The organism is Nocardioides sp. NPDC023903 (assembly GCF_040639295.1).
In the GTDB taxonomy this organism is placed as follows: Bacteria; Actinomycetota; Actinomycetes; order Propionibacteriales; family Nocardioidaceae; genus Nocardioides.
Window position 1 is genome coordinate 1 of the sequence record NZ_JBEZZS010000024.1, and the last position, 56,060, is coordinate 56,060.

53 protein-coding genes, 4 tRNA genes and 1 pseudogene (1 of these 58 running past the window's edge) are annotated in these 56,060 nt (G+C 68.9%); 20 read left to right on the top strand and 38 right to left on the bottom strand.

Annotation, left to right across the window (positions count from 1 at the left end; translation table 11 throughout):
* Positions 1-150 precede the first annotated feature (150 nt).
* The 3 genes from AB0F44_RS21340 to AB0F44_RS21350 are packed head-to-tail and all read right to left on the bottom strand — an operon-like array spanning position 151 to position 2,047.
* Complete coding sequence (locus tag AB0F44_RS21340) at positions 151-1,110, bottom strand: folate-binding protein (protein WP_357358699.1); 960 nt, start codon at positions 1,108-1,110, stop codon at positions 151-153.
* Positions 1,107-1,538 carry a Fur family transcriptional regulator gene (locus tag AB0F44_RS21345; RefSeq protein WP_357358700.1) on the bottom strand — a complete coding sequence of 144 codons (432 nt, stop codon included), beginning with the start codon at positions 1,536-1,538 and terminating at the stop codon, positions 1,107-1,109. The genes AB0F44_RS21340 and AB0F44_RS21345 overlap by 4 nt, the downstream gene beginning before the upstream one ends.
* Before the next feature lie 5 nt (positions 1,539-1,543).
* Positions 1,544-2,047 carry an FABP family protein gene (locus AB0F44_RS21350; protein ID WP_091045857.1) on the bottom strand — a complete coding sequence of 168 codons (504 nt, stop codon included), beginning with the start codon at positions 2,045-2,047 and terminating at the stop codon, positions 1,544-1,546.
* Positions 2,048-2,107: 60 nt separating this feature from the next.
* Here AB0F44_RS21350 and AB0F44_RS21355 point away from each other — a divergent pair, with 60 nt between their 5' ends.
* On the top strand, positions 2,108-2,467 hold the full coding sequence (locus AB0F44_RS21355) for a DsrE family protein (RefSeq protein ID WP_357358701.1): 360 nt from the start codon (positions 2,108-2,110) through the stop codon (positions 2,465-2,467).
* 103 nt (positions 2,468-2,570) lie between these two features.
* Complete coding sequence (locus AB0F44_RS21360) at positions 2,571-5,180, top strand: hypothetical protein (RefSeq protein WP_357358702.1); 2,610 nt, start codon at positions 2,571-2,573, stop codon at positions 5,178-5,180.
* Positions 5,181-5,268: 88 nt separating this feature from the next.
* Here AB0F44_RS21360 and AB0F44_RS21365 read toward each other — a convergent pair whose 3' ends face one another.
* Entirely contained in the window at positions 5,269-6,315 is a 1,047-nt protein-coding gene (locus AB0F44_RS21365) for an alpha/beta hydrolase (protein ID WP_357358703.1), read from the bottom strand.
* 122 nt (positions 6,316-6,437) lie between these two features.
* Here AB0F44_RS21365 and AB0F44_RS21370 point away from each other — a divergent pair, with 122 nt between their 5' ends.
* From AB0F44_RS21370 to AB0F44_RS21380, 3 genes are all read left to right on the top strand, one after another.
* Positions 6,438-8,633, top strand: a complete 2,196-nt coding sequence (locus tag AB0F44_RS21370; RefSeq protein ID WP_357358704.1) for an RNA degradosome polyphosphate kinase — start codon at positions 6,438-6,440, stop codon at positions 8,631-8,633.
* Positions 8,634-8,714: 81 nt separating this feature from the next.
* Positions 8,715-9,332: a DUF47 family protein gene (locus AB0F44_RS21375; protein WP_357358705.1), complete on the top strand. Its 618-nt coding sequence runs from the start codon at positions 8,715-8,717 to the stop codon at positions 9,330-9,332.
* A 4-nt stretch (positions 9,333-9,336) separates the two neighbouring features.
* A complete protein-coding gene (locus AB0F44_RS21380) occupies positions 9,337-10,338 on the top strand; it encodes an inorganic phosphate transporter (protein WP_357358706.1) in 1,002 nt (333 codons plus the stop codon).
* 97 nt (positions 10,339-10,435) lie between these two features.
* Here AB0F44_RS21380 and pstB read toward each other — a convergent pair whose 3' ends face one another.
* The 5 genes from pstB to AB0F44_RS21405 all read right to left on the bottom strand — a co-directional run bounded on the left by pstB (position 10,436) and on the right by AB0F44_RS21405 (position 15,472).
* Positions 10,436-11,209: a phosphate ABC transporter ATP-binding protein PstB gene (pstB, locus tag AB0F44_RS21385; protein WP_357358707.1), complete on the bottom strand. Its 774-nt coding sequence runs from the start codon at positions 11,207-11,209 to the stop codon at positions 10,436-10,438.
* A gap of 9 nt (positions 11,210-11,218) precedes the next feature.
* Positions 11,219-12,274 (bottom strand): phosphate ABC transporter permease PstA, encoded by a 1,056-nt coding sequence (gene pstA, locus AB0F44_RS21390; RefSeq protein ID WP_357358708.1) that lies wholly within the window; start codon positions 12,272-12,274, stop codon positions 11,219-11,221.
* Positions 12,271-13,230 carry a phosphate ABC transporter permease subunit PstC gene (gene pstC, locus AB0F44_RS21395; RefSeq protein ID WP_357358709.1) on the bottom strand — a complete coding sequence of 320 codons (960 nt, stop codon included), beginning with the start codon at positions 13,228-13,230 and terminating at the stop codon, positions 12,271-12,273. The genes pstA and pstC overlap by 4 nt, the downstream gene beginning before the upstream one ends.
* A gap of 100 nt (positions 13,231-13,330) precedes the next feature.
* Entirely contained in the window at positions 13,331-14,428 is a 1,098-nt protein-coding gene (locus tag AB0F44_RS21400; protein ID WP_357358710.1) for a phosphate ABC transporter substrate-binding protein PstS, read from the bottom strand.
* A gap of 177 nt (positions 14,429-14,605) precedes the next feature.
* Positions 14,606-15,472: an NUDIX hydrolase gene (locus AB0F44_RS21405; protein ID WP_357358711.1), complete on the bottom strand. Its 867-nt coding sequence runs from the start codon at positions 15,470-15,472 to the stop codon at positions 14,606-14,608.
* A 50-nt stretch (positions 15,473-15,522) separates the two neighbouring features.
* Between AB0F44_RS21405 and AB0F44_RS21410 the strand changes: the two genes are divergently transcribed.
* Positions 15,523-16,656: a hypothetical protein gene (locus AB0F44_RS21410; RefSeq protein WP_357358712.1), complete on the top strand. Its 1,134-nt coding sequence runs from the start codon at positions 15,523-15,525 to the stop codon at positions 16,654-16,656.
* Between the two features lie 5 nt (positions 16,657-16,661).
* Here the strand turns inward: AB0F44_RS21410 and AB0F44_RS21415 are convergent, their stop codons facing one another.
* Together AB0F44_RS21415 and AB0F44_RS21420 are read right to left on the bottom strand one after the other, a co-directional pair.
* Positions 16,662-16,808, bottom strand: a complete 147-nt coding sequence (locus AB0F44_RS21415) for a hypothetical protein (RefSeq protein WP_165111317.1) — start codon at positions 16,806-16,808, stop codon at positions 16,662-16,664.
* 230 nt (positions 16,809-17,038) lie between these two features.
* A complete protein-coding gene (locus AB0F44_RS21420) occupies positions 17,039-17,242 on the bottom strand; it encodes a cold-shock protein (RefSeq protein WP_045548871.1) in 204 nt (67 codons plus the stop codon).
* Positions 17,243-17,815: 573 nt separating this feature from the next.
* Here AB0F44_RS21420 and AB0F44_RS21425 point away from each other — a divergent pair.
* From AB0F44_RS21425 to AB0F44_RS21440, 4 genes and pseudogenes are all read left to right on the top strand, one after another.
* A pseudogene (locus AB0F44_RS21425) lies at positions 17,816-17,896 on the top strand (hypothetical protein); the annotation flags it as partial.
* 27 nt (positions 17,897-17,923) lie between these two features.
* Entirely contained in the window at positions 17,924-18,598 is a 675-nt protein-coding gene (locus AB0F44_RS21430; protein ID WP_357358713.1) for a zinc-binding dehydrogenase, read from the top strand.
* Between the two features lie 65 nt (positions 18,599-18,663).
* Positions 18,664-19,725: an alkene reductase gene (locus AB0F44_RS21435; RefSeq protein WP_357358714.1), complete on the top strand. Its 1,062-nt coding sequence runs from the start codon at positions 18,664-18,666 to the stop codon at positions 19,723-19,725.
* 13 nt (positions 19,726-19,738) lie between these two features.
* On the top strand, positions 19,739-20,206 hold the full coding sequence (locus AB0F44_RS21440) for a MarR family winged helix-turn-helix transcriptional regulator (protein WP_357358715.1): 468 nt from the start codon (positions 19,739-19,741) through the stop codon (positions 20,204-20,206).
* Positions 20,207-20,264: 58 nt separating this feature from the next.
* Here AB0F44_RS21440 and AB0F44_RS21445 read toward each other — a convergent pair.
* Together AB0F44_RS21445 and AB0F44_RS21450 are read right to left on the bottom strand one after the other, a co-directional pair.
* Positions 20,265-20,337: transfer RNA gene (locus tag AB0F44_RS21445), tRNA-Lys, on the bottom strand.
* Positions 20,338-20,368: 31 nt separating this feature from the next.
* The gene (locus tag AB0F44_RS21450) at positions 20,369-21,244 is read right to left on the bottom strand and encodes a helix-turn-helix transcriptional regulator (protein WP_357358716.1); all 876 of its coding nucleotides are present in this window, start codon (positions 21,242-21,244) and stop codon (positions 20,369-20,371) included.
* A 157-nt stretch (positions 21,245-21,401) separates the two neighbouring features.
* On the opposite strand from AB0F44_RS21450, the gene AB0F44_RS21455 reads away from it, so the two are divergent.
* On the top strand, positions 21,402-22,100 hold the full coding sequence (locus AB0F44_RS21455) for a TetR/AcrR family transcriptional regulator (RefSeq protein ID WP_357358717.1): 699 nt from the start codon (positions 21,402-21,404) through the stop codon (positions 22,098-22,100).
* A gap of 58 nt (positions 22,101-22,158) precedes the next feature.
* Here the strand turns inward: AB0F44_RS21455 and AB0F44_RS21460 are convergent, their stop codons facing one another.
* The 4 genes from AB0F44_RS21460 to AB0F44_RS21475 all read right to left on the bottom strand — a co-directional run bounded on the left by AB0F44_RS21460 (position 22,159) and on the right by AB0F44_RS21475 (position 28,813).
* Positions 22,159-23,961, bottom strand: a complete 1,803-nt coding sequence (locus AB0F44_RS21460; protein ID WP_357358718.1) for a bifunctional metallophosphatase/5'-nucleotidase — start codon at positions 23,959-23,961, stop codon at positions 22,159-22,161.
* A 140-nt stretch (positions 23,962-24,101) separates the two neighbouring features.
* Positions 24,102-25,421, bottom strand: coding sequence for a M20 family metallopeptidase (locus AB0F44_RS21465; protein ID WP_357358719.1), 1,320 nt, complete (start codon positions 25,419-25,421; stop codon positions 24,102-24,104).
* A 25-nt stretch (positions 25,422-25,446) separates the two neighbouring features.
* A complete protein-coding gene (locus AB0F44_RS21470) occupies positions 25,447-27,270 on the bottom strand; it encodes a serine hydrolase (RefSeq protein ID WP_357358720.1) in 1,824 nt (607 codons plus the stop codon).
* Positions 27,271-27,337: 67 nt separating this feature from the next.
* The gene (locus AB0F44_RS21475; RefSeq protein WP_357358721.1) at positions 27,338-28,813 is read right to left on the bottom strand and encodes an amidase; all 1,476 of its coding nucleotides are present in this window, start codon (positions 28,811-28,813) and stop codon (positions 27,338-27,340) included.
* A 98-nt stretch (positions 28,814-28,911) separates the two neighbouring features.
* On the opposite strand from AB0F44_RS21475, the gene AB0F44_RS21480 reads away from it, so the two are divergent.
* Entirely contained in the window at positions 28,912-29,352 is a 441-nt protein-coding gene (locus AB0F44_RS21480; RefSeq protein ID WP_357358722.1) for a DUF4440 domain-containing protein, read from the top strand.
* 7 nt (positions 29,353-29,359) lie between these two features.
* Here the strand turns inward: AB0F44_RS21480 and mgrA are convergent, their stop codons facing one another.
* The 7 genes from mgrA to AB0F44_RS21515 all read right to left on the bottom strand — a co-directional run bounded on the left by mgrA (position 29,360) and on the right by AB0F44_RS21515 (position 35,313).
* Positions 29,360-30,421 carry an L-glyceraldehyde 3-phosphate reductase gene (mgrA, locus tag AB0F44_RS21485; protein WP_357358723.1) on the bottom strand — a complete coding sequence of 354 codons (1,062 nt, stop codon included), beginning with the start codon at positions 30,419-30,421 and terminating at the stop codon, positions 29,360-29,362.
* Positions 30,418-30,831, bottom strand: a complete 414-nt coding sequence (locus tag AB0F44_RS21490; RefSeq protein WP_357358724.1) for a DoxX family protein — start codon at positions 30,829-30,831, stop codon at positions 30,418-30,420. Before AB0F44_RS21490 ends, mgrA begins: the two co-directional genes overlap by 4 nt.
* 45 nt (positions 30,832-30,876) lie before the next feature.
* A complete protein-coding gene (locus AB0F44_RS21495) occupies positions 30,877-32,139 on the bottom strand; it encodes a HipA domain-containing protein (RefSeq protein WP_357358725.1) in 1,263 nt (420 codons plus the stop codon).
* Positions 32,132-32,371: a helix-turn-helix transcriptional regulator gene (locus tag AB0F44_RS21500; RefSeq protein ID WP_357358726.1), complete on the bottom strand. Its 240-nt coding sequence runs from the start codon at positions 32,369-32,371 to the stop codon at positions 32,132-32,134. Before AB0F44_RS21500 ends, AB0F44_RS21495 begins: the two co-directional genes overlap by 8 nt.
* Before the next feature lie 133 nt (positions 32,372-32,504).
* Positions 32,505-33,533 carry a 4-hydroxy-2-oxovalerate aldolase gene (gene dmpG / locus AB0F44_RS21505; RefSeq protein WP_357358727.1) on the bottom strand — a complete coding sequence of 343 codons (1,029 nt, stop codon included), beginning with the start codon at positions 33,531-33,533 and terminating at the stop codon, positions 32,505-32,507.
* Positions 33,534-33,535: 2 nt separating this feature from the next.
* Positions 33,536-34,504 carry an acetaldehyde dehydrogenase (acetylating) gene (locus AB0F44_RS21510; protein ID WP_357358770.1) on the bottom strand — a complete coding sequence of 323 codons (969 nt, stop codon included), beginning with the start codon at positions 34,502-34,504 and terminating at the stop codon, positions 33,536-33,538.
* A 5-nt stretch (positions 34,505-34,509) separates the two neighbouring features.
* Complete coding sequence (locus AB0F44_RS21515; RefSeq protein WP_357358728.1) at positions 34,510-35,313, bottom strand: fumarylacetoacetate hydrolase family protein; 804 nt, start codon at positions 35,311-35,313, stop codon at positions 34,510-34,512.
* 70 nt (positions 35,314-35,383) lie between these two features.
* Between AB0F44_RS21515 and AB0F44_RS21520 the strand changes: the two genes are divergently transcribed.
* Positions 35,384-36,154: an IclR family transcriptional regulator gene (locus tag AB0F44_RS21520; protein ID WP_357358729.1), complete on the top strand. Its 771-nt coding sequence runs from the start codon at positions 35,384-35,386 to the stop codon at positions 36,152-36,154.
* Positions 36,155-36,160: 6 nt separating this feature from the next.
* Here the strand turns inward: AB0F44_RS21520 and AB0F44_RS21525 are convergent, their stop codons facing one another.
* The 6 genes from AB0F44_RS21525 to AB0F44_RS21550 form a co-directional block, all read right to left on the bottom strand.
* Positions 36,161-36,439 carry a hypothetical protein gene (locus AB0F44_RS21525; protein ID WP_357358730.1) on the bottom strand — a complete coding sequence of 93 codons (279 nt, stop codon included), beginning with the start codon at positions 36,437-36,439 and terminating at the stop codon, positions 36,161-36,163.
* On the bottom strand, positions 36,436-36,969 hold the full coding sequence (locus AB0F44_RS21530) for a GNAT family N-acetyltransferase (RefSeq protein ID WP_357358731.1): 534 nt from the start codon (positions 36,967-36,969) through the stop codon (positions 36,436-36,438). Before AB0F44_RS21530 ends, AB0F44_RS21525 begins: the two co-directional genes overlap by 4 nt.
* Before the next feature lie 61 nt (positions 36,970-37,030).
* Entirely contained in the window at positions 37,031-38,107 is a 1,077-nt protein-coding gene (locus AB0F44_RS21535; protein WP_357358732.1) for a PDR/VanB family oxidoreductase, read from the bottom strand.
* Positions 38,104-39,036: a metal-dependent hydrolase gene (locus AB0F44_RS21540; protein WP_357358733.1), complete on the bottom strand. Its 933-nt coding sequence runs from the start codon at positions 39,034-39,036 to the stop codon at positions 38,104-38,106. The genes AB0F44_RS21535 and AB0F44_RS21540 overlap by 4 nt, the downstream gene beginning before the upstream one ends.
* Positions 39,033-39,863 (bottom strand): alpha/beta fold hydrolase, encoded by an 831-nt coding sequence (locus tag AB0F44_RS21545; RefSeq protein WP_357358734.1) that lies wholly within the window; start codon positions 39,861-39,863, stop codon positions 39,033-39,035. Before AB0F44_RS21545 ends, AB0F44_RS21540 begins: the two co-directional genes overlap by 4 nt.
* A gap of 228 nt (positions 39,864-40,091) precedes the next feature.
* Complete coding sequence (locus AB0F44_RS21550) at positions 40,092-41,534, bottom strand: NAD(P)/FAD-dependent oxidoreductase (protein ID WP_357358735.1); 1,443 nt, start codon at positions 41,532-41,534, stop codon at positions 40,092-40,094.
* A gap of 311 nt (positions 41,535-41,845) precedes the next feature.
* Between AB0F44_RS21550 and AB0F44_RS21555 the strand changes: the two genes are divergently transcribed.
* Genes AB0F44_RS21555 through crcB form a run of 3 tightly spaced genes read left to right on the top strand, consistent with a single transcriptional unit; the run spans position 41,846 to position 43,657 of the window.
* Entirely contained in the window at positions 41,846-42,787 is a 942-nt protein-coding gene (locus tag AB0F44_RS21555; protein WP_357358736.1) for an ATP-binding protein, read from the top strand.
* Positions 42,788-42,803: 16 nt separating this feature from the next.
* Entirely contained in the window at positions 42,804-43,292 is a 489-nt protein-coding gene (locus AB0F44_RS21560) for a CrcB family protein (protein WP_357358737.1), read from the top strand.
* On the top strand, positions 43,289-43,657 hold the full coding sequence (gene crcB, locus AB0F44_RS21565; RefSeq protein ID WP_357358738.1) for a fluoride efflux transporter CrcB: 369 nt from the start codon (positions 43,289-43,291) through the stop codon (positions 43,655-43,657). The genes AB0F44_RS21560 and crcB overlap by 4 nt, the downstream gene beginning before the upstream one ends.
* Here crcB and AB0F44_RS21570 read toward each other — a convergent pair.
* On the bottom strand, positions 43,654-44,010 hold the full coding sequence (locus tag AB0F44_RS21570; protein ID WP_357358739.1) for a metallopeptidase family protein: 357 nt from the start codon (positions 44,008-44,010) through the stop codon (positions 43,654-43,656). The genes crcB and AB0F44_RS21570 overlap by 4 nt on opposite strands.
* Before the next feature lie 25 nt (positions 44,011-44,035).
* Positions 44,036-44,383: a WhiB family transcriptional regulator gene (locus AB0F44_RS21575; RefSeq protein WP_357358740.1), complete on the bottom strand. Its 348-nt coding sequence runs from the start codon at positions 44,381-44,383 to the stop codon at positions 44,036-44,038.
* Between the two features lie 282 nt (positions 44,384-44,665).
* Between AB0F44_RS21575 and AB0F44_RS21580 the strand changes: the two genes are divergently transcribed.
* Positions 44,666-45,715: a hypothetical protein gene (locus tag AB0F44_RS21580; RefSeq protein WP_350661102.1), complete on the top strand. Its 1,050-nt coding sequence runs from the start codon at positions 44,666-44,668 to the stop codon at positions 45,713-45,715.
* A gap of 84 nt (positions 45,716-45,799) precedes the next feature.
* On the opposite strand, the gene AB0F44_RS21585 is transcribed toward AB0F44_RS21580, so the two are convergent.
* From AB0F44_RS21585 to AB0F44_RS21610, 6 genes are all read right to left on the bottom strand, one after another.
* On the bottom strand, positions 45,800-46,531 hold the full coding sequence (locus tag AB0F44_RS21585; RefSeq protein WP_357358741.1) for a hypothetical protein: 732 nt from the start codon (positions 46,529-46,531) through the stop codon (positions 45,800-45,802).
* Between the two features lie 508 nt (positions 46,532-47,039).
* A tRNA-Asp gene (locus tag AB0F44_RS21590) sits at positions 47,040-47,113 on the bottom strand.
* A 77-nt stretch (positions 47,114-47,190) separates the two neighbouring features.
* Positions 47,191-49,017, bottom strand: a complete 1,827-nt coding sequence (locus AB0F44_RS21595) for a hypothetical protein (protein WP_357358742.1) — start codon at positions 49,015-49,017, stop codon at positions 47,191-47,193.
* Positions 49,018-49,034: 17 nt separating this feature from the next.
* Positions 49,035-49,676 carry a response regulator transcription factor gene (locus AB0F44_RS21600; protein ID WP_357358743.1) on the bottom strand — a complete coding sequence of 214 codons (642 nt, stop codon included), beginning with the start codon at positions 49,674-49,676 and terminating at the stop codon, positions 49,035-49,037.
* Positions 49,673-50,806 (bottom strand): DUF5931 domain-containing protein, encoded by a 1,134-nt coding sequence (locus tag AB0F44_RS21605; protein ID WP_357358744.1) that lies wholly within the window; start codon positions 50,804-50,806, stop codon positions 49,673-49,675. The genes AB0F44_RS21600 and AB0F44_RS21605 overlap by 4 nt, the downstream gene beginning before the upstream one ends.
* Positions 50,807-50,914: 108 nt before the next feature.
* Positions 50,915-50,987 (bottom strand) — tRNA-Glu (locus tag AB0F44_RS21610).
* Between the two features lie 115 nt (positions 50,988-51,102).
* Here AB0F44_RS21610 and AB0F44_RS21615 point away from each other — a divergent pair.
* The 3 genes from AB0F44_RS21615 to AB0F44_RS21625 form a co-directional block, all read left to right on the top strand.
* A tRNA-Phe gene (locus tag AB0F44_RS21615) sits at positions 51,103-51,176 on the top strand.
* Between the two features lie 125 nt (positions 51,177-51,301).
* Complete coding sequence (locus tag AB0F44_RS21620; protein ID WP_357358745.1) at positions 51,302-54,733, top strand: hypothetical protein; 3,432 nt, start codon at positions 51,302-51,304, stop codon at positions 54,731-54,733.
* A gap of 33 nt (positions 54,734-54,766) precedes the next feature.
* On the top strand, positions 54,767-56,060 hold the 5' portion of the coding sequence (locus AB0F44_RS21625) for a hypothetical protein (protein ID WP_357358746.1). The gene runs 86 nt beyond the window's last position; 1,294 of the gene's 1,380 nt are visible here — the first part of the coding sequence; its start codon is at positions 54,767-54,769; its stop codon lies off the right edge, out of view.

Below are 56,060 nucleotides of genomic sequence, written 5' to 3' on the forward strand. Positions count from 1 at the left end.
GTGGCGGCGAGCGCGTGTGGGAACAACGACCAGGTGCTCGACCCTGCCGCAGGGAGCGGCACCGTCCGCTCCACGGGCACCGTGACGGTCGTCGCCCACAACTACCTTCTCGGCCGCACGACAGCTACAGGCCCAACGGGTTGGAACCGCTCAGCGGAGCGGGCGGATGTGGAGGCCGATCTCGGGGTCGACGAGGACCTCCTGAGCGACCGGCATCCCGTCCACGACGAGCTGTGCGTCCACAGGTACGTTGCGCTTGACCAGACCCAACGCGATCGGGCCGAGCTCGTGGTGACGGGCCGACGAGCCGACGAAGCCGACGGTCTTCTCACCGAAGACCAGCTCCGACCCAGCAGCGGGCAGCCGGTTCTCGGAGCCGTCGAGGTGGAGCAGCACCAGGCGACGCGGCGGACGGCCGAGGGTGTGGACGCGGGCGACCGTCTCCTGGCCGCGGTAGCAGCCCTTGTCGAGATGGACCGCGTACTCCGGGCCGACGGTCTCTTCCGAACCAGGCACCCAGCCGACCTCGTTGGGGATCGTGCGCGCGTCGGTGTCCACGCCGAAACGCGGCTCGCCACGCTCGATCCGGAGAGCCTCGAAGGCCCAGAACCCGCAGGCGGGGCCCGCGGCAGCGGCGTACGTCTCCAAGGACTCGCGCGGGACGAACGAGTAGCCCTGCGAGGGACGCCAGACGGAAACCTGCGACGCGTCCAACGTGACCGTCACGTCGGACCAGAACTTCATCCGCTCCAGGTACGCCACCAGAGCCTCACCGGCCCCGGGCTCGGTCCAGGCCAAGAAGGAGGAGCCATCGTCGATGCCGGAGAAGAAGTGCTCGACGTGTCCCTGCGGCGACAGGATCAGGGACGAGGTCCAGACCCCGGGGGTCAGTCCCTCGAAGGCCTGCGAGGTCAGCGAGTGCAGCCAGGTCAGCCGGTCGGGGCCGGCAATCCGTAGGACATCACGGTGGGAGAGGTCGACGAATCCCTCGCCGGAGGCCAACGTCCGCTGCTCCAGGTTGAACGATCCGTAGTGCGCGGCGACGGGTGCGTCAGCACCATCGCCGGCGACGGCACCGGGCAGGGACAGAAGCGGGCTGGCAGTCATCATGGCTCCTCGGAAGAACAGTCGACGCACGCCCCGAAGACGGTCAGATGAGCGACATCTACCTCGAAGGCGTACTCCTCACGCAGCCGCTCGCAGATACCGTCGGCCACTGAGGGGTCAACACTGGTGACCTTCTGACACTTCCTGCAAACCGCATGAAAATGCGGACGGCCGGAGACCGAGTGGTAGGTCGAGGCGCGCTCGCCCAGATGGGCGTGCCGCACCAGTCCCAGCTCCTCGAGCACCTCGAGGTTGCGGTAGACGGTGGAGAGGTTGATCGCCGAGGACGACTCGCGTACGACCGCGAGCACCTCCTCGGGGGTGGCGTGCCGCAGTCGCTCGATGGCGCCGAGGACCAGCTCGCGCTGGGGCGTGAGTCGATAGCCCTTCGCCCGAAGGGCCTCGCGCCAGTCCTCAGCCGCCTCGGTCATCGCGACTACTTGTTGACCCTCTTGAGCCGCGCCCACAGGTGCGGCTGCAGTGCCTGACCCATCGCGGCCATGTCGAAGGCGTAGAGAAGATCGCCCTCGACGTTGCCGTAGAGACGCTTGCCGGCGGTGTATTCCTTCGCGGTCTCCGTGCGGGCGACCGCGTCGGTGGTGAGGTCGAGCTTGCCGCCCTCGGCCTTGCCGTACCAGACCTCGACGATGCCGGTGTTGTGCGTCATCACCCACTCGACCTCGCCCTCGGGGCGGAAGCGGACGAAGCCGGTCTCCAGCGCCGCGTCGCGCACCTTCTCCCCGGTCTCCGGGTCGATGATCCACGAGCGCGCGAAGTAGTGGAAGAACGGCCGCCCGTCGTGGGTGAAGATCAGCTCCTGCCCGAACTCGAACTTGTCGATCGTCGGATAGTCACCGTGTCCGTTGCCCTGCCAGGTGCCGAGCATCCACGCACAGGGACCGGCATCGGGGTGAAGGTTCTCCGGAAGTTCGAAAGCCACACGCCGAGTTTAGGCCGTACGTCGGCTACGACCCGAAACGCAAGCGCTAGTGTGCTCGGCATGCAAGAACTCGTGGTGAAGGTGACCGTGGGTGCCGAGGCGCCCGAGCGTACGAACCAGGCCTTCACGGTCGCCTCTGCGGCCGCGACCGCCGGTGCGAAGGTGTCCTTGTGGCTCACCGGTGAGGCGACGTGGTTCGCGGTGCCCGGGCGCGCGGAGGAGTTCAAGCTGGAGAACGCGGCGCCGCTGCAGGAGCTGATCGGGCTGGTCATCGAGGCCGGTCAGGTGACCGTATGCAGCCAGTGCGCCTCGCGCCGCGACCTCTCCGAGGACGACCTCATCGACGGCGTCACCATCAAGGGCGCGGTCGTGTTCGCCGAGGAGATCCTGCGCGACGGCGTGCAGGCACTCGTCTACTGACACCCCATTACCAGAACTACACGAATGTAGTTCCAGGTAGCAGGCGTGTTAATCCTCTCGGAGACTCCACACACCGCCTACTTCGCCGTTAGCATTCACCCTCGTGAGCACGCAGACCCCCAGTGGCAAGTGGTGGAGCCGTGATTCGGCCGCCCAGCCGGGTGACGACGAGGACCTGACGGCGCGTGCTGCGGAGTTGGCCCGCGCCGCTGCCGCAGCCGAGTCACTTCGCATCGCAGCCGAGCAGGCGGCCGCCGAGCAGGCGGCCGAGCGGCTGGTTGCGGAGGAAGCTGCCGCCGAGCACGCCACCGCCCGTGGGAAGGCCGACGAGACCGCCAAGCTCCACGCCCAGCTGGCCGCCGACGCCCACCAGGCGCGTGAGGTCGCGGAGAAGGCAGCCGAGAAGTATGCCCTCGCCAGGGTCGAGGCCGAGAAGCTCGCCGACACCCGGGCCAAGGAGCGCGCCGAGGCCGAGGAGGCCGCGGTCGCGAGGGGCAAGGAGCTGGAGGCGGCCGAGCGCCGCCTGCTCGAGGCGGCCCGCGTAGCCGAGGAGCAGGCCAGCGCACGCACCGAGGCCGAGGAGTCCGCCCGCGCCAGGGCCGAGGAGGCCGCCGCCGCGGCCGCTTCCGCCGCTGAGGCCCACACGAAGGCAGCCGAGCACGCCGAGCTGGCCCAGGCCGCCTACGCCGCGCGCAGCGTCGCGGAGGCAGCCGCCGAGGACCGTCTCGAAGAGATGGACGAGCTTCGCGACGCGCTGGCCGCAGCGGAGAAGGCCGCCCGCAAGGCCGCCGACGAGGCCCGCGCCGCCTACGACGCACGCAGCGAGGCGGAGGCCGCCGCCGAGGCCGCCTACACCGCTCGCACCGCGGCCGACACCCGTTCCGAGGAGCTCGCGCGGATGCGCGAGGAGGCCGACGCGGCCGCAGCCGGCCGGGCCGACGAGGCGCTGGCCGCGTTCACCGCGCGCCAGGCCGCCGAGCAGGCCGCCAACGACCGGGCGACCGAGGCCGAGAAGGCCGCCGCCGCCCGCATCACGGCCGAGGAGTCCGCGGTCGCGATGGCGACGCAGGCCGAGCAGGCCGAGCAGGCGCGCAAGGAGGCCGAGGCTGCGGCCGAGGCTGCCTATGCCGCCGCCGAGGCCGCCGCAACCGCCCGCGCCGAGGCCGAGGAAGCCGCGAAGGAGGCCTTCGAGGAGCGCAAGGCCGCCGACGCCAACGCCGAGGACCACGCGATGACCCGGGCCGCGGCCGAGGCCACGGCTGCCGACCAGTACGCCGTGGCAGCCGAGGCGCTCGCTGCCCGCACCGAGGCGGAGGAGGCCGCTCTGCGCGCCTTCAAGGCCGCCGACGCCGCCAACGACGCCCGTCTCGAGGCCGAGAAGAGCGCGAAGCAGTACGCCGAGTTCGCCGCTGCCGCCGCGCACGAGGCCAACGAGAACGAGGAGCGCTATCGGCAGCTCACCGAGCTCGCCTCCCAGGCCGAGCAGGCGGCCGAGTCCGCCAACCTCGCCCGGATGGCGGCCGACCAGCGCGCCTCCGAGCACGCCGATCTCGCGGTCCAGGCCCTGGAAGGCCGGCGCGCCGCCGAGCGCGCTGCGACCGAGGCCAACGAGGGTCGTCGCGCGGCGGAGTCCGCGCTGCGTACCGCCCACGAGTCGATGACCGAGGTCATCACCGCGCAGGCGCGCGAGCGTGAAGAGGCCGAGCGCCGGATGACGGAGATGATGAACCGTCTCGCCGACGTCCAGCAGCAGGCCGCCGACGCCGTACGCCTTCGGGCCGAGGCCGAGGAGGTCGCCGGCCAGAAGGCGATCGACCGTCAGGCCGTCGAGGCCTCGATCCTGCACAACACCCAACTGGTCGAGCAGGCCATCGTGGACCGGCAGATCGCCGAACGCCGCAGTGCCCAGCTCGCCAAGCAGCTCGCCGACCTGCGCGAGGCAGTCATGCTCGCGGTCAAGGGCGGCAGCACCAACAAGCGTGCGATGCAGGCCCTCGAGCTGACCCTCGCCGCGACCCCGTCGCCGCCCGAGGCGCAGTTCCCCATCCCGGACGCTCCTGACGAGCCGCTCGTGGTCGAGCCCCTCGCACCCGTCGAGGCCCCGAAGGCCACCGCACCGGCACCGGTCGACTCACCGGCTGCGCCGCCGGCAGGTCCTCCGACCGCGCCCGTGACGCTGCCCGAGCGGCAGACCGGCAAGAAGCAGGCCAACAAGAAGCACGCCGAGGACTCGCCCGCGGAGCCGGCGGACCTGCCCGACACGCCGAGCGACTCCCTCCCCCAGCGCTCGAGCGGCTGGCTGGCAGCGGTCAAGCTCGCCGAGTCCGGCAAGTTCCCCGGCGCCAAGATCCCCGGCGCCGGCACTGCCGCCCCCGAGGCGGCCACGGCTGCCGACGAGTCGGGCGAGCCGGTCGGCACCAAGAGGCTCACCGTCCGCACCTTCCGGCCCGAGGACGGCTCTCTCATGACCGAGAGCACCGTCACGGTCACCGAGGAGGGCGTGCTCGACGTACGCAAGGACGAGCAGACCCACACCTACGACCTCTACGACACCCACACCGACATCACCATCAAGGGTGAGCCGGCCACCGACGAGTGGGTCGTCGAGTTCAACACCGACGAGGCGGGCGCGGTTCGGGTCGACAAGTCGATGGTCGACCCCGAGGCGTTCCAGCGCGAGGTACTCCGCTGGCGCCCCGACATGGCCGGCTGAGCGGCCTGCTGGAATACCCGGTTAACCGGGTATTCCAGCACTTCTCAGGCGTTGCAACACCTGAGAAGTGCAGGAAACACCTGAGAAGTCAGAGGTTGTCGCGCAGAACCTGCGCGATCTCGAGCACAGCGGCGCGTGACGTACGCCCGGCGCCGACCACGTTCAGGAACCCATGGATCTGGTCGTCGAAGCGCCGGTGCACCACCTTGACCCCGGCCTCGTCGAGCTTGGCGGCGTACGCCTCGCCCTCATCGCGCAACGGGTCGAAACCCGCGGTCGCGACGTACGCCGGGGCGACCCCGGTCGCCGGGATCTCCGCGTACAGCGGAGCGTGGCGCGGGTCGCGGCGGTCGATGTCCTCGGGCAGGTAGTTGTTGGTGGCCGCGCCGATGAAGTCGGCGGTCAGGTAGAAGCCCTCGCTGAGATCCTCGCGGCTGCGGGTGTTCGCCTCCGACTGCGTCACCGGGTAGATGAGCAGCTGGAACGCGCAGTCCTCACCGACCGCGAGCGCGACCCCGGCGGCCAGGTTGCCGCCGGCGGAGTCGCCGCCGACCCCGACCCGCGCCGGGTCCGCACCGAGCTCGGCCGCATGCTCGACCGCCCACCGGAACGCCGCGACCGAGTCGTCGTACGCCGCCGGGAACGGTGACTCCGGCGCCAGCCGGTAGTCCACCGAGAGCACCTTGACGCCGGACTCGCTGGCCAGCAGCCGGCAGGGAGCGTCGTGGGAGTCGAGGTCGCCGAAGATGAAGCCACCGCCGTGCAGGAAGACCAGCAGCGGCGCGTTGCCCGAGGCGCCCTCCGGGACGTACAGCCGCGCCTTGAGCCCCGCGGCCCAGAGCTCGCGCACCGACCCGATCTCCTGACGGCCGCCCCCGAGCTGCGACTGCCGCAGCAGGGCCACCCGCCCCTTCGGGATCGGCAGCGTCGACGGGTCCGGCTCCCCCGACACCTTCATCAGCGCCAGCATGATCTGCGTGTCCACCGCGAGCGTCTGCCCGTCGTACGTCACCGGCTTCCCGACGAGCCGCCGCTGCACCGGAGCCGGAAGGTTCAGCGCCGCAGTGAAGGCGGGCCGCTTCACGGGCACCAGCAACGGATCGATCAGGGACGAGACGCGCGCGAGAATCGACATGCGCTCAAACTACCTGTTACCAGGGACATCGTGTAACAGGTAGTTCACCTGGCGACCGGGTCAAAGGTCAGAGTTCGGATCGCGTCTCCCCCAAAGACACGCAGGTGAGTCACACTGGCCTCATGAGTCTCGACCCGCAGGCCCCCACCCGCTCGGCCGAGGACACCGTGAGCCTGACCGCGGTTCCCGACCAGCCCTTCGACGTCGAACCCGAATACATCCCGGATCACGAGGCGCTGGCCGAGGTCGAGAAGTACGAGGACCGGTTCCTCGACCGGGAGCTGTCCTGGCTGCGGTTCAACGAGCGGGTGCTGGAGATGGCGGAGGACGAGACGCTGCCGCTGTTGGAGCGCGTACGTTTCCTGGCGATCTTCACCTCCAACCTGGACGAGTTCTTCATGGTCCGGGTGGCGGGCCTGAAGCGGCGGATCGCGGCGGGGGTGGCTGTCAAGGCCGCTTCCGGCCTGATGCCGCGTGAGGTGCTCGAGGTGATCTGGCGTACGACCCGGGAGCTCTCCGAGCGGCATGCAGCGGTGTTCCGCGGCAAGATCAAGCCGGCGCTGCTCGAGCAGGGCATCCAGCTGCTGCACTGGGAGGACCTCACCCCGGAGGAGGTCAAGGCCTGCAAGAAGCTGTTCAAGGAGCGGGTATACCCGGTGCTGACGCCGCTCGCGGTCGACCCGGCCCACCCGTTCCCCTACATCTCCGGCCTCTCGCTCAACCTCGCCGTTCGGCTGAGGGATCCGAAGACCAAGAAGAAGCACTTCGCCCGGGTGAAGGTCCCGCCGATCTTCAGCCGCTTCGTACCGCTGGGCAACGACCGCTTCGTGCCCCTCGAGGAGGTCATGCGCGAGAGGCTGCACAAGCTCTTCCCGGGCATGGAGATCCTCGAGGTGCACACCTTCCGGGTCACCCGCAACGAGGACCTGGAGGTCGAGGAGGACGACACCGAGAACCTCCTCACCGCACTGGAGAAGGAACTGCTCAGGCGGCGCTTCGGCCCTCCCGTACGCCTCGAGGTGCAGGAGTCGATGACCGACTCGACGCTCGACCTGCTGGTCTCCGAGCTCGGCATCTCCGACAAGGAGGTCTTCCGGCTGCCCGGTCCGCTCGATCTGCGCGGGCTGCACGGCATCGCCGACATCGACCGCGAGCAGCTGAAGTATCCGGCCTTCGTGCCGAGCACCCACCCGGCGCTCGCGCCGGTCGAGAGCGCCGCGCCGGTCGACGTCTTCAAGGCGGCCCGCCGTGGTGACGTACTCCTCCAGCATCCCTACGACTCGTTCGCGACCAGCGTGCAGCGTTTCATCGAGCAGGCCGCGGCCGACCCGCGGGTGCTGGCGATCAAGCAGACCCTCTACCGCACCTCCGGCGACTCCCCCATCATCGACGCCCTGATCGACGCCGCCGAGGCGGGCAAGCAGGTGCTGGTGCTGGTCGAGATCAAGGCGCGCTTCGACGAGGTGGCCAACATCCGCTGGGCACGCAAGCTCGAGCAGGCCGGCTGCCACGTGGTCTACGGCCTGGTCGGCCTGAAGACCCACTGCAAGCTGGCGATGGTGGTTCGCGAGGAGCCCGACGGCACCATCCGTCGCTACACCCACATCGGCACCGGCAACTACAACCCGAAGACCTCCAGGATCTACGAGGACATGGGGCTGATCACCACCGACGAGGGGATCGGCGAGGACGTCGCCCACCTGTTCAACAACCTCTCCGGCTGGAGCCGGGAGGCGACGTACGAGCAGCTTCTGGTCGCGCCCGGCAACGTACGCAACGGCCTGATCGAGCAGATTCACGCCGAGATCGCCCACCATCTGGCAGGGCGGCCGGCGAGGATCCGGCTCAAGGCCAACTCGGTGGTCGACGAGGCCATCATCGACGCGCTCTACCTGGCCTCCCAGGCAGGCGTGCCCGTGCAGCTGCTGGTGCGCGGGATCTGCGCGCTCCGTCCGGGCGTGGAGGGGCTGAGCGAGACCATCGAGGTGCGCTCGATCCTGGGCCGGTTCCTGGAGCACTCGCGGATCTTCTGGTTCGAGAACGGCACTCCCGACGACGGGGACGGACCGAGCGCCTGGATCGGCTCGGCCGACATGATGCACCGCAACCTCGACCGCCGGGTCGAGGCCCTCGTACGTCTCCCCACCCCGGAGCTCGTGGCCGAGGTCGGCACACTGTTCGACCTGGCATTCGAACCGACAACGGATGCCTGGCTCCTCGGGCCTGACGGCACCTGGACCCGCAATCACGCTCCCAACCACCTCCAAGCGATGTTGATCACTCGACAGCGCCAGCGCAGGCGCGCCGCGGCGGGCTAGACACGCCCTGGCTTTCGTCGTGTCAAGCGGACTCGCCTAACATGAGCCCGCAGGTCTGCCTCATCCAGCCAGGAGCCCCCCGTGCGTTTCCGAATCCGCCCGGTCGACACGTCGTTCTACGACATGTTCACCGAGTCCGCCAACCACCTCGTCGGCGGTGTCTCGCTGCTCGCCGAGATGCTCAGCGACACAGCCGATCGCGAGGACGTCGCGCGACGGATGCGTGACGCGGAGCACGCCGCTGACGAGACCACCCACGAGATCGTCAAGAAGGTCAACTCGACCTTCGTCACGCCCTTCGACCGCGAGGACATCTACGCCCTCGGCTCCGGTCTCGACGACGTGATGGACTCGATGGACGAGGTGGTCGACCAGATCTTCGTCTACGGCGTCAACATCTTGCCCCCTGAGCTCTCCGACCAGGTCACCGTGCTCCAGCGCTGCGCCGAGCTGACCGCGGCGGCGATGCCCAAGCTGCGCTCGATGAAGGAGCTCTCCGAGTACTGGATCGAGATCAACCGTCTCGAGAACCAGGGCGACAAGAACCATCGTCGCATCCTTGCCAAGCTCTTCTCCGGTGAGTACGACGCGATGGAGGTCCTCAAGCTGAAGGACATCGTCGAGTCCCTCGAGGACGCGATCGACGGATTCGAGAAGGTCGCGAACACCGTCGAGCAGATCGCCGTCAAGGAATCCTGACACCGTGGAACTTGCCATCGTCATCGCGGTGGTCGTCGTCGCCCTGGTCTTCGACTACACCAACGGCTTCCACGACGCCGCCAACGCCATCGCGACCTCCGTGTCCACGCGCGCGCTCACGCCGCGCATCGCCCTCCTGCTCGCGGCGGTGATGAACTTCGTCGGCGCGTTCCTGGGCCAGAAGGTCGCCCACACCGTCTCCGACACGATCACGCCACCATCAGGGGCACATGGTCTGACCGTGGTGATGGCCGGCCTGCTCGGCGCGATCGCCTGGAACATGATCACCTGGTACTTCGGTCTTCCCTCGTCCTCGTCGCACGCGCTCATCGGTGGTCTGGCCGGTTCGGCGATCGCCGCCGGCGCGTTCGTCAACTGGATGACAGTGCTGGAGAAGGTCGTCATCCCGATGTTCGTGTCGCCGTTCGTGGCCTTCAGCCTCGGCTTCGGCGTGATGCTCGCGATCATGTGGATCTTCCGGCGCGCCAACCCGCACAAGACGCAGAAGGGTTTCCGGATCGCCCAGACGATCTCGGCCGCCGCGATGGCCCTCGGTCACGGTCTGCAGGACGCCCAGAAGACGATGGGCGTCATCTTCCTCGCCCTGGTCACCGGTGGATTCCTCACGGCCGACGACGACCTCCCGTTCTGGGTGATCGCCGCGGCTGCGACCGCCATCTCCCTCGGCACCATGTCCGGCGGCTGGCGCATCATGCGCACGCTCGGCCGTCGGATCATCCACCTGGACCCGTCCCGCGGCTTCGCCGCCGAGTCGGTCGCCGCCTCGGTGCTCTACTCCACGGCGTACATCTGGGAGGCCCCCATCTCGACCACCCACACGATCACCTCGGCGATCATGGGTGTCGGCGCGACCAAGCGGTTCTCCGCGGTCCGCTGGGGTATCGCGAAGTCCATCGTCCTGGCGTGGATCTTCACCTTCCCCGCTGCCGGTGGTGTCGCGGCGCTGACCTACCTGCTCTGCCACTTCGTCTTCCAGCTGCCGTAAAAGCAGTTCGGGCCGAGTCGGCGCATCCGACCCCTCTCACTCGCTTCGCTTCGCGAGGCACGGGGTCAGATGCGCCGACTCGGCCTTGGCTGAACGCTTAGCCGAAGCGGCCGGAGATGTACGCCTCGGTGTCCGGGTTGTCCGGCTTGGTGAACATCTGCTTGGTGGGGTTGAACTCCACCAGACGGCCCGGCTGGCCGGCGGCCTTCAGGTTGAAGAACCCGGTGTCGTCGGAGACGCGGGCGGCCTGCTGCATGTTGTGGGTGACGATCACGATCGTGTAGTCGGACTTCAGCTCGTGGATGAGGTCCTCGATCGCGGCGGTCGAGATCGGGTCGAGAGCCGAGCACGGCTCGTCCATGAGCAGCACCTCCGGCTGGACCGCGATCGCGCGGGCGATGCAGAGCCGCTGCTGCTGACCACCGGAGAGGCCCATGCCGGGCTTGCCGAGACGGTCCTTGACCTCGGTCCACAGGTTGGCTCCGCGCAGCGCGTTCTCCACGATCGAGTCCGCCTCGGACTTCTTGATCCGCTTGGCGTTGAGCCTGTTGCCGGCGAGCACGTTGTCGTAGATCGACATCGTCGGGAACGGGTTGGGCCGCTGGAAGACCATGCCGACCTTGCGGCGTACGGCCACCGGGTCGACGTTCGGCCCGTAGATGTCCTGGCCGGCGATCTGGATCTTCCCCTCGACGTACGCGCCGGGGATGACCTCGTGCATCCGGTTGAGGGTGCGCAGGAAGGTCGACTTGCCGCAGCCGGAGGGCCCGATGAAGGCGGTCACCGACTTCGGCTTGATGGACATGGAGACGTCCTCGACGGCCTTGAAGTCGCCGTAGAAGATGCTGGCGTCCTTGACTTGAATGGACATGAGTTACTCCTAGCGCCCGGTCTTGGGGGCGAAGATCGTGCCGACGATACGGGCGATGAGGTTGAGGACCATGACGAGGATGAAGAGCACCAGTGCTCCACCCCAGGCGTACTCGACGCCCTTCGCCGTGGCCTCGGACAGCTGGGTGTAGATGAAGACCGGCACGGTCATCATCGGGCTGTCATCGAAGGCGTTGGTGTTCAGGTTCGGGTTGAAGCCCGAGGCGACCAGCAGCGGCGCGGTCTCGCCGATCACGCGCGAGATCGAGAGCACGACACCGGTGACGATGCCGCCGATCGCGGTCGGGAGCACCATCTTGGTGATGGTGCGCCACTTCGGCACCCCGAGAGCGTACGCAGCCTCGCGCAGGTCGTCGGGGACGAGCTTGAGCATCTCCTCGGTCGATCGGACGACTGTCGGGATCATCAGCAGCGAGAGCGCGACACCGCCGCCGAAGCCGAAGCGCGTGCCCGGCCCCATGAGCAGGGTGAAGAGCGCGAACGCGAACAGGCCCGCGACGATGGATGGGATGCCGGTCATGACGTCGACCAGGAAGGTGATCGTCTTGGCGAGGCGGTTGCCCTTGCCGTACTCGATCAGGTAGATCGCGGTCATGATGCCGATCGGGATCGAGATCACCGCGGCGATGCCGGTGACGATCAGGGTGCCCATCAGTGCGTGGTAGAGACCGCCCTGCTCGTCGCCGGTGACCGAACGCATCGAGTACGTGAGGAACTCCGGGCTGAGGGTCGCGGCGCCCTTGGAGACCACCGTGTAGACCAGCCAGATCAACGGGATGACCGCGATTGCGAAGGCCGTCCACACCAGCCCGGTGACGAGCTTGTCGGTGGCCGAGCGCCGGTTCTCCACCAGCAGCGCCCACAGCGGGTAGCCGATCAGGAACCCGAGCACGCCGATGACCGCTGCCCCGACGATGCTCACGCCGAGGACGAGCGCCAGGCCGCCGAGAGCGACGGCTGCGACGCCGACCAGCCACTGGGCGCCTCGCGGGAGCGTGGCGTGGGAGAGCTTCGTCTCCTCGTTGGAGAGGTCGGTATTGCTCACTTGGCCCTCCCTCGGGCGACGATCCAGCGGGCGAGTGCGTTGACCAGGAAGGTGAAGGCGAACAGCACGAGGCCGGTCGCGATCAGCACGGAGAGTCGGTCGGGCGTGCTCTCCTTGTAGCCCTGGGCGATGTGCGCCGCGATGGTCTGCGGGTTGTTGGTGCCGATGATGAACAGCGAGATGAGGACCTTCGGCGAGACGATCATCGCGATCGCCATGGTCTCACCGAGAGCCCGGCCGAGGCCGAGCATGACCGCGGAGACCATGCCGGAGCGGGCGTAGGGGAATACCGCGTAGCGGATCATCTCCCAGCGCGTCGCGCCGAGCGCCAGCGCCGCCTCCTCGTGCAGTCGCGGCGTCTGGGCGAAGACCTCGCGGCAGATCGAGGTGATGATCGGCAGGATCATCACGGCCAGCACGATCGATGCGGTGAACAGCGTACGACCGTTGCCGGAGGGCTGGCCGTCGAAGAACGGCAGCCAGGCCATGTTCTCGGAGAGCCAGGCATGGGCCGGCACCAGGTACGGACCGAGCACCACCGCACCCCACAGGCCGAAGACGACCGACGGGACCGCGGCGAGCAGGTCGATGACGTACGCCACCGGGGTGGCGATCCGGCGCGGGGCGTAGTGGCTGATGAAGAGCGCGATCGCCACGCTGAAGGGGACCGCGACGATCAGTGCCAGTACGGCGGCGTACATGGTGGCGTACAGCAGCGGCACGACCAGGCCCAGGAACGAGCCCTGGCCGGCGTAGTGCTGCTCGTCCACGTTGAAGCCCGGGATGCCCTCGATGCCCAGGAAGATGAAGACGGCTGCCAGCGCCACCAGAATGAGAGTGGCGGCAGTGACGGCGAGGCCTCGGAAGACGACATCACCCACCGAGCCACGGCCGGAGGAGAGCTCCGACTTCGGGTCAACGCCAGGGTCGGCGCCGGGGTCAGCGGCGACAGTCACAAGGCATTCCTCGACTTTCTTGATTGGGTTCTTAAGACAGCCGTACGGGCGGCGGCCGCAGCCACCGCCCGAACGGCGATCAGATCAGACGTACCGGCACTTACTTGATGCCGCCGACCAGGTCGAGAGCCTTGTCGGCAGTCTCACGGTCGAGCGGCGCGGAGCCGGCCTCCTCGGCGGCGACCTTCTGGCCCTCCTCGGAGAGGATGTACTCCAGGTAGCCCTTCACGTTGGCCGCGTCCTCGGCGTTCTCGTAGGTCGGGCAGGCGAGCAGGTAGGACACCAGCACGACCGGGTAGACGCCGGCCTCGGTGGTGGTCCGGGCGACCTCGACGGCCATGTCGTTGTCGCTGGTGCCGACCGGCTTCGAGGCGGCCAGGATCTTCGCAGCGGCCTCAGCGGTCGGCTCGACGAAGTCCTCGCCGACCTTGACCTTGACGGTGGCGAGGTCGTTCTCGCGCGCCGCCGACTCGTCCATGAAGCCGATGTAGCCGGCACCCTGCATGGCGGTCACGACACCGGAGGTGCCGTCGCCGCCCTCGCCGCCCTTGATGGAGGCGGGCCACTCACCGGAGGGCTCCTCGGCCCAGCCACCGGCGGCCGCGAGGTACTCGGTGAAGTTCTCCTGGGTGCCGGAGTCGTCAGAGCGGTGGACCGGGGTGATCGCGGTGTCCGGAAGCTTGGCGTCCGGGTTGGTCGCGGCGATCGCCGGGTCGTTCCACTTGGTGATCTTGCCCGCGAAGATGTCGGCGATCGTCTTGGCGTCGAGGCTGAGCTCGTCAACGCCCTCGATGTTGAAGACGACGGCGATCGGCGAGACGTAGCCCGGGACCTGGATCGGGTCCGCGCCGCACTGCTCCTTGGCCTTGGCCAGCTCGCCCTCGTCGTCGTTGAGAGCGGAGTCGGTGCCGGCGAAGAGGTAGCCGCCGGTGATGAAACCCTCACGACCCGAGCCGGAGCCCACGGGCTCGTAGACGACGCTGAGGTCGGGGTTCGCGTCCTGGATGCCGGCGACCCATGCCGCCTGGCCCTTCTCCTGTGAGGAGGCTCCGCCACCCTTGATGGTGCCCGAGAGGGTGCCTTCCCCTTCGCTACCGCTGTTCTGCTCGTTGGCGGCGCCGCAGGCGCTGATCGCAAGGGCAAGGGTCGCAGCAGTGATGCCCGGGACGAGTGCCCGGCGCAGCGAGGTGGTGTTCACGCAAGTCTCCTGATTGATGATGCAGTCGATTCGGAGTTGTCGCGATGACCGTAAGGAGCCGAGGTGGACGGGAAACTCGGTGAAGGTGAACGCAGGCTGAACGAGGAATTCAAAGTCGGTGGCAAATCAGTGTCAGTTCCGGGCACAGGAGATGAACAGGCAGGCCTCAAGCCTCTGTTAGACCTGAAATGCCTCAACAGCCCGCACTTCACCTGCGCGCACGTGCAGCACCATCAGCTCACCCTTGGCCAGCTTCGGGTCACGCATACCCAGCCCCTCGAAGACCCACGGCAGCACCGGTCGGTGCGTGCAGATCACCGTCGGAACGGCCAGGTCACGCAGGGTGTCCGCAGCCAGGGCCGACACGCTACCTTCCTCCGCGCCCTCCTCGCTCAGCAGTCTCATCTGCTCAGACGCGATGCCGGCGAGCCCGGCGTACGGTGCGATCGACTGCGTGCAGCGGACGCTCGGCGAGGTGATCACCCGGCGGATGTCGTAGGCCATCAGCAGGCCGGCCAGAGTGACCGCCTGGGCCCGTCCGGTGTCGTCGAGCGGCCGATCCTGGTCTGCGCCGGACCAAGCCGAACGGCCGACGGACGAGGCGTGACGGAGGACCACGAGGGGCGTGGTGGGGTGGCGTACGTCCTCAGCCTGCTGCAGCGTCGCCCGATCGTGCGGGTAGGTGAGCCGCGTGCGCGCCTTCTCCACCGACAGCCACTCGACGTCGTCGATCTCGTCGTTGATCAGGTAGCTGTCGACGTCGTCGTCGGCGCCGGCAGCGGTGCGGCCGACCCAGTAGTGGACCACCTTCTGCCCCGCCTCGACGGGATAGCGCTGCTGCTGGAGCGGGCGACCGAGCGCGACCCTCAGGCCGGTCTCCTCACGCACCTCCCGGATCGCCGTCACCGGCACCGTCTCACCGGGGTCGACCTTTCCCTTGGGGAAGGACCAGTCGTCGTACTTGGGTCTGTGGACCAGCGCCACCTCCGACAGGTCGTCGTGCTCGCGAAAAACCACTACGCCGGCGGCCGGGATCTCGGGCATGCGCACAGGGTATGTCGTGAAGGCGGCTGATTCGTCTAAGGTTCCTCGCAATGCTCCGCACCCCCCAGCTTCTCGACCGCCCCAGAACGTGGGCTGGCCGATCATCCCGAGTCGTACGCGCCCACCCCTTGTTGACCATCGCGGTGGGCGTCGTCGTCGTTGCGCTCGTCATCTTCCTGGCCCGGGCATGGGCGGCCCGAGGCGGAGATCTCGACGAGGCGCTGCGGCTGGCTCCCGCCGAGGCGACGCGGGTCTCCTTCACCGACTGGACGGGTATCCGCGAGAGCGTCGGTGCCGACCTCGATGCCGACTCCACCCCGGAGGAGGTCCACGAGATGATCGACGAGGCCTACACGAAGGACCTCACCTCGACCTCGGTGCTGCCCGACGCCTCCGGGCTGCTGCAGCAGCACTTCGGCTGGTCGCCCGCGACGCTCGACTGGGAGCTCTACACCCAGTCGACCCAGGGAGCGCTCATGGTCGGGCACCTCGAGGACATGGACGCCGATCACCTCGTCGAGCAGCTCACCTCGATGGGGTTCACCGCCCCCAAGGACGACCCCGCGGACGGCGGCGTCTGGGACGGCACCCTGGTCCCCTTCTCCAGCTTCACCGACTCCGGGATCGACTCGACGATCAGCCCGCAGCTCGCCTACATCGCCTTCCTGCCCGAGCATGACCTCATCCTGGCCTCGGACGGCCGGCGCTACCTGGGCGACCAGGTCGAGAGCCTCGGCGACGGCGACCTGCACGAGCCGATGACGGACGCCGCCGACCGGCTCGGCGACCCTCTCTCGGCGTTCGTCTACGACGGCGACTTCACCTGCACCGAGATCGGGCTGGGCGGCGCCTCGGCCGCCGACCAGGATCAGGCCGACGGCCTCGTCGACGCCGCCGGCGACATCAACCCGATCGAGGGCTTCGCCATGGCGGCGGAGTCGAACGGGGACGTACGTGTCGCGATGTCGTTCGAGAACGACGACCAGGCGCGTACGAACGCCGACACCCGGGCCAAGCTCGCCGTTGGCCCGGCGCCCGGCCAGGGCGGCACGTTCGACGAGCGGTTCAAGCTGGGGAAGGTCGCGGCCGAGGACGAGGTCGTCACCATGCAGCTGCAGCCGAAGGACGGTACGGCCGTGCTCTCCGACCTGGCGAACGGGCCGCTGCTCTTCGCGACCTGCTGACGTCCTTAGGGGATGATCCCGAGGATGCGGTCGATCTCCTCTTGGGAGAGGTGATCCTCGGACTCGCTGGCGGCGACGATGAGATTGGTCGTGAGCTCGACCTCGAGGAGCAGCTCGGGATCTTCAAGCGTCACATCGAACTGATCAGCCACGCCCGCCGCCTCCTCACGTCACGCTCAAAAAGCTCGTCTTCACATCATCGCCCAGTCTCGGGAGATCTGCGCGCTGATCCACCAAGAACCATCAAAAGTTGTCACATCAAGCGTGACACAGAAGCCTGAGAGGGCTCCAATCAGACCACGAGGCCCCAGCCGAACGGCTGGGGCCTCGTTGCAGATGATCAGTGTCGGCAGAAGCCGAACCCGAGATCGTCTTACTTGTTTCAGAGAGGGCGAACGTTCTCCGCCTGCGGGCCCTTCGGACCCTGGGTGACGTCGAACTCGACCTTCTGGTTCTCGTCCAGCGACTTGTAGCCGTTGGTCTGGATCGCAGAGTAGTGAACGAAGACGTCGTCGCCGCCGTCCTCCTGCGCAATGAAGCCGAAGCCCTTCTCGGCGTTGAACCACTTAACGGTGCCCTGAGCCATCTGCTCGTTACTCCTTAGTCGGGGCGAGAGGCCACCAGGTTCGGTAGCCCCGCATCAGGGGCGGGTGACACGTCGCTCCGACCTGTGTTCCCGAACCGGGGTCCGGGCGGGCACAGAGCAGAAACGCCGTTGGATCACAAACTCCGCAGGCGTCAGACCTTCTGGAACTTGCACCTGTTGCGGGAGTGACATTAGCAAGTCACGCGGCTGTGCGAACCCCCCTTGACCGATCGTTTTACGCGCGAAGCGGTGAAGGTTGCGCAACAGAGCCGTGAAACGACCGCTCAGCGGGACGTATGGCCACCGGTTCCGAGGCAGTTTCCGTGCAGCGAGACGCCGGCCAGCTCTGCTCGCCGACGAAATACTTGGCTAGCCACATTATTGCTGTTATGGTAATTACGTGGCTGGCCACATTATTCGCCAGAGCAACGCGACCCGAAGTGGAGTGTTCATGAAAGCGATGATTTTCGATGAGTTCGGCGGCCCGGATGTGCTGCACGAGGCGGACGTCGACGTCCCGCAGCCCGGCCCGGCCAGGTCCGAGTACGCGTCAAGGCCGCCGGGCTGAACGCACTGGACGGCAAGAAGCGCAGTGGGATACTCGAGGCCGTCTTCCCGACGACGCTTCCCGCGATCCCCGGCGGCGAGCTGGCGGGTGTGGTCGACGCGCTCGGTGAGGGCGTGAGCGACGTACAGGTCGGCGACGAGGTGCTCGGCTGGGCGGACACCGGCTCGTACGCCGAGTACGCGCTGGCCACCGCCGTGGCTCTCAAGCCCGCAGACCTCTCCTGGCAGGACGCGGCCGCGCTGCCGGTCGCCAGCGAGACGGCCGAACGGGTCCTGGACGAGCTCGAGGTGACCGCCGGGGAGACCGTGCTGATGCACGGGGCCTCCGGAGCGGTCGGCACCGTGGCCGTCCAGCTCGCCACCGCCCGCGGCGCCCGCGTGATCGCCACCGCCGGTCCCTCGAACCAGGACTACCTCACCTCGCTCGGCGCGACCCCGACCACCCATGGCGAGGGCCTGGTCGAGCGGGTGCGGGCCCTGGCTCCCGACGGCGTGGACGCGGTCTTCGACCTGGCCGGCAAGGGCGCCCTGCCCGACTCCATCACCTTGCGCGGCGGCACCGAGCGCATCGTCACCATCGCCGACTTCAGCGCGGGCCAGCTGGGCGTCGCCTTCTCCCCCGGCGGCGGAGACCACCCCGCCGAGCGCCTGGCCGCCGTGGCTCAGGACGCCGCGGCCGGAAAGCTGACCACCACCGTCACGTCGTACCCACTGGCCAAGGCGGCCGACGCCCAGCAGGCCAGCGACGCCGGACACGTACGCGGCAAGCTCGTCCTCGCCGTCGACTGAGCCTCCCGCCCCCAACCCAACTTGTGGTGGCCATTCGGGCCACCGCGTCACCGAAGGAGACTTTCATGCTGGAATCCCTGTGGGCCCCGATCACTCTCGGCGGCACCCCTTTGCCACACCGTCTGGTCATGGCACCCATGACCCGTGACCGCTCCACCCCCGAGGGCGTGCCGACGGAGCTGAACGCCGAGTACTACGCACAGCGCGCTTCCAAGGCGCTGATCATCACCGAGGGCACCCAGCCCTCCGCCGACGGACAGGGCTACCTGCTCACCCCCGGTATCTACAACGAGGCGCAGATCGCCGGATGGCGCAAGGTCACCGACGCGGTGCATGCGGCAGGCAGCCGCGTGTTCATCCAGCTGATGCACGTCGGCCGGATCTCCCACCCCGACAACACTCCGCACCACCGCCAGCCCGTCGCCCCCTCGGCGATCCGCCCGGCCGGCGTGATGTTCACCGCCTCCGGCCCTCAGGAGATGCCCGAGCCCCGTGCACTGTCGACGCAGGAGGTCGCCGAGACCGTCGAGGACTTCCGGCGGGCTGCTGCTGCGGCTGTGGCCGCGGGCGCAGACGGAGTGGAGATCCACGGCGCCAACGGCTACCTGATCCACCAGTTCCTCTCCGGCAACGCCAACCAGCGCACAGACCGTTACGGCGGCTCGGTCGAGGCCCGTATCCGCTTCGCCGTGGAGGTTGTCGCCGCGGTGGCCGACGAGATCGGCCCCGAGCGCACCGGCATCCGTATCTCGCCCGGAAACCCGTACAACGACATCGCCGAGTCCGACACCCACGAGCTCTATCCGACGCTCGTCGAGGCGCTGCGTCCGCTGGGTCTGGCCTACCTGCACCTGATGCATGTGGGCGACGAGGCGCTGCTCGACACACTCCGCGCACAGTGGCCGGGCACGCTGATCCTCAACCGGCCCGGTGCGGACATCCCCACCCGCGCCAAGGACGTCGACAACGGCACAGCCGACCTGGTCTCCGTCGGTGCACTGGCGCTTGCCAACCCCGACCTGGTCGAGCGGCTGCGCGTCGGGGCAGAGTTGAACACTCCCGACCCGGCGACCTTCTACGGTGGTGGAGCGGTCGGATACACCGACTACCCCACTCACACCGGCTGAAGAAGCGGAGACCATGCCCGAGATTCCCACCACTGCCGCAGGCGGGCCGATGAGCTACGCGATCTTCCAGCTCGCCCGCGCCCACCGTGCCTACGCCGGCGCCCTGCTGCGCAAGATGGACCTGCATCCCGGCCAGGAGCTGCTCCTGATGCAGCTGCTGGACCGCGAGGGCCAGACCCAGTCCGAGCTTCTCGAGAGCGTCGGCCTCGACCACTCCACCGTCTCGAAGTCCCTGCGCCGCATGCAGGAAGCGGGCCTGCTGGTCCGCGAGCCGGCCGAGCACGACCGGCGGGTGATGGTCGTCCACCTCACGGACAAGGGCCGTGCCATGCGCGAACCCATCGCCGCCCTGTGGCAGAGCCTGGAGGGAGTCTCCGCGGGCAATCTGACCGACGATCAGGCAGCAGCGTTCGTCGAGGCTGCCGGCGCGATCACCGACGCGATCACCAGCCGTCCGCTGCCGCAAGAGGAATCCGGCTGACCCTCACTACACGGTCGAGCCCCGAGTCGCATGTGCGACCCGGGGCTCGAACCCGCTGTAGGCCGTGTCGGTCTCGAACCGACGACCCATGGATTAAAAGTCCACTGCTCTACCAACTGAGCTAACGGCCCGCCGGGAGTCTACCGGAGCAGCGGCCGTGTCCTATTCGTGGTCGCCCAGCCGCGCCGACGACTTTCCGCGCTCGCTGATGATCCGGGCGCATCGCTCGGCGGCCGCGTCGCCCGTCAGCGCGTGCTCGAGCAGGAGCTGCGTCCAGCGTTCGTAGCGCGCGACCTCGACCGGATCGGCGATCTCGAGGTCGCCGGCGCTGGTCTCGAGGGTGACGATCCGGTCGCGCTGGTCCCAGCCGTGCTGGACCAGGACGGGGAAGCTCTCGAAGGGGACGATCCCGATGGTCGCCTGGGTGGTGGTCGCCAGGTTGGCGATGTGATCGATCTGGGCACGCATGATGTCGGGCGAGCCGACCAGGTGATGGAGGGCCGCCTCGCCGACGAGGATGGTGATCGACCGGCCGGCCTCGTAGAGGATCGCCGAGCGACGCAGCCGCGCCGCGATGACATGGGAGACCTCCCCTGCAACGGCCTCCTGGTCACGCGAGCCGCCTGCCAGCGCCAGCAGGGCACGCGCGTAGTCGGGGGTCTGCAGCAGCTCGGGGACACTGTGCGGCTGGTAGCTGGTCAGGACCTTGGTGGCCACCTCGGTCGCTGCGTACGCATCCTGGTGCTGCTCCGCACCACCGCCGGTCGGATGTGCGTCGCGGAACGCCGCCTGCTCCTGGTCGGCGCGGGCACGCAGCGCGAGCAGCATCTCCCGGTCGGCCCCCACCGCGGCTGCCCAGGCGCGTACCTCTGCCTCGGAGACGGACTGCCGGCCCGACTCGATCTTCGACACCTTCGGCTGGGACCAGCCCGAGCCCAGCGCGTCGGCCAAGCCGGCCCCGGTCAGGCCGGCGGCGCGACGGGCATCCCGGAGGGCCTCGGTCAGTGCTTCACGGGCTCGGCGGTTGGGGCGGGGCACGGCGACAGCCTCCTACGACGGCTTAGACAGGTTCGACGAACCACCATCGTGCCCGATGGGCATACCGTACGTCCAGATGCACATCATGATTGGCAATATCAAAATATTATGCTCCACTGAAGGTCGGGGTCGACCCCAACAGGAAGGCATGGACTCGATGAGCATCCGACGAACCCACCCCGGACGACCGCGTCTCGTCCCCTCGAACACGGCAGCTCCACCGCGCGAGCAGGTGCTCCATGCCGCGGCGCAGTTGTTCGTGACCCAAGGCTTCGCAGCCACCTCGACCCGGGAGATCGCCGACAAGGTCGGGATCAGGCAGGCGTCGCTCTACTACCACTTCACCGGCAAGGACGAGATCCTCGCCGAGCTCCTGGAGCGGTCCGTCCGCCCCACCGTCGATCGGGTCGACCAGATCGAGCAGCTGACCGCGGCCGCGGGCCCTGAGACCGCGCTCTACCTGCTGGCCCTCGTCGACATCCACACGCTCGCGGAGGCGCCGGACAACATCGGCATGCTGGCCACCCATCCCGACGTGACCAGCAGCGAGGCGTTCGACGCCTTTCGCAGCATTCGCGCCGAGCTCGCCGACGCCTACGGGCGGATCGCCACCCGGGCCGCAGCGCCCGGCACCGCCACGGCGGCCGAGCCGGGCCACCTCGGTGAGATGCTCATGCATCTGGTCGAGGTCACCACCACCCTCCGCAGCAGCGGCGTGCCGATCGACGACGCGACCGCCGCCGTCATCGCCTCGACCTGCCTTCGCGCCTGCGGGATCCCCGACACTCGCATCGCCCCGGCGGCCTCGTCTGCGGCGACCTTCATCGACGGACTGTCGATGAAGGCGCCGACATGACGGCGGGCCCGACCAGCTCAAAGCTGGTCGGGCCCGCTGCATACGAACGAACTTTCGTTCAGTGGGTTCCGGTGATGCGGTCGAGCGGGCCCGGGGTGTAGGGCGAGTTGGCCTCCAGGTAGGCGGAGAAGGCGTCGATGTCGAGGCCGCCGTAGTAGGGGTCGGTGCCCTTGGTGAAGGCCGCGAAGGCGTCGCCGCCGCCCTGCAGGAAGTTGTTGGTCACGACCCGGTAGGACGCGGCCTTGTCGATCGGCTGGCCGTTGAGCGTGACCGAGCCATCGACGGGGCCCGAGGGGCTGATCTGGTAGGAGAAGCCCTCGGAGACCTGCAGGATCTTGTGGGATGCGGCGTTGGCACCGGTGACCTGCTGGGTGAGCAGGTCGTAGATGTCCTGGCCGGTCATGGTCAGCGAGACGAGGTAGTTGTTGAACGGCTGGACCGTGAACGCCTCGTCGTAGGTGACCTCACCGACGGCCTCCCCGTAGGGCGAGTTGGTCGCGGTCAGGTCGGCACGGATACCGCCCGGGTTCATGAACGCGATCACCGGCGTCTGTCCGTTGACGACCGTCGACTGGTCGGCGAGCTGGGCGTCGGCGATGAGGTCGCCGAGCGCGGACTCACCGGCGGGGCTCTGGTCACGCTTGATGTCGGACGAGATCGAACCGAGCACCCGGGAGGCGATCGGGGTGACCAGCTGCTTGTAGGTGTTGATCAGCGTCGTCTGCTCGGGGGCCTTGGCCACGTCACGGGTGACGAGCAGGTTCGAGCCCTTGACCGACGAGCGGACGATGTCGCGCGACTTGAGGTTGTACTTCAGGTTGGTCTCGGTGTAGAGCCGACCGAAGGACGAGGCCGAGGTGATCAGGCGGGATTTGCCCTCGGGGTCCGGTACGTCGCAGACGTAGGGGTTGTGGGTGTGCCCGGTGACCACCATGTCGATCTCGGGGTCGAGGCCCTGGGCGATCGGCACGATCGGCGAGCCGGCGACGAGCTCGCCGCCGCCCTCGCAGGTGTAGTCGTACCTGGCGTTGACGTCGTAGACCGTGCCGGTGGCGGGGTCGGTCCACTTCTCCTTCGGCAGGTTGGCACCCTCGTGGATCAGGGTGACGATCGCCTTGACGCCCTTCTTCTTCAGCTTGGGCACGAGCGCGTTGGCGGTCTCGACCTCGTCCTTGAAGGTGAGGCCCTTGACCCCCTCGGCGGTAACGATGTCGGGAGTGCCCTCCAGGGTCATGCCGATGAAGCCGATCTTGACGCCGTCGATCTCCTTGATGGCGTAGGACGGCAGGATCGTCTTGCCGCTCGCGTCCTCGATCACGTTGGAGGCGAGGATGTCGAAGTCGGCGCCCGCGTACTCGTGGGCGGCGCAGGAGTTCTGGTTGTCCTCGCCGTCGCCGTCGTCGATGCAGCCGCCGTCGGCGATGCGCTGCAGCTCCTTGTAGCCCTCGTCGAACTCGTGGTTGCCGACCGCGGTCACGTCCAGGCCGAGCTTGTTGAGCGCCTCGATGGACGGCTCGTCGTGGAAGGCGGCCGAGAGCAGCGGCGAGGCGCCGATCAGGTCACCCGCGGCGACGGTCAGGGAACGGTCGTGGCCCTTGCGCGCCTCGGCCAGGTGGGAGGCGAGGTATTCCACGCCACCCACGTTGACGGTGTCATCGACCGGCTTGCCGGTGGCTGGGTCGATGTGGTGGCCGGTGACCAGACGCCCGCTCGAACCCGACGGCGCCTCGAGATTGCCGTGGAAGTCGTTGAACGAGAGCAGCTGGACATCGACCAGGTTGGCTCCCGGCTTGGCCGAGGCGGACGTCGCGACCGGGGTGGCGACTGCGGCGGCCGCGAGAGCGACTGCGGCAACGGCCACAACGGGGCGAAGCTTTCGGGTGTTACGAGGCATTGCGGGGCTCCCCATCTCAGTGATCGACGAAGGGAACAATGCCCCTTCGGGTTCTCATTGTGAAGAGGTAACAGGATTACCGCTGCCTAATCGTCATCAACCGTTAATCACCCGAAAAATTCGGTAACGTCCACCGCCCCGCCGGCCTCCTCGAACTCGTCGCGGACCATCTCCCGCAGGTTCGCGTCGGAGAGGTAGTCGGCAGCCACCCCGGCGAGGCCGTAGGCGGCGTCGACGAGCACCTCGTCGGCGTACGGCGTGACCGCGGCAGCGGCGAACTCGCGGCTGTGCAGCGACACGTCGGGCTCGGCGATCTTGACCATCGCGTGCAGGCCGGGGACGCGGAAGGAGACGTTGCCGAAGTCGGTGGACCCGGCGAGCAGGTCCGGGACGACGCCGGGCGCGAGGACGGTGTGGTTGCGCTCCTGGTAGCGGCGATTCCAGGCCTGCGCCAGCCCGCTGTTGTTGCGGATCGGCAGGTAGACCGGCGACCCGTCCCAGCTGAACTCGACACCGCAACCCGTCATCAGCGCCGCACCCATCGCCATCTCCTCCAGTCGCTGGGAGAGGATCTTGAGCGTCTCGGGGTAGGCGGAGCGTACGTAGAACTCGATCGAGGCGTGCTCCGGGATCACGTTGGGGCGCAGGTCGCCGTCGGTGATGATCGCGTGCACCCGGTCGGTCGGCGGCATCTGCTGCCGGTTGAGCGCGACGCCGGTGTAGAGCAGGTTGGCCGCGTCCAGGGCGTTGCGGCCCATGAACGGCTGGATCGAGGCGTGCGCCGGCACCCCGACGTACGTCACCTTCAGCTGCCTCCGGCCCAGGAAGACCGGCTCGGAGCTGTCGTAGGTGAACGGGTGGATCATGATCGCCGCGTCGACGCCGTCGAAGGCGCCCTTCTGCGCCATCAGCTCCTTGCCACCACCGCCCTCTTCGGCCGGGGTGCCGAGCCAGATCACGCGGCCGCCGAGGCGGTCGATCACGCTCGCGATGGCCAGGAACGCGCCGACGCCGACCGTGGCGATCAGGTTGTGGCCGCAGCCGTGACCGATGCCGGGGAGCGCGTCGTACTCGGAGAGCACCGCGATCGTCGGACCGTCCTTGGTGCCGCCCGCCGAGGCGTAGAGCGCGGTCGGGAGGCCGTAGGCGCCACGGGCGACCTCGATGCCGTGAGCCTCGACGAACTCGGCCAGCCCGGCCGAGCTCCGGTGCTCCTCGAAGCCGGTCTCCGGGTGCTCGGCGAGGTCGTGGGAGACCGCGACGAGCTCGGGGCCCAGGTCCACGAGCTTGTCGCGGATGGCGTCCAGGATGCCTCTCGGCGCGCCCGCCGAGGTCGACTCGGCGGCCTTCGTGATGAGCGCCTTGGCGTCTGTTTCGTCGCGGAGCTGGTTGACCAGGAACGGGTTCGGCTGCTGCGGCTGGCTCATGTGGCCAGAGGCTATCGGTGATGTGTCATCGATCGCTGAGGGCCCAGCCGTCGGCGATGATGCGTGCCTCGTCGGCGGGTCGGGAGGAGTCGAACAACGTACGCCGCCCCTGGCCGACCACGATGCCGTCGACGTAGATCCCGCGACCCTGGGAGGACGAGTCGGTCTCGTAGGTCCACCGCACCGTGGTCGTGCCGTCCGGGAGCTCAGCGCTGCCGCACAGCCATCGCCGGCCGCCGTAGCCGTTGACCGCCTCGCTGGTCTCCCAGCTCCAGTCACCACCCTCGAGGGTCCAGGGCAGCGGGTTGAAGGTGGTGCCGTCGGTGGAGTATTGCAGGCGGCCGAAGTCGAAGCGAGGCTCGGTGTCGAACCAGTAGTCGAAGCGGAGCCCCGCGTCGTCGGTGGCTGCGAGCGGCACGTCGAGCGTTGCCTTCTTCGCGTTCGTGCGGCCCGAGAACCACGACGTACGTCCCGTCGCCGGCCTGACCGCCGAGGCCACGCCCAGCGCGTCGGAGACGGCACGACGGGAGGGGTTGTTGCTGCCCCAGTCGCGGCTGGGGTGGACGCGGTTGGTCATGAGCACGACGAGCTGGTGGCCGATCGGGTCCATCACGAAGCTGGTGCCGGTGTAGCCGGTGTGGCCGAAGGAGACCGGGGACCAGATCGGGCCGTGGTACCAGGTCGTGGCGAGCTCCCAGCCGAGGCCGCGGGAGCTGGTGAACCGGGCGCCGGTGTAGTCGTTCAGCGAGAGCCTGACCGTGTCTTCCTTCAGGATCCTGGTGCCGTTGTAGACGCCGCCGTTGAGGTACATCTGGCCGAACCTGGCCATGTCCGAGGCGGTCGAGAAGACGCCCGCGTGACCGGCGACGCCACCGAGCGCCCAGGCGTTCTCGTCGTGCACCTCACCACGGATCATCGGACGGCCGGCCCACGGCTGATACTCGGTGGCGGCGACACGGTCGAGGCGGTCGGCGGGCGGGTTGTACATGGTGTCGCGCATCCCGAGCGGCTCGGTGATGTGGTCGCGTACGTAGGCGTCGAGCTTCTTCCCCGAGAGCCACTCGACCAGCAGCCCGAGAGTGATCAGGTTGATGTCGGAGTAGCGGTAGATCTGCTCGGGCGCGTGCGTCGGGGTCGTGTCCATGATCGCCGCGACCCGCTCCTCGTAGGTGTCGTAGCCCGCCCACAACGACGGTGACGGGCCGGCGAGCAGACCGGAGACGTGGGTGAGGAGGTGGCGTACGAGGATCGCGTCCTTGCCGTGCGGCGCGAACTCGGGCAGGTAGGTGACCACCGGGGCCTCGAGGTCGAGGCTGCCCTGCTCCATCAGCTGGAGGATCGCGGTCGTGGTGAAGAGCTTCGACATCGAGGCGATGTCCCACATCGTGTCCAGCCCGGCTGCGACCTGCTGCTCGGCCGGGAGCTCGACGACGGTGGTGCCGTCGAGGCCGTATCGGAGCGCCTTGCCGACGCTCTCGTGGGCCACGATGACGCCGTCCTTGACCGCTATCGCGGTGGCCCCTGCGTACAGGGGGTGAGCGGGGTTCTCCGTCGTCGGCTCGAGGAACCGGGTCAGCTCGGTGCGGATCTTCCCGATCTGCGCCGGGTCGAGGCCGACCTGGCGGGCATGACCCGGCCGGAGGACGGTGCCAGGGGTGAAGGTGAGCTCCTCGGGCGTGATGGTCGGCGGCTGGCCGGCCAGCGAGGCGAGCGTCCTGGCTGCCTTGGTCGGGTCCTCCGGGGTCGAGGCCACCGCAGCACCGCCGAGGAGAGTCATCGCGACTCCGCTCAGGGTGCCGCCGAGAAGCGTGCGCCGAGAGGTCATGAGCATGTCCGGAGACGGTGTCATACCCCGATACTGCCGCTCCGGCGCGAGCTTCGTGCGTGAAAGGAAATTTTCTTTCACGACGCCGGTCTCAGAGCGTCGGCCAGTGCTCCGCCCACGGCTTCGCCTGCTCCAGCTGAGCAGCGACCTGAAGCAGCAGGCCGTCGTCGCCGAGCTGCCCGGAGAGCTGGATGCCCAGCGGCAGTCCGGCGGCGGTCCGGTAGGTCGGCACCGAGATCGCCGGGCGTCCGGTGATGTTGGCGAGCTGGGTGTAGGGGACCCAGCCGAGGTTCTCGTCGACCAGCTGGTCGATCATCCCGGTCGCCCGCATCACCCGCCCGCCGTGCACCTTGTGGAGCACCCGTGCCGCGGTCTGGAGCGCCTTGGGCGTGGTCAGCTGCCCGACCTTCAGCGGCGGCTTCGCCAGCGTCGGGGTGAGCAGCAGGTCGTACGTCTCGTGGAACGCGCTCAGGCGGCGTACGTGGTTGCGGCGGTTGATGTGCGCGAGCTCGACGGCGACCACTCCCCCGGCCCGGCCGAGCTCGGCCACGGCGAGGGTGTCGGCCTCGAAGTCGGCGTTCTTGGCGCCGACGCGGAGCTTGGCCTCAGCGACCTCGGCAGCAGCGGAGGCGAACCAGATGGTGAGGAAGTCGCGGCCGAGCTCGGCGGCGTCGTAGGGCGCCTCGACCTCCTCGACGTCGTGGCCAAGCGCTTCGAGGGCCTTGGCGGCATCCTCGACGGCCGCGATCGCCTCGGGGTCGGGGGCGGTGATGGAGGACGTCGAGGTGAACCCGATCCGGAGCTTGCGCGGCGCGCTCGCAATGGCCTCGGAGAAGGCGGCACCGGGGTGCGGCGCGTGGATCATCGCCATCGGCTGGTCACCGACGAGTGCGTCGTAGAGCCCGGCCGCGTCGCGGACCGTGCGGGTCACCACGCCCTGGACGACGAAGCCGTTGGAGGCATCCAGGCTCTGCGGGCCCAGCGGCAGTAGCCCGCGGGTGGTCTTCAGCCCGACCAGGCCGTTGCAGGCCGCCGGGATCCGGATCGACCCGCCGCCGTCGTTGGCTCCGGCGGCCGGGACGATCCCGGCGCCCACCGCGGCCCCGGAGCCACCCGAGGAGCCGCCGGGCGTGTGGTCGGTGTTCCAGGGGTTGCGCGCGGCGCCGAACAGCTCCGGCTCGGTGATCCCCTTCGACCCGAACTCCGGGGTGTTCGTCTTCCCGAAGATCACCAGGCCGGCGTCCAGAGCGCTCTGGGTGAAGTAGGAGTGCTCCTCGGCGACGTCGCCGACGAGCGACCGCGAGCCGTACGTCGTCGGGTGTCCCTGGTACTCCTGAGCCAGGTCCTTCACCAGGAACGGCACCCCGGCGAACGGCCCGCTCGGGCCGTCGCCGGCCACTTGGGCATCGGCCTCGGGGATATCCGCGACGATCGCGTTGATCCGCGGATTCACCGCCGCCGCCCGCTCCCGCGCCGCGGCCAGGACCTCGGCCGCGGTCACGTCCTTGGCAGCGATCAGCTGCGCCAGCCCGGTGGCGTCGTACGTCAGATACTCATCGACCCGCATGAGCGCAGGTTAGCCGTCGGACGGGCCACGCGGGCCGATGTGAGTCAGTCGATCCAAATGAGGTGCCACGTCCGGAGTGCGTAGCTATGTTTCCGGACATGGCCATCACTATCGGCGAAGCCTCCTCGAAGGCGGACGAGACCGCGATCGAGGCCCTGGTGGGCGCGTTCTTCTCGGCTTTCACCTCAGGACCGGACGCGGCCGCACGCCTGGACGATCTGCGCCGGATCATGCTTCCCGGCGCGACCGTGGTGCGCACGTGCGGGCTACCGGCCGAGGTCTACGACGTCGAGTCCTTCATCGCCCCGCGTCTCACGCTCCTGACCAGCGGGGAGATCAGCGAGTTCGAGGAGTGGCCGGAGCCCGGCCGCATCGACGTCTTCGGCGACATCGCCCACTGGTGGGGCGCCTACGGCAAACGCTGGCGCGCGAGAGGCGAGATCCACACCGGCCGGGGCATGAAGACGATGTCCTTCGTACGCACCGACGACGGCTGGCGGATCAGCTCTGCCGCCTGGGACGACGAGCGTCAGGTTTGACGACCGGTCAGTTGAAGATCTCCCGGTAGTCACCCTCGACCCGGTCGCGCTTCCACATGTCGATGCCGGTGGAAGCGGCGTACTCGTCGATCCTGGCCAGCTCCTCGGTGGTGAACTCTGGACCGGAGAGCGCGCCGACGCAGTCGGTGACCTGCTCGGGGCGGGAGGCGCCGATGACGACCGAGGTCATCCGCGGATCACGCAGCGCCCAGGCGAGCGCCATCTGGGCGAGCGTCTGACCGCGGTCGACGGCGAGGGCGTTGAGCGACTCGATGCCGGCGAGCGTCTCGGGGGTGAGCGCCTCCGGGGTCAGGAAGCGGGCCTTGGCAGCGCGCGAGTCCTCCGGGATGCCGCCACCACCGAGGTACTTGTTCGTCAGCAGACCCTGCGCCAGCGGCGAGAAGGAGATCGCACCGGCCCCGACCTCGTCGAGCGTGTCCAGCAGTCCGTCGGTCTCGAGCCAGCGGTTGAGGATCGAGTAGGACGGCTGGTGGATCAGCAGCGGCGTACCGAGGTCGCGCAGGATCGCCGCCGCCTCACGGGTCAGAGCCGAGGAGTACGAGCTCAGCCCGACGTAGAGCGCCTTGCCGGAGCGCACGATCTGGTCGAGGGCGCCCATCGTCTCCTCCAGCGGCGTGCTGGGGTCGGGGCGGTGGTGGTAGTAGATGTCGACGTAGTCGAGCCCCATCCGCTTCAGCGACTGGTCGAGGCTGGAGATCAGGTACTTCCGCGAGCCGCCGATCTTGCCGTACGGCCCCGGCCACATGTCCCAGCCGGCCTTGGTCGAGATCACCAGCTCGTCGCGCAGCCCGGCGAAGTCCTCGCGCAGGTGGCGGCCGAAGTTCTCCTCGGCGGAGCCGTAGGGCGGGCCGTAGTTGTTGGCCAGGTCGAAGTGGGTGATGCCCGCGTCGAAGGCCGTACGCAGGATCGCCCGCTGCCGCTCGAACGCCAGGTCGTCACCGAAGTTGTGCCACAGCCCGAGGCTGACCGCCGGCAGATCCAGACCACTGTTGCCGGTCCGCCGATACGGCATCGCGTCGTAGCGGGACTCCGAAGGAACGTACGTCATGCGCCGGTCCCCTTTCCGGCGCGCAGCGCCACCTTGATCATCGGCCACTGCAGCGGCAGCCGCGCGACCGTACCGGCGAAGAAACCGGCCGACTTCGGGGTCCGCTTCCGGTTCGCCCGCTTCCCCGCGTCGACGCTCATCTGCACGTTGGCCGGGAACACACCCACCAGCAGCGCAGCACTCGCGAGCCCGGCGATCCGGCGGGTCTTCGGGTGCAGCAGCCCCAGCCCGCAGACGATCTCCGCGACCCCGGAGACCTCGACCACCTTGCGCGCATCCGGCAGCGCCGCCGGCACGATCGGCTCGAACACCTGCGGCCTCACCAGATGCAGGATCCCCGACCCGAGGAACAGTGCGGCCAACCCGGCAAGCGGCAGATCGAGCCGCGAAGAAGAAGATTCAGTGCTCACGGGTACGACTCTTCCACAGGCGCAAAGAGGCTCACCTCAGGGCCGTCACGGCCGTCCCCGGGATGAGCTCAGCTCCGCTCCCGCTGATCGCCCCGCCCGCAGATTGGCGGTGAAGGCTCGGATGTCCTCGACCAGACCGGGATGAGCGCCGTCGGCGGGAACCTCGACCTCGACGATCTCCGCGATGTCGGCCAGAGCGTCATCGACCAGCGCCTCCGCATCGCGGAGCCGCCACGACGTGACCTCTGCGACCAGATCGGCGCGAGTCACGGCCGCGTGCTGGTAGACACCGTCGACCGCGAGCGCCAGCTCACCGTCATTCGGCAGATGCCGCTGTGGGACGACGTCGTACGCCGGGGCGATCTCGACCGAGCCGTCCGGGTGGTGCAGCAACGAGATGTTCTTGGCATGCATGTCGAGGTTCCCGATGGCTGCAGCCAGGACCGTCATCGTGGCCAGCTTCCGCAGCGAGGCGGAGTCACCGAGCGCACTGAGCTCGCCGGCGATCCGCTTCAGGGAGACCTTGCCGCCGTACTTCTGGTACTTCTGGTCGCCGCGCGCCCCCAGCACCTGGTTGAAGTCCTCCTGATGCACCCTGCTCGGGACACCATCGGTCCCATCGCCCCGGTCGTACCGTTCGATCACCAGCGCCGGCTCACCGGCGAACTCCTCGATGAACGTCTCGTACGCCGTCAGGCCCAGAGCCTGCGCGAACCGGGCGCCGTACTCCTCGTCGTAGATCATCGACGGGAAGTCGGAGGTGACCGGCTTGAGGATGTGTGTGGACGGATACCCGTCCAGCGCCCGATGCCAGCCGTCGTCGTTGCGCACCATGACGATCTTGTCCTGTACGCCCGCGAGCGACGTCTTGCCACCGGCCGGCTTGTTGGCGAGCGGGAAAGCGCCGACCTCACTGAGCAGATCCGCCACCCCTTGCTCACCGACAGGTTCGAGCTTCGGGGTCCGCGGTTCGCCGGGGACATCGGGGTCCCAGATCTGAAGGGCGCCCGCCACATCTCGCCCGTAGACCCGCAGCATCCCGATCACATCGCGCTCGTTGACACCGGCCATCGCCGCAAGCCGCGACAGCATCCGACCTTCGGGAAGCATCTCCGCGAAGAAGTTCTGTCGCCGTGGCTTGCGGCCGCGCGGTGGGACCAAGGCGAGCGGAACAGCCAGCGACAGGACCGTGCTGTCCAGGCCGTACGTCTCCACCGCGTCCGTGGAGGCGACGAAGTCGTACGTCGCGCTCGACCCGACCAGCCGCCCGATCGGCTCGCCGTAGAGCTCGACCACGAGGTCACTCATCGTCGTTCCGAGCGTCGATGGTCGCGGTCAGCTCGGTCCCGGTCTCCCGCATCAGAGCGAAGAGACGATCGACGAAGATCGATGGCTTTCCCGCCTCGATCTCCCAGATGTAGCGCTGCGTCGTCCCGATCCTCGCCGCGAGCTCGCGCTGACTCCACCCGTTGAGCAGGCGTGCTTGCTGCAGGATCCGGCCCAGCGACTCGGGGCTGGTGACCTTCCCTGTGTACGACATGAACCCACCTCCGCGACTACGATATCGTATTCAGGAGATCTGACTACTAAATCGTAGTCGAACTCCACGACTCCTTTTTCGTAGTCACGGCGCGGTATCGCGAAATCGCAATGGTCGTCGTGGGCTGAGCCGGTCAGGCGTCGGCAGTCGCCTCCTGCTCGGCGAGCTTGGTCAGGCAGATGTCGACGATCATGTCCTCCTGGCCGCCCACCAGGCCCCGGCGGCCGCACTCCATGAGGATGTCGCGGGTGTCTACTCCGTAGCGGGCGCTCGCGTTCTCGGCATGGCGAAGGAAGGACGAGTAGACGCCGGCGTAGCCCATGGTGAGGGTCTCGCGGTCGACGCGGACGGGACGGTCTTGGAGCGGGCGGACGATGTCGTCGGCAGCGTCCTGGAGCTTGAACAGGTCGCAGTTGTGCTTGAAGTCCGACAGGTTGGCGACCGCGATGAACGCCTCGATGGGGCAGTTGCCGGCGCCGGCGCCGTGACCGGCGAGCGAGGCGTCGACGCGGTAGACGCCGTTCTCGACCGCGACGACCGAGTTCGCCACCGACAGCGAAAGGTTCTCGTGGGCGTGGATGCCGATCTCGGTCTCGTCATCGAGCACGGATCGGTAGGCGCGGACCCGGTCGCGTACGTCGTTCATCGTCAGCCGGCCGCCGGAGTCGGTGACGTAGACGCAGTGCGCGCCGTAGGACTCCATCAGCTTGGCCTGCTCGGCGAGCTGCTCGGGCGGGGCCATGTGGGAGAGCATCAGGAAGCCCGAGACATCCATCCCCATCTCGCGCGCGGCGGCGATGTGCTGGGCCGACACGTCGGCCTCGGTGCAGTGCGTCGCGACGCGCACCGAGCGAACCCCCAGGTCATAGGCACGCTTCAGGTCGTGGATGGTGCCGACACCCGGAAGCAGCAAGGTCGTCAGGCGGGCGTTCTTGATGACCGAGGCGGCCGCCTCGATCCACTCCCAGTCGCTGTTGGAGCCGGGGCCGTAGTTGACCGAGCCGCCGGTCAGGCCGTCGCCGTGGGCGACCTCGATGGCATCGACGCCGGCCTCGTCGGCGGCGATCACGATCCGCTTGACGTCCTCGGGCGTGATCCGGTGGCGTACGGCGTGCATGCCGTCGCGCAGCGAGACCTCTTGGACATAGATGGGCGTGCTCATCGTCAGTTCTCCTTCGCCGCCGCGATGCGCTCAGCCATCTGCAAAGCGGCCGAGGTCATGATGTCGAGGTTCCCGGCATAGGCCGGGAGATAGTGCGCGGCGCCCTCGACCTCGAGGAACACCGACACCTGATGGGTGGGCCGGGTCGTCTCGCCCTCGGCCAGCAGCGTCTCCACCGGCTGATCCGAGGGGATCTCCTGCACCTGCACCTTCTGCTTGAGTCGGTAGCCAGGGACGTACGCGGCGACGTCACCAACCATCTTCTCGACCGACTCGGTGATCTCCGCGGTCAACTCCTCCAGGGAGCGCGACCCGCCTTCGACCAGCGCATACACGGTGTCGCGCATGATCAGCGGCGGCTCGGCCGGGTTGAGGATGATGATCGCCTTGCCGCGCTTGGCGCCGCCGACCTGCACGATCGCGCCCGAGGTGGTCTCGGTGAACTCGTCGATGTTGGCCCGGGTGCCGGGACCGGCGGAGCGCGACGAGATCGAGGCGACGATCTCGCCGTAGGCGACCGGCACCACCCGCGCGACCGCGGCGACGATCGGGATCGTCGCCTGCCCGCCGCAGGTCACCATGTTCACGTTCGGTGCGTCGATGTGCTCGTCGATGTTGACGGCCGGGATGACGTACGGCCCGATCGCCGCGGGAGTGAGGTCGATCAGCCGCTTCCCGTACGGCTCGAGCGCGGCCGCGTTGGCGACGTGCGCCTTGGCTGATGTCGCGTCGAAGACGATCTCGATGTCGTCGAACCCGGGCAGCCCGATCAGCCCCTCGACCCCGTCGGCGGTCGTCGCGAAACCGAACCGCTCCGCCCGGGCGAGCCCGTCGGAGGACGGGTCGATCCCGACCATCGCGCCCATCTCCAGGTGCTGCGACGTACGCATCACCTTGATCATCAGGTCGGTGCCGATGTTGCCCGACCCGATGATCGCCACTTTGGTCTTGGCTGTGCTTTCCGCTGGCATGGAGGTCACTTCCCTACGCTGAAGGCCACCGAGCCGAGGCCCGACACGGTGGAACGAACGGTGTTGCCTGGGGCGATCGGCCGCATCGGCCCGAGCGCGCCGGAGAGGATGAGCTGTCCCGCGCGCAGCGGCTCACCGAAGTCGCGGGCGTAGCGAGCCAGCCACTGGACGGCGTTGACCGGGTCACCCAGGCAGGCCGCCCCGGTGCCGGTCGAGACCTCCTCGTCATCGATCGACATCGACATCGAGACGTCCTTGGGCTCGAACTCGTCCAGCCGTCGGCGCTCGGTCCCGAGGACGTAGGCGCCCGCGGAGGCGTTGTCCGCGACGGTGTCGCCGAAGGAGATCTTCCAGTCCGCGATCCGGCTGCCGCAGATCTCGATCGCGGCGACGGCGTAGTCGATGGCCTCCCTGACCTGGTCGTAGGATAGGTCACCGTCGGCCAGGTCAGCGGCCAGCACGAAGGCGATCTCGGCCTCGGCCCGCGGCTGCAGGATCGCGCCGGCAGGGATCACGTCCCCGTCCGCGTACGCCATGTCGTCGAAGAGCACGCCGAAGTCGGGGGTGTCCACGCCGATCTGCTCCTGCACCGCCTTGGAGGTGAGCCCGATCTTGCGGCCCACGATCTTCGCCCCGTCGGCGAGCCGGGTGGCGGTGAGGCGCTCCTGGATCGCGTACGCCGTCTTCAGGTCGGTCGCGTCCAGCAGGTCCCGCATCGGCGGGACGGGTGTGCCGGTCACCGAGGCGGTCAGCAGCCGATCTGCCGCGGCATCGACGGCAGCATCGGACGGAGAGGTCACTTCGTTCATATCCCCCACGGTCTCAGCAGTTGGCCGAAAGAAGCGGGGTAGGCGTCCCGCTGACCGGTACGGTGATCTCATGCCACACGAGCCTGCCGATCTCGACACCGTGCTCGGTAAGGCGGTGACCATCCTGCGGGCCTTCACGGTCGACGACCAGGTGCTCTCGCTGGCTGAGCTCGTCCGCCGCACCGGACTGCCCAAGGCGACCGCCCACCGCGTCGCCGGTGACCTGGTCACCAACCGGCTCCTGGACCGCACCAACCTCGGCTACCGCCTCTCCGGCGGCCTCTTCGAGCTCGGCATGCGCGCCTCGGTCGAGCGCTCGCTCCTGGAGCTGGCGATGCCGTTCCTCCAGGACCTCTACGAGCGCACCCACGAGACCGTCCACCTGGGCGTACGCGAGGGGCACGACGTCGTCTACGTCGCCAAGATCGGCGGCCACCGCCAGGCGAAGTCACCCTCCCGGCCGGGCGGGCGGATGCCGGTCCACTGCACCGCGATCGGCAAAGTCCTGCTCGCCTTCTCCGACCCGGAGGTGCAGCAGGAGGTCCTCAGCAGCCCCCTCGAACGACGTACGCCCCACACGATCGTCGCGCCCGGACTGCTGGAGCGACAGCTCGGCGCCGTGCTCGAGAACGGCGTCGCCTTCGAGCGCGAGGAGTCGGCCATCGGGCTGCAGTGCATCGCGGCCCCGGTCCTCGCCGAGGGCGGCGACAGGGCACTGGCCGCGATCAGCATCACCGGCCCGGTCAGCCGCTTCCGCCCCGAGGCTCACGTGACCATCGTCCGGGCCGCCGCCCAAGGCCTCTCCAGCCTCGTCTCCCGCCGCCGCTCCCTGTCGAGCTGAGGCGGATCAGTCGGTGCGGGCCGGCGGGAGGTCGGCCAACGAGGCGTCGGGATGTGCCCGGACCGCGTCGAGAAGCTCCAGCCAGCCTCGGCCGACCTCGTCGAGCCTGTCCTCGGAGACCAGCCGGAAGGCAGCGGCGCGCAGCACGTCGACGCCCACTTCGGGCGTACGTCCGGTGGCGCGCAGCGCGGTCAGCACTTCCTCGACCAACTCGGCGGGCGCGGCGGGATCACCCGCCAGCGCCCACTCCACCTCCCCCTCGGTGGCGACACCCTCCTCGCTCACAGCTTGATCCAGTAGCGCCGGGGGAGCCCGTAGCCGTACGCAGCAGCGTCGATGACGTCCTGGAGCTCACCGCCCTGGGACTCGATGGTGCGCGCCGAGGCACCGTTGTCCTCGTCGCAGGTGATCAGGACGCGCTCGAGGCCCAGCGCCCGGGCCTCGTCGAGCACCAGGCCCAGCGCTCGCCGGGCGTGCCCCTGGCGACGGGACGAGGGCCGCACCGAGTAGCCGATGTGCCCGCCCACGTTCTCGAGGAAGTCGTTGAGCGCGTGCCGCAGCTGGATGAACCCCACGACCTCGCCGTCGTCGGTGATCCAGAAGGCCGAGGCGTGCACTCGCCCGGCGGCCGGCGGCAACGAGACGTCCCGGTCCCGCGCGGTCCTCGCGACCACCCGCTCGCACGCCTCCCGGCTCACGTCGGAGGCCTCCTCGTCGGGGATCGAGGCGCCGTCCAGGTGCGCCCCGCCGAACTCGACGACGGTGGCCGCCCAGGAGTCGTAGAGATCGAGCGAGGGGGAGGCAAGTGCTGTCATGGCGCAAGCAGACCAGCCGACGGCCCACCGGGACAAACCGTTAACTCCGGACGACCGTGCATCAGCCGTCGATGACCACGGTCCCCTTCGCGCGCGAGACGCACAGGATCATGTGTCCGTCGCGCTCGTAGTCGGCCAGCGCGTGGTCGCGATGCTCGACCTCGCCCTCCAGCACCCGCACCCGGCAGGTGCCGCAGAAGCCCTGCTGACAGGAGTACGCCTGCGTCGGCCGCACCCGGCGGACGGCGGTCAGCGCCGACTCCTCGGCGCCGACCTGCACCTCGACGTCGGAGTCCTCGAGGCGTACCCGGAACGGGCGGCCGCCGAGCACCGGCGGCGGCGAGAACCGCTCGTAGTGCAGCGTGTCGATCTGCGGGTCGGGGATCTGCGCGCGGATCGCGTCGATCATCGGCATCGGCCCGCAGCAGTAGAGCGCAGCGCCCTCGGGTGCCATCGAGATGATCTTCGCCGCGTCGGGGACGCCAATCTCGTCGTCAGGCCACAGCTGGATCTCGTGGTCGCCGACGATCTCACGGATCTCCGCCAGGAACGGCATCGTCTGGCGCGAGCGGCCGGTGTAGACGAACTCGTACGGCACGCCCCGCCGCACCACGTCACGCAGCATCGGCAGGATCGGGGTGATCCCGATGCCACCGGCGACGAAGAGGTAGCCGGCGGGCGAGTCGACGAACGGGAAGGCGTTGCGCGGCCCCTTCAGGACGAGCCGGTCGCCGACGGAGAGGAAGTGCGCCTCGACGGACCCACCGCCTCCGCCCACGGTCGGCTCGATCCGGCGCACGCTGATCCGGTAGGCGGAGAGGTCGTCGGGGTCGGAGTTGAGCGAGTACTGCCGCAGTCGGCCGCTGGGCAGCACCACGTCGACGTGCGCGCCCGGGTCCCAGGCCGGCAGTTCGCTGCCGTCCTCCCGCTCGAACCAGATCGCCCTGACGTCGAGGCCCTCCTCGTCGATCCGGCTGACGCGTACGTGCAGGTCGCGGTCGATCCTGCCGAGCGGCTTGCGGCGCCGCCAGGAGCGGTAGGCAGCCTTGGTCCAGTAGCCCCCGACGATCGCCTCGAAGCCCCGGTAGAGCCGCGAGTCGGGGATGTCCGGGACGGTGAAGTGCGCGGGCTTGCTCACTGAGCCTCCGCGATGGCGTCGGCCCGCAGCGCCGCCGGCGACTTGGCCAGGTAGCTCACCGCCTGGGCGGTCGAGCCTTCCTTGGACGGGTCGTAGTTGGGCAGGAAGAACTTCCACGTCGCCCACCCGATACGTACGACGCCCGGCACCAGCCCACGACGCTCGGCGTCGATCAGCTGGAACAGCCCTGCCTTCGGCCGCTTCGCCGGATCGGGCTCGGTGGGGTCGTTGTTCATCAGGTAACCGGCGCCTCGCCACCACAGGACGAGCAGCGCGGTGCCGCCGAGCAGGTAGGAACGGACCCGGCGCAGGTAGCGCCCGTCGACGTGCTGGAAGACGTCGTAGGCCACGTTGCGGTGCTCGACCTCCTCGGCGCCGTGCCAGCGCAGCAGGTCGAGCATCGTCTCGTCGGCGCCGGCCTCGTCGAGCGCGGGCGAGTTGAGCACCCAGTTGCCGAGGACCGCGGTGAGGTGCTCGAGGCCGGCGATGATCGCGGCGCGCTCGATCAGCCACTCCTCCTTGGCCCGGCCGGTCAGGTCGCGGTCGCCCAGGATCTTGCGGAACAGCGCCTCGATCTCGGCCGCGAACGGACGTACGTCGAGCCCGTTGTCGGTGAAGTAGTCCTGCACCTCCTGGTGGGCGGCGGCGTGCACGCCCTCCTGGCCGATGAAGCCGATCACGTCCTCGCGCAGCTGGTCGTCCTCGATCAGCGGCAGGATCTCGGAGAACACCTTGACGAACCACCGCTCGCCCTCGGGCAGCAGCAGGTGCAGCACGTTGACGTAGTGGGAGGCGAAGACCTCGCCCGGGATCCACACCAGCGGCAGCTTGCTCCAGTCGAACTTCACGTTCCGCGGATGGAGGGCCACCTTCGCCGGCTCGTGCCCGCGCTTGCTCTCCTTGCTGGACTTACCAATGGCCTTACTCATCGCACACGCTCCTTCTCGATGAAGGCCGCGATCTCGCCCGCGACCAGCTCCGGATCCGCGGCCACCACCCAGTGTCCGCCGTCGATGACCTGTGTGACCAGCGATGTCGCGTACGCCCGGGGTGCCTCGGTCTGCAGCGGCACCGTCACGTAGGCGTCGTCGCGCGGGGCGATCACCAGGACCGGCACGTCGGTCGGCCGCGGCTCCGGGCGGAGCAGCTTGCCGAGGAAGTTGGCCCGATAGAGCTCGACCCCATTGACCTGATCCTTCGTCGGTCGCTCCCCGCCACCCACGAACCTGGCGAGCAGCCCCGAGCGCACCATCGCCTCCGGCAGCAGCGGCAGCTGGAACGCGAAGACGTACCAGGAGTGAGCCAACTGTCGCAGCGAGCTCTTGGGGTGCGACCGCTCACGCAGCCACGTGGTCGCCATCCCGAGGTCAGGCCCCGAGATCGAGACGTACGTCGCGATGCGGCTGCTCAGGACCGGGTCGGTCACCGACTCCCAGGTCTGGATCGAGCCCCAGTCGTGCGCCGCGACATGTACCGGCGCGTCGGGCGAGACGGCGTCGATGACCGCCTTGAAGTCCGCGGAGAGCTGCGCCAGGCGGTAGCCGGCGGTCGAGTCCGGAACCCCCGACTCGCCCGTGCCGCGTACGTCATAGGCGACGACGTGGAAGCGCTCAGCAAGTACCTTCGCGACCCCGTCCCAGACGGAGTGGTTATCGGGGTAGCCGTGGACGAGCACCACGGTCTCGGCATCGGCCGGCCCCTGCTCGTAGACAGCGAGCGTCAGTCCGTCGGTCGTCTCGACCTGCCGTGTGGTCACGCCACCACCTCCGTAGCGCAAGCGCCAGAATACGGACGCGGTGGCGTGTTGATCATCTGGCTCACTCGCTGACGCTCGTTCACGTGTCCTCCTCGATCGGGCACCTCATCGACAGTTTAATGAGACACCGTGTCCGCATACAATAGCAAGCACCGATCTCAGAGACCCGGATAGAACAGAACGACCCGCCGCAGACAAGGTCTGCGACGGGTCGTCGAAAGGCGGCGGCTACGAGGCGCTGTGGGAGTCGGCCAGGCGCGACTCCTCGGCGGCTTGCTCCTCGAGCTCCTTGCGGCGGCGTTCGACCTGCAGAGCGACCTCGGCAGGGTCGTCGATGAGAGCGGCCATGCCGCCTGGGACCCGTTCGAGCGCCTCCCGGGCGAAGATCTGCTGCATGGTGGTGGTGCGCTCGGAGCGGTCCTTGCCGATGAACGACATCATCCAGTGCAGCGTCGCGGTGAGCCGGTTGCGGAACCCGGTCATGTAGGCCAGGTGGACGACCAGCCAGCCGAACCAGGCGAGAATGCCGGTCAGCTTGAAGTTGCCCATCATCAAGACCGCGTTGAAGCGGGAGATGGTGGCCATCGAGCCCTTGTCGAAGTATTTGAAGTTGCCGGGCTCCGGCTTGTTCTTCAGACGGGCCTTGATCGTCTTGGCCGAGTGCTTGCCACCCTGGATCGCGACCTGCGCGACACCGGGAAGGTGGTCGAGGCTGATCATGTCGCCGACCACGAAGATCTCGGGGTGACCCGGCAAGGTCAGGTCGGGGTTGACGGCGATCCGACCTGCGCGGTCGAGCTCGGCACCGGTCTGCTTCGAGAGCGTCTTGCCCAGCTCGGAGGCCTGGACGCCGGCGGCCCAGATCTTCGCGATCGAGCCGATCCGCTCGGTCCTGCCGTCCTTGAACTTCATCTCGATGCCGAACTCGTCGACGTGAGTGACCATCGCGCCGAGGACGACCTCGACACCGGCCTTCTCCAGCGCCTGCTCCGCCTTGGCGCCGAGTTTCTCCCCGAACGGCGGCAGCACCTGCGGGGCCGCGTCGACGAGCACGACTCGCGCCTTCTCCGAGGAGATGTGGGTGAAATCGTTCTTCAGCACCCGGTTGGACAGCTCAGCGATCTGGCCGGCCATCTCCACACCGGTCGGGCCGGCACCCACGACGACGAAGGTGAGCAGGTCGCCGATCGGCTCGCCGCGCGAGGCGGTCAGCTCGGCGATCTCGAAGGCACCGAAGATGCGGCCACGCAGCTCGAGCGCGTCGTCGATCGACTTCATGCCGGGGGCGAACTCGGCGAAGTGGTCGTTGCCGAAGTAGGACTGGCCGGCGCCGGCGGCGACGATCAGCGAGTCGTACTCGACGCTGATCTCCTGGTTGAGCATCTGCGCCGTGACCTTCTTGGCCTCGGCGTCGATCTCGGTCACCTCGCCGAGCAGCACCGTGGCGTTCTTCTGCCGGTGCAGGATGTCTCGGGTCGGCGGGGCGATCTCGCCCTGCGAGAGGATTCCGGTCGCCACCTGGTAGAGCAGCGGCTGGAACAGGTGATGGGTCGTCTTCGCGATCAAGGTCACCTCGACGTCGTCGCGGCCCTTGAACGCCTTCGCGGAGAAAAGACCCCCGAAGCCGGAACCGATGATGACGACCCGGTGCTTTGCCTGGTCCGCTGACATTGACTAATCCCCTACCTCAAACGAGATCTTTTGAACGTTCCACCTCATATTCTGAACCATTCCGGCGGATCTGTTCATTCCCGGGCGCGACTACTTCGTCACAGTTGCCGGGCGGCCGCCGAGTATGCGTTCCGACCGCGTGTCCGTCACCCCGTCGGAACCCCCTGACTTTAATCTGTGAGGGCGACCGGGACCTTGGGCCCTAGTGGTCCATGGCCCGGATCAGACACCTTCAAGTGCGGAAAATTCTTTCAACGAACACCACACAACGAGACCGTGTGTCCCGACCCGCGAGATCGGAGGAGGAGAACATGCCGTTGAGCCGGCCAGCTCTCCTGCTCCGCACCGGTTCCCGCGCCGTTCAGGACGCCCGCGTCTGGGTCCGAGCGGCCTGCGAGGAGATCGAGCGCACCGACCTCGTCGACTGCGCCGAGTACGGCGTCTCGGAGCTGGTCTCCAACGCGCTGTTCCACGGCACCGCCCCGGTCACGATCCGGATGCGCGGCACCGTCGACCACCCCCGCGTCGAGATCCGTGACGGTTCGACCGAGCCGCCCCTGCTGCCGGTCCCGCTCGCCCTCGACGACGAGGACGAGGTCCTGCTGACGGTCGGTCGCGGCCTCTCGATCGTGGCCAGCGTCTCGGAGGCGTGGGGCGCCGACATCGACGCGTCCGGCAAGACCGTCTGGTTCACCCCGGCGGCCGAGATCGACGAGGGGGACGGCGTCGAGGGCGTGATCACCGGGCCTGCCGGCGCACCCCCGCGACCCGAGCGCCTCGGCTCCGACGCGGTCGAGGTCAGCATCCTCGGCGTACCTCTCGCCCTCTACAAGGGCTTCCAGCATCACTTCCGGGAGCTGCGGCGCGAAGTACGCCTCCTCTCGCTCGCCCACGCCAACGACTACCCGCTCGCCGCCAGCCTCTCGGCCCTGTTCGGCTCGCTGGAGCGCCAGCTCCTCGACGGCCTCGGCCACGGCCAGCTCTCCGGGGTGATCGGGTCCAGCTCGGGCCGCGACCGGGAGACGGCGGACCTGCACGTACGCATGCCGCGGTCCGCGGCCGAGACGATGCGCCGCTTCCTCGACATGCTCGACCTCATCGACGAGTTCTGCCGCCAGGAGCGGCTGCTCGTCCTGGCCCGCTCGCCCGAGCAGGTCACTTTCCAGCGCTGGTTCCTCGGCGAATACCTCACCCAGGCCGCCGGCGGCCGCCCCACCAGGTGGAGCGCGGCGCACATGACCGGGCTTCGCTAACCCGTACGCTGTCCGCGTGCTGCGTGAGCATGGCGACCTGCTCGCCCCCATCGCTGCCGGCGGAGCGCTCGGCTCACTGGCCCGCTGGGGCCTCACCACGGTCCTCCCCCACGGCGGTCACTCCTGGCCATGGGCGACCTTCCTCACCAACGTCTCCGGCTGCCTGCTGCTGGGCGTGCTGATGGCGTTCGTCCTGGGCCCGTGGGCCACTGTCCCGTTCTGGGGTCGCTACCTGCGCCCGTTCCTCGGGGTCGGCGTGCTCGGCGGTTACACCACCTTCTCGGCCTACGAGCTCGAGACGTACGTCCTGACCGGGCACGCGCCCGCACTCGCGATGCTCTACCTGCTCGCCTCAGTGGCCGCCGGGATCGGCGCCGCCTGGCTCGGGCTGATGCTCGGCCGGGTGGCCGTGCTCGACAGCGGCCGCGAGGTCGTGGTCGACGGCATCGACCCTGACCTCGATCCTGATCCTGCGCCGGATCCGGGCCGAGGAGAGGAGCGATGACCGCGCTCCTGGTCCTGCTCGGCGGCGCGATCGGCGCTCCGGCGCGCTACCTGACCGACCTCTACGTCCGGGAGTGGACCGGCGCGGACTTCCCGTGGGGGACGATGGCGGTCAACGCCGTCGGTTCGCTCGTGCTCGGCCTGCTGGCCGGGGCGGCCGCGAGCGGCGTACTTCCCGTGTGGGTGCTCACCCTGGCCGGCACCGGCTTCTGCGGGGCCCTGACGACGTTCTCGACCTTCTCCTACGAGACCGTCCGCCTCGCCGAGAGCGGCCGGTGGCGATCAGCCGCGCTGAACGTCCTCGGCTCCCTCGCCGTCGGGACCGCCGCGGTCAGTCTCGGGTGGCTGGTCGGTTCGACCATCTAGGCCCAGCCGAGCTGGTGGAGCTTCTCGTCGTCGATGCCGAAGTGGTGGGCGATCTCGTGGACGACGGTGATGCGGATCTCGGCGGCCAGGTCGGTCTCGTCCACGCACATCTGCTGGAGAGGCTGGCGGAAGATGAAGATCCGGTCCGGCAGCGTGAGGCCGTAGAGGTCGTTGCGGTCGGTCAGCGCCACGCCGTCGTAGAGACCGAGGGTGTCTCGAGGCTCGCCCTCGGGCGGCCACTCCTCGACGAGCACGACGAGGTTGTGCACCTGAGCGGCGAGCTCATCCGGAATGGCGTCGAGCGCCTGCTCCACTAGTTCGTCGAAGCGCTCTGGGCTTATCTCAATCCCCACAGGGGACATTCTGCCGGGTGACAGGCTACGCCGCTCCCACCGACGTATTTTTCCGCAGATTTGCTCGAGCCTGGCGCTCAATGTCCCGCTGGTGGAGCTCTCCGTTGCGCGGTCGGCCACGGGTGCGCTTGCGCGCGACGACGATCCCCTCGTAGAAGACCTCACCACCCCACACGCCGTGCGGCTCCTGCCGGGCGATCGCGCCCTGCAGACAGGAGCGCTGAAGCGGACACGTACGACACAGCTCCTTGGCGCGGTCCGCATCCGTGCTGGTCGCGGCGAACCACAGGTCGCCGTCCTCGATCGCGCACGGCAGCTCGCTCCAGTGCACGCCGGTCGTCTCTCTTGCCGTCGCCACAGGCGAACCAGTCATCACAGCCCCATCCCCTCGCTGATCCCCGTCGTCAGGGATACCCACAGAAGAGGGTGGTCTGATGGCCTGTCAGTTTTCTGTCAATAGGTAGGTGCTTGGAGCCGCCACGCAGAGTTGAGCTGTCATCTACATCAGGGGATTCCACAACATCGCGACCCTGCTGGTACAAACTGTCCACACTAGGGGGAGGAAGGGCTAGGGTTTGCGAACATGCGCTCAATGAAAAGGGCCTCGGCGTCCATCACCGTGGGCCACCGACCGGTGGAGGATTTCCACCGACGGATGGCGCATGATCCCAACAGCCGGGCCATCGCTTCGGAGACCCGCGACTGGCTTCTGGTGAAGTCCCTGCTGCAGCCCGGTGAGGTCCAGTGGGCCCGGGTCGCGGTCAAGTTCCCCCACGAGGGGAATGCCTCGGGTCACGCCTTCCTGACCGACCGCCGGGTGATGTTCGAGTTCCACGAGCGCGTCTTCTCCGTCAACCTGGCCGTCCTCACCTTCATCGGCGTTCCTCCCCCGCCCAGCCTGGGCGACTTCATCATCGAGGCGCTGGTCCCCGGATCGTCCTACTCGACGACGATGAAGATCCGGGACAAGGACGCCTTCCACGACTTCTTCCCGACCCTCGACTACGCCGCGCGAGCCGCCGGCGCGCAGGTGAACGTCGACGCCAGCTGGGGCGGTGAGTACGGCACCGGCACCCCCTACGGCCAGACCGCGCCGCCCAACAACTACGGCGTCGCGCCGGCCCCGGGCTCCTACCCGAACCCGGGCTCCTACCCGAACACCGGTTCCTACTACCCCAACCAGGGCGCGTACGGCACCAACACCGGTTCCTACGGCCAGGCGCCGAACACGGGTGCCCAGCGCACCGTCGGCAACGGCCCGTACGTTGGCCAGCAGGGAGCTCAGCAGCGTGCCCGCGAGGAGGCCGCGATGATCGAGGCCAACCTCGCCCACGCGCTCCCCGCCTTCCTGCACGAGGGCGAGTCGATCCTCGCCGGGGCCGACATGATCCAGAACATGACCGACGTCGAGATGAAGGTGATGGCCACCGAGTCACGCCTGATCGTCGTCGAGGGCAACATCCTGTGGGCCTCCCCGCTGGAGCACACCCACGTCATCTACGCCGGTGGCGAGCGCAGCCACCTGCGCCTGCTGGCCGATCGGGTCACCGAGACCATGGCGCTGACCCCGGGACCGCCGACGGCCAACCCGTCGGACCGGCGCCGCCTCGTGCTTCGTACGCTGCGCGACGCCGCTGCCGGCGAGCAGCTGCACAACCACCTGACCACCAACGGTGGCCAAGTCTTCGACGCCTGGCCCGAGTAGTCGGTCGCGGCGTACGAGATCTGCTTCTACATACGACGAGAGCCCCAGCCGATCGGCTGGGGCTCTCGTGCGTGAAGCGGGGTATCAGTCCTGCGGGTTGAAGAACAGGCCGAGTGCGACCGCCCAGACGAGGTGCCACAGGTAGACACCCAGGACGGTGCCCCATCCGAGGTTGATCGAGAAGAAGCCCGGGTCGACGCCGATGACGTCCTCCGGGTGCAGGGCCGGGATCCACCAACCGCAGGAGGCGGTGGCGAGGAACATGCCCATGCCGAGCGAACGCGCGAGGTTGCTCGAGGTGGTGTGGGTCTTGCCGAGCCACGGGAAGATCACCAGAGCGTAGGCGAGCGCGAAGACCATGCCGTTGAAGTAGTGGAAGCCCATACCGGCGAACCACTGCGAGACGGCGAAGCCGGCCTCGTTGGCGGTGGCGTTCGGGGTCAGGATGACGCCGTTGAAGAACGCGAAGTCCAGCGGGCCCTCCATGATGCCGAGGCCGTAGATCCAGTAGCCGAACATCGTGGCGAGCTGGGTGGCACCGAAGCCGGCAACGAGCGCGCCGATGAGGCGGTTGTTGTTGACGAACTGCGGCCAGTGCGTTCCGGTGGTCTGCGCCATCACGGCCGGCTGCTGGATCGCCGGCTCCTGGTACTGAGGCTGGGCCTGTGACTGCTGCGGACGCTGGTCCCAACCAAGGGCGGGGGGCTGCTGCTGCGCGGGGGCCGGGGTGCGGTAGGCACCGTTCGTCTGCATCCGTGACGCAAGCTCGTCCGCACTCGCCGCATGGGGCGGCCGATGCGGGTAGTACGACGACATGGTGGTGTTGCCTCCTGAATACCGAACGTCTTAGTCGTTCCCCCGTGCCCTGCCGAATTGCGACGTCGACACAAGCGGCAGAATCCTCTCACGAGAGGACAGCAGCCCGCACGTTACCGCCAAATCGGCTTATATCCCACAGGGACGAACGGCCCGAACCGGGGGTGAGATCGAGGGATCTCTGGCCCGAGACTCCTGCCGAAGCAGGACGACCACCCTCCCACGCTCGACGCCCCCTGCGCTCGCCACACCCCGGCGTGTCCCCCGCTCCGGGAACAACACCCGACCCACAAGTCACACCGGAGGAAACAAGCCTCTCCAGCCACACCTGCCAGAGCGAGAACGCCGCCAAACAGCCGCAACAAAGCGCACGACCCCCACAGAGCGAACGATCCCCCCAGAAACCTAAGGGGGTGCGGGGGATATCCCCCGCCGCGGCCGGAGGCCGCCATGTAAATCGAGAAACGACGTGGGCTGCTTTGCAGCCACACGTCGTCTTCGTTTCGAGCGACCCTGACGAGACTTGAACTCGCGACCTCCGCCGTGACAGGGCGGCGCGCTAACCAACTGCGCTACAGGGCCTTGTTTGTTTCCGCTGTGTGCGGCAACGGGAAAAACATAGCCCATGGGTGAGGGGGATTCACAATCGGGGAGGGGTCCTACTCCTCGAAGGGCTCCTCGCCCTTGGGTTCCTCGTCGGTGAGGCCCGCCACGAGCCGGTTCTTGACCATGTAGGCCATGGCCCGTTCGGCCGCACGGGCCTTGCGCCGGAGGGCCTCGACACCCGGCGCCTTCTCGTCGCTGTAGGCCGCGAGCCGGGCGACCTCGCGCCCGGTCTGACGCTGGATCTCGGACATCGCGAGCCAGACGCCAAGGTCCTGCTCGAGGCCTTCGCGGGAGCGCAGGATCGCGGCGGTGAGGAGCTGGATGACGGTGACCTCGACGTCCTCGGCGGTGGACGAGCTGGAGACGAGGGTGGCGGCGATCGTGCCGGCGCCGGTGGTGGTGATCGCACCGGCGGTGACGAGTCCGCCGACCATCCCGCCCGGACCGAAGGCGGAGAGCGCGCCGATGATCGCCGCTCCCCCGGCGAGCCCGGCGGGGGCGGCGAGGGCGAGCCCGATCGGTCCGGCGACCAGAACGGCCGCGCCGATCCCGATGCCGACCCACAGCTTCCACTGGTCGACCGGGTAGACGGCCTTCGAGGCGGACTGCATCGCGATGTGCAGGTTCTCCCCGAGCCCGCCCCCGAGCCCCATCCATACGGTCAGATCGTGGAATGCCTGACGGCGTACGTCGTCGGGGACGTCGATCTCGTAGGGCCGCACCGGGTTGGCGGTCGCCAGCGCCACCAGCGCGAGGACGGCCTCTTCTTTGGATAGCTGGGTCAGCGGCTTGGGCCGGGGCAGGTCCCGGTCGCTGGGTCCCTCCGGAATCAGCCCTGTCGGCGAGACGCGCAGGTCGAGGAGCTGTTGGGGGATGCGTACGCCGTCGTTGCGGTAGTTCTCGAGCAGTCGCTCCAGGACCTCGTGCTGGACGACGCGCAGCGCGGCGCCGAAGCGCTCCTGGGTGGCGCCCTTGAGGTGGTCGCGCAGGAACTGGGCGTAGGCGAGCCACAGCGCCAGGCGCACCTCGAGCGAGTTCAGGGCGACGTCGGGGGTGCCCTCGACGATCGCGAGCTCCTTGGTGAGGGAGCCGAACAGGCCGCGCCCGATCGCGGTGGCGACCGGCTTGGAGCGGAGGTAGGTGGTGGTGCGGTGGTCGAGGCCGAGCCCGACCTGGAGGTCGAGCGCCCAGGGGAAGTGGCGCCAGATGCCGCGGAGGCCGGTCACCGCGTCGCCGTTGCTCCATACGTTGACCCACCAGCCGACGTGGTCGACCGGCGCCTTCATCTCCAGGCGGTCGGAGTCCTCGTGGAGGTTCGGGTGGGCGGCCGGGCTGCCGATCGTCACCAGCCCGGTGACCGTCAGCTTCGGCGGGAGCCGGCGTAGCAGGTCGATCGCGATGATCGAGCCGAGACTGTGGCCGACGATGACGATCTCCCCCTCCTCGGGAAGCTCCTCGAGGACCATCCGCAGCGTCCGTGCCCGGATGCCTGGCTTGGTCACGTAGTTGTGGGCCTGGCGGAGCACGCGCAGCACGATCGGCGCCAGCGAGTCGGTGACGCCGACCGGCGAGGCGGGCACGGGCTCGCCGAGGATGGACTCGAGCTCGGCGGTCGCGCGCTCGACCCGGCGGCGTACGTCCCGCTGGTCGGCGGCGCTCAACCTCGGCGCGGTGACCGGCGGGATCTTGATGGTCTTGTCGCCGTCGTCGGTGCGGAGGACGTCGGGATACTTCGGCGCGATCACCTCGACCTCGTCGAGCCCCGGGTAGCCGGCAGCCCGCAGCGAGCTGTCCAGCGCGCGGCGCCAGGCGTCGCGGGGATCGCCGTTGCCGACGCCGTGAAGGTAGAGGAGCGAGACCACCTCTCGATTCTCCCCCATGCCGGGCGCAGAACCCGTCAGTCGGCGTCCAAGCCCTGCTCGATGGCGTAGCGGGTGAGCTCGACTCGGTTGTGCATCTGGAGCTTGCGCAGGGTGTTCTGTACGTGGTTCTGGACCGTGCGATGGGAGAGCACGAGGCGGTCGGCGATCTGGCGGTAGCTCAGGCCCTTGGCGACGAGCTTGAGGATCTCGGTCTCACGGTCGGTGAGCATGGGCTTGTCGCCACGCACCTCGGTGGCGGCGCTGTGCTGGAACTCGCCCAGGACCAGACCGGCGAGGCCAGGGGTGAAGACCGGGTCGCCGGCCGCGACGCGGCGTACGGCCTCCAGGAGCTCGTCGCGGGAGGCGGACTTGACCAGGTAGCCGGTCGCGCCGGCCTTGACCGCGGCGAGCACGTCGTTCTGCTCGCCCGAGGCGGAGAGGATGAGGACCTTGGCCACCGGGTGCAGCGCGATGATCTCGGTGGTGACCTGAACACCGTCGGGCTCGGGGATGTGCAGGTCGAGCACGACCACCTCCGGCCGGGTCGCGGCGAACCGGGTGATCGCCTCACGGCCGGTGCTGGCGGTGGCGACGACCTCGAAGCCCGCGCCAGTCAGGTCGCGCTCGACCGCGTCGCGCCACATCGGGTGGTCGTCGACGACCATCACTCTGCTCATGCCTGCACTCCTGTTCGGGGGACCGTGAGCTCCCACTCGGTCCCGGTTGCTCCGGTGATCAGTTCTGCCTTGCCGCCGAGGTCCTCGATCCGGCCACGGATCGACTCGCTGATGCCGAGCCTGCCCTGTGCCCCGGCCTCGACGACCCGGCCGTTCGCGATGCCAGGCCCGTCGTCACGCACCGAGACCTCGACGTGGTCGGGGAAGGCCTGAAGGAGCACCCAGGCGCGAGCGTCCTCACCGACGTGGCGGCGTACGTTGTCCAGGGCCGCGCGGGTCGCGGCGACGATCTCCTCGGCCGAGCGCGCGGGCATCTCGACGGCGGTCGCGGGTCCGGCCACGGTCACGGTGCCGGTCTCGAGCTCGGCGAGAGCGGCGGCCAGGTCGATCATCCCGAGCGCGGGTCCCCGGCCGGGCTGCTCGCCACGGATCAGCGCCCGCAGCTCCCGCTCCTGCTCCCCCGCCAGCCTGCCGAGCTCGGCGGCGTCACCACCCAGCTCGCCACCGCGGCGCTGGACCAGCGCGAGGACCTGGAGCACGCCGTCGTGGACCGCCCGGGCGAGCCGTGCCCGCTCCTCGGCCCGGGCCGCGGCGCGCTCGGCCTCGTCCCGTTCCTGCGCCATCCGCTGGACCGACTCGCACATGTAGCCGACCACCGGGCCCCCGATGACCAGCAGGAACGCATTGCCGTAGATCGACTGGTCGATCTCCTGACGCAGCCCAAGGTCGACGGCCGCCAGCGCCAGCCCGGCCAGCAGGCCGCCGATCCAGCGGTAGTGGATCGCGCAGGCGAGCAGCGCGCCGCTCACCCAGAACCCCGGCACGCTCGCCTGGAATCCCGGCCCCTTCACCAGCGGGGTCACGAGCAGGAGTCCGAGCGCGATCGCCAGGTCGGCGCCGACGAGCACCGCGGTGCGGCGGGCGGGTGCTGCGTACGCCCAGAGGGCGAAGGCGGTCCAACCCACCATGACCAGCGCGCAGACCAGCGCGGCCGCGGGCGGGTCGAAGTTGGCGGCCCGGTAGATGGTCAGCCCGAGCGCGTTGATGAGCACGACCACGCGCAACACCGCCAGAGCCCGGAAGAGCCGGTTCTCGACCTCGATCGCCGCTGGCGACGTCCACGCACTCACAGTCGGAAGTGTCGCATCCGCGCGACCCCGTGCGTCCTGGATATGAGTATCCGTGCGGATGCCGGCCGGGCTGTCGCCCGGCGAGACTCGAGACATGGAAAGACTGTGTACCCCCTACCGGATTCGAACCGGCGCTACCGCCGTGAAAGGGCGGGGTCCTGGGCCGCTAGACGAAGGGGGCCTGCCGGGACATCCTAGAGGCCTGCGTCCGAGGCCGCCAAAGCGAGGCCGTACGTCCGTGTTCGGGTCCCGATTCGGAACGTCGCGGGCGCTTCCGGTAATGTTTCACCTCGCTTGGGCAGGTAGCTCAGTTGGTACGAGCGATCGCCTGAAAAGTGATAGGTCGGCGGTTCGACCCCGCCCCTGCCCACAAGCAACAACCGGCTTCGACCTGCAGTTATGGGTCGAAGCCGGTTGTCATTCTGGATCAAGTCTCAGCGCACACCCTGCGTTTCCCGCACGCGCTTCGGCGGATCTACGCAAGGATGGTTGGCTGTGAAGTACGCCGATCCTGGTCGCTGCCCCGACTGCCGGGAGGCTTTCGAGCCCGGCACCAGCCCCTGCCCGCACTGCGGGCTGCCGCTGGAGAACGCCGTCGCGCAAGAGCTCTACGGCACCCTGCTGCGGGCCGACGTACTCATGACCCGGTTGCGGTCGATCCGGGAGGAGGCGAGCCGGGCCGCGCGGGCGACCCCGCCGCCCGCTCCCCTGCTGGTCGGCGCGCCGCCCGCGGCGCCGCCGCCGCACATCCAGCCCGAGCCCGAGGCCGCGCCGCTCGCGGCCCCGGCCCCGGCCGCGACTGCCATGGCCGGACCGGCGCCGTTCCCCGGCGCTCCGGTCGCCCGGCGGGCGCCGATCACGGTGCCGCTGATCCTGGTCGGCGTCGGCGTGCTCTTCCTGCTGGTCGCGGGCGTCGTCTTCCTCGCGGTCGCCTGGGCGACGATGGGCGTCGGCGGCCGCACCACGATGCTGGTCGTCTTCACCGCGCTCTTCACGATCGGTGGCGCGGTGCTGATGCATCTCGAGCTACGTGCCGGCACCGAAGGCGTATGGACACTCGCGCTGGGACTGCTCGCCCTGGACATAGCCGGGATGAAGTACGCCGGTTGGCTCGATGGAGTGGACTGGGACCGTGGCTTCCTGGTCATCGTCGGCTTGGTCGTCTTCCTGGCCGGCCTCGCGATGTCCCTGATCGGCGCGCGCAGCGAGAAGCTGACCGCGGTGATCGGGCCACAGGTGGCGGCCGCCGCCGGCGTACTCACCGCCCTGATCGGCCTCGAGCTCATCTCCGACCTCATCTGGTTCCCGCTGGTCGCGGCGGTCATCGCCCTGGTCGTGGTGATCGTGGCGAGCAAGACCGACCTGCAGGCGCTGACCCTCGGCTCGATGGTCGTGATGGCGGGCTTCTGGCTGATGCTGCTCGTCCGCGGCCTGGCCGATCCCGCGCTGACCGGTTCCGAGCTGCTGCGAGGCGGCACCCTGCCCCTGCTGCTCGGCGCCGCCGCGGTGCTGACGGTCGTCGCGCTGCTGTTCCCGCTGCCCAAGGACGCGAAGGTCGCGATGGTCGGGGTGTCCCTCCTGATCGCCGCCTACACCTTCACCCAGCCCGCCCTCGATGACGGCGCGGTCACCCTGACGGTCGTGGCCGTGGTGGTCACCCTGGTCGCCGCCGGCGCCCTCATGACACTCCCCCGGCCCTGGCGCTGGGCCGCCACCGCGCTGACGCCGTACGCCGTGGGCCTCGGCATCACCGTCCTCATCCTGACGGTCTCGGCCGCCGTCCGGCTCGCGGCCGTGCCCTGGACCGAGTCCGCGTTCTCCCCCGTCACCGGTCCGGAGCCGTTGCTGCCCGGCTGGCTGACGCTGCCGTCGCTGCTCGCGATCCTCGCCCTCGGCACCGCCTGGCTCTACCGATTCAACCCGCCCGCGTTCCGCACCTACCGCCCCACGGTCGGCTGGATCACCTTCTCCGGCGGCGTCTCCGGCTTCGCGATCACGGCGGCCTGCTACGGCGCCCCGCTGCTGTTCCCGGCGCTGCTGCTGCTCGGTGTCGCCGTCGCGCTGGCCTGGTGGGCGGAGCGGTGGCCGCGGCTTCTCGCCGCCGGCATCTTCGGGCTGGTCGCGCTGGCCGCCGCGCTGCCCAGCGACCTGCTCACCGTGGTCGTCGCGCTCGCGCTGGCGGCGGTGGCTGCGTACGCGGGTCAGGGTCTGCTTGGCCCCGACCGCGAGGTCGTCGCCAGCTACTCGGTCACGACGCTCACCCTCGGCCTGTGGTCGCTCGCGCCGCTGATCGACGTGGAGCGCCAGTGGGCCGCGTGCGTGATCGTGACGGTCCTCGGCCTGATCACGCTCTTCCGCTTCCGGGGATCGGGCTGGTGGGCGGCCGTGGCCTGTGCCGCGATCTCGATCGGCATCGGCGCGGTCGACGTCACCTGGGCGGCGGTCATGCTGAGCATCGCCACCGTCCTCGCCGCCGCCATCGGCCTGCACCACCGCCAGCCTGCCGCCCTGGCGGTGGCGGGAACCGTCGGGCTCGGCGCCGCCACCGCCGCGGTCCTCTCTAACGACGTGCTCGCGCTGGCCGTGACCGTCATCCTCACCGCCCTCGCCCTCATCGTCGACCGTGTCCAGTCCGGCACGACCAGAGAGGTCGCGACCGCCTACTGGATCCTCGCCCTGACCGCCGCCGTCTGGCAGGCGGCACGGCTGGCCGACATCGAACGCCCCTACACCGCCGTCGTGGTCGTCGTCGCGATGGGCGTCATCGTGCTCGTACGCCGCAGCCCCGCCATCGAGGCCGCGGCCGCCACCGGTGCCGCGGTGTCGATCGGCCTGGGTTCCTTCAGCGAAGACGGAGCGCTCGACACCGACTGGCTGGCGATCCTGCTGCTGATCGCCGGTGTCATGTGCATCGCGACGATCCTGCGCCACGAGCCCCAGCAGTCCGGACCTCGACTGACGGTCGCCGGTCTGCTCGGCCTGGGATCGCTCGGCGCCGCCTTCAGCAACGAGCTGCTCGCACTCGTGGTGGCCGGGGTGCTCACCGCCGCGGCGGTCGCCGTCGACCGGCTCACCCAGGAGCTGCAGACCAAGGCCGTCACCGCGCCCTACTGGATCATCACGCTGACCGCGTTCTGCTGGATGTTCGCCAACCTCAACGACATCCCCAAGCCGTACGCCGCAGCCGGGATCATCGTCATTCTGACCGTCGTCACCATCTTCCGGCTGCTGCCCTCCGCCGAGATCACCGCGGCGGTCGCCGCGGTCGTCACGATCGTCGTCGGCACGGTCACCCTCGGTCCCGAGATCGTCCTGACCCCGGACGGGCCGACCGCGGTCGGATCGCGCGGAGTAGATCTCCCCTGGCTGAGCATCCTGTTGACGCTCGCCGGCGCCGCGGTCTCCGCGCACGCGATCGCCCACCACGAGCGACGCTGGCTGGGTTGGGCCGGCGCCAGCCTGGCCACCATCGCGCTGTGGATCCGGCTGGCCGACACCTCGGCCACGACCTGGGAGTACTACACCCTGCCGCCCGCGATCGCGCTGGTCGTCTACGGCGTGGTCAAGCTCCGCCTCGACCGGGAGGTCGCCTCGCTGCCGGTGCTCGGGCCGGGTGTCTTCCTCGCGCTCATCCCGTCCGTCCCAGCAGCCCTCCAGGATCCGGTCTCGATGCGGACCGCCCTGCTCGGCATCGCCTGCCTGGTCTTCATCCTCGGCGGCGCCTGGCTGCGCTGGGCAGCACCGCTGGTCGGTGGCGCCCTGGTCGCCTCGGTCCTCGCCCTGGCGCAGATGCCGTCGGCGCAGACGCTGCAGCAGTGGTGGGTGCTCGGTGCGGCCGGACTCCTGCTGCTCTTCCTCGGCATCACCTGGGAGGCACGTCTCCACGACCTGCGCCGGGCCACCGCGTATGTGCGGGGGCTGCGTTAGGCCTGTGCCCACGCGCCCGGAAGACTGGAGCCGATGTTCCCCGAATTCAAGATCGTACGTCGCCAGCGCCCCGTCACGATCGCGGTCGAGTCCAGCACCTTCTCCCGGCCCGCGGCCAACGCCGCGATAGAGGCCGCCTGCGACGGCCAGGTCTCGCTGAGCTTCACCTCGGATGGGGATGTGCTCACCGGGAGGTACGACGGGCGGCGGGTGTGGCTTGAGGTGACGACCGGGTCGCGGCGTACGACTCACGCGAGCCGGCGCCACGGCAGGGCCGGACGTGGGGTCGGCCGGTTCGCCCTGACGCTGACCGGGACGATGCTGACCGCGCTGACCTGGGAGACGACCGGAGCGAGGTCGAGCGGCGAGCTTGCTCGTCCGCTCGCGCCGAGCGAGGGAGTAACCGCGCGAAGCGCGGAGGACGGCGCGTGGGTGGCCAGAGCTCGGGTCGATCTCACCGAGGTCGGGATCGAGCCGCGTGACGAGTCGTGGCTCCGCGGCCTGACCACGGACCACGAGGGCTCGGCCGAGGAGGTCCGCACCGGCGCCTTCGGGCAGCTCGGCCTGCGCGACATCCGGGTGGTGACGTACGCCGACGGCTCGCCGTTCCGCGAGGACGACGGCACCCTGCTGCTCACCGCCACCAGCGCCGGGCCGGGCTTCTTCCCCACGGCGCACACCTCGGTGTGGGCGCTGGACCCGGTGACGTACGACCTCGTCCATCGCGGCGCGCTCTACTTCCGCCGGGACGGCTTGGTCTACGGCGACCACGCGACCCACCTCGTGCGCGACGGCGACGAGTGGCTGGTCACGACGAGCACGTGGGGCGGCTTCAAGGCGCCCGACAAGACCGACCCCAGCAAGCCGTGGAGCCCGGTCGGGGTCACGATCGCCCACTCACGCGCGGATCTGACCCGGGGAGAGCACGTCCTCGACTCGACCCCGCTCGAGCTGCCGACGGACGGGCTCGCGTCCGTCGGCGTCTGGGATCCCCACGTCCTACGCCGCGACGGCGAGTGGCTGGTCGGCTACGTCAGCGCCAGGAAGTACTTCGACTTCCATACCGTGCTCGCCAGCGGACCGAGTCTGGACGCGCTCAGCCTGCGGGCAGCGCGAACCGACCGGACAGCCACCGAGGGCACCACGCTTGTCCCGCTGGGCGGCACAGTCGTCGTCGGCGCCAGCGACGGACGCGACAACCCGCGTCGCGTCCGTGCTCGCTACCCGATCTTCGACCTGGACCTCAACGAGGTCGCAGAGCTCCGATCGGCGTACGTCACGAACCTTCCGTGGCCCACTCTGATCCCGGTGGGGGACGAGTGGTTGC

Coding starts and splice junctions, on each gene's coding strand:
- mgrA (WP_357358723.1), bottom strand. CDS start 30,421: ATGACGTACGTTCCTTCGGAGTCCCGCTACGACGCGATGCCGTATCGG.
- AB0F44_RS21550 (WP_357358735.1), bottom strand. CDS start 41,534: ATGTCAGCGGACCAGGCAAAGCACCGGGTCGTCATCATCGGTTCCGGC.
- dmpG (WP_357358727.1), bottom strand. CDS start 33,533: ATGAGCACGCCCATCTATGTCCAAGAGGTCTCGCTGCGCGACGGCATG.
- AB0F44_RS21555 (WP_357358736.1), top strand. CDS start 41,846: ATGCCGTTGAGCCGGCCAGCTCTCCTGCTCCGCACCGGTTCCCGCGCC.
- AB0F44_RS21480 (WP_357358722.1), top strand. CDS start 28,912: ATGGCCATCACTATCGGCGAAGCCTCCTCGAAGGCGGACGAGACCGCG.
- AB0F44_RS21580 (WP_350661102.1), top strand. CDS start 44,666: ATGGCGCATGATCCCAACAGCCGGGCCATCGCTTCGGAGACCCGCGAC.
- AB0F44_RS21575 (WP_357358740.1), bottom strand. CDS start 44,383: ATGACTGGTTCGCCTGTGGCGACGGCAAGAGAGACGACCGGCGTGCAC.
- crcB (WP_357358738.1), top strand. CDS start 43,289: ATGACCGCGCTCCTGGTCCTGCTCGGCGGCGCGATCGGCGCTCCGGCG.
- AB0F44_RS21410 (WP_357358712.1), top strand. CDS start 15,523: ATGCTCCGCACCCCCCAGCTTCTCGACCGCCCCAGAACGTGGGCTGGC.
- AB0F44_RS21370 (WP_357358704.1), top strand. CDS start 6,438: ATGAGTCTCGACCCGCAGGCCCCCACCCGCTCGGCCGAGGACACCGTG.
- AB0F44_RS21600 (WP_357358743.1), bottom strand. CDS start 49,676: ATGAGCAGAGTGATGGTCGTCGACGACCACCCGATGTGGCGCGACGCG.
- AB0F44_RS21585 (WP_357358741.1), bottom strand. CDS start 46,531: ATGTCGTCGTACTACCCGCATCGGCCGCCCCATGCGGCGAGTGCGGAC.
- AB0F44_RS21355 (WP_357358701.1), top strand. CDS start 2,108: ATGCAAGAACTCGTGGTGAAGGTGACCGTGGGTGCCGAGGCGCCCGAG.
- AB0F44_RS21500 (WP_357358726.1), bottom strand. CDS start 32,371: ATGTCGTACACAGGGAAGGTCACCAGCCCCGAGTCGCTGGGCCGGATC.
- AB0F44_RS21345 (WP_357358700.1), bottom strand. CDS start 1,538: ATGACCGAGGCGGCTGAGGACTGGCGCGAGGCCCTTCGGGCGAAGGGC.
- AB0F44_RS21530 (WP_357358731.1), bottom strand. CDS start 36,969: ATGACAGCACTTGCCTCCCCCTCGCTCGATCTCTACGACTCCTGGGCG.
- AB0F44_RS21540 (WP_357358733.1), bottom strand. CDS start 39,036: ATGAGTAAGGCCATTGGTAAGTCCAGCAAGGAGAGCAAGCGCGGGCAC.
- AB0F44_RS21465 (WP_357358719.1), bottom strand. CDS start 25,421: ATGAGCCAGCCGCAGCAGCCGAACCCGTTCCTGGTCAACCAGCTCCGC.
- AB0F44_RS21475 (WP_357358721.1), bottom strand. CDS start 28,813: ATGCGGGTCGATGAGTATCTGACGTACGACGCCACCGGGCTGGCGCAG.
- AB0F44_RS21515 (WP_357358728.1), bottom strand. CDS start 35,313: ATGAACGAAGTGACCTCTCCGTCCGATGCTGCCGTCGATGCCGCGGCA.
- AB0F44_RS21495 (WP_357358725.1), bottom strand. CDS start 32,139: ATGAGTGACCTCGTGGTCGAGCTCTACGGCGAGCCGATCGGGCGGCTG.
- pstB (WP_357358707.1), bottom strand. CDS start 11,209: ATGTCCATTCAAGTCAAGGACGCCAGCATCTTCTACGGCGACTTCAAG.
- AB0F44_RS21455 (WP_357358717.1), top strand. CDS start 21,402: ATGAGCATCCGACGAACCCACCCCGGACGACCGCGTCTCGTCCCCTCG.
- AB0F44_RS21440 (WP_357358715.1), top strand. CDS start 19,739: ATGCCCGAGATTCCCACCACTGCCGCAGGCGGGCCGATGAGCTACGCG.
- AB0F44_RS21470 (WP_357358720.1), bottom strand. CDS start 27,270: ATGACACCGTCTCCGGACATGCTCATGACCTCTCGGCGCACGCTTCTC.
- AB0F44_RS21510 (WP_357358770.1), bottom strand. CDS start 34,504: ATGCCAGCGGAAAGCACAGCCAAGACCAAAGTGGCGATCATCGGGTCG.
- AB0F44_RS21435 (WP_357358714.1), top strand. CDS start 18,664: ATGCTGGAATCCCTGTGGGCCCCGATCACTCTCGGCGGCACCCCTTTG.
- AB0F44_RS21340 (WP_357358699.1), bottom strand. CDS start 1,110: ATGATGACTGCCAGCCCGCTTCTGTCCCTGCCCGGTGCCGTCGCCGGC.
- AB0F44_RS21520 (WP_357358729.1), top strand. CDS start 35,384: ATGCCACACGAGCCTGCCGATCTCGACACCGTGCTCGGTAAGGCGGTG.
- AB0F44_RS21420 (WP_045548871.1), bottom strand. CDS start 17,242: ATGGCTCAGGGCACCGTTAAGTGGTTCAACGCCGAGAAGGGCTTCGGC.
- AB0F44_RS21595 (WP_357358742.1), bottom strand. CDS start 49,017: ATGGGGGAGAATCGAGAGGTGGTCTCGCTCCTCTACCTTCACGGCGTC.
- AB0F44_RS21405 (WP_357358711.1), bottom strand. CDS start 15,472: ATGCCCGAGATCCCGGCCGCCGGCGTAGTGGTTTTTCGCGAGCACGAC.
- AB0F44_RS21365 (WP_357358703.1), bottom strand. CDS start 6,315: ATGTCGATTCTCGCGCGCGTCTCGTCCCTGATCGATCCGTTGCTGGTG.